51 protein-coding genes (1 of these 51 running past the window's edge) are annotated in these 57,671 nt (G+C 52.3%); 18 read left to right on the top strand and 33 right to left on the bottom strand.

Going from position 1 to position 57,671, the window contains the following annotated elements:
• Positions 1-417, bottom strand: the 5' portion of a protein-coding gene (locus Q3A88_RS03115) for a tRNA/rRNA methyltransferase (RefSeq protein WP_317177394.1). It extends 270 nt beyond the left edge of the window; only the first 417 of its 687 coding nucleotides appear in the window; it begins with the start codon at positions 415-417; the stop codon falls past the left edge of the window.
• A 751-nt stretch (positions 418-1,168) separates the two neighbouring features.
• Here Q3A88_RS03115 and arcA point away from each other — a divergent pair.
• Positions 1,169-1,885, top strand: coding sequence for a two-component system response regulator ArcA (gene arcA, locus Q3A88_RS03110; protein ID WP_010300511.1), 717 nt, complete (start codon positions 1,169-1,171; stop codon positions 1,883-1,885).
• Between the two features lie 55 nt (positions 1,886-1,940).
• On the opposite strand, the gene creA is transcribed toward arcA, so the two are convergent.
• Entirely contained in the window at positions 1,941-2,423 is a 483-nt protein-coding gene (creA, locus tag Q3A88_RS03105) for a protein CreA (RefSeq protein WP_039278144.1), read from the bottom strand.
• Positions 2,424-2,628: 205 nt separating this feature from the next.
• Here creA and robA point away from each other — a divergent pair, with 205 nt between their 5' ends.
• Positions 2,629-3,516 carry an MDR efflux pump AcrAB transcriptional activator RobA gene (gene robA / locus Q3A88_RS03100; protein WP_100018125.1) on the top strand — a complete coding sequence of 296 codons (888 nt, stop codon included), beginning with the start codon at positions 2,629-2,631 and terminating at the stop codon, positions 3,514-3,516.
• Here the strand turns inward: robA and gpmB are convergent.
• Positions 3,505-4,155 (bottom strand): 2,3-diphosphoglycerate-dependent phosphoglycerate mutase GpmB, encoded by a 651-nt coding sequence (gene gpmB / locus Q3A88_RS03095; RefSeq protein ID WP_014916718.1) that lies wholly within the window; start codon positions 4,153-4,155, stop codon positions 3,505-3,507. The genes robA and gpmB overlap by 12 nt on opposite strands.
• A gap of 50 nt (positions 4,156-4,205) precedes the next feature.
• Here gpmB and yjjX point away from each other — a divergent pair, with 50 nt between their 5' ends.
• A complete protein-coding gene (yjjX, locus tag Q3A88_RS03090; protein WP_010300523.1) occupies positions 4,206-4,745 on the top strand; it encodes an inosine/xanthosine triphosphatase in 540 nt (179 codons plus the stop codon).
• A gap of 3 nt (positions 4,746-4,748) precedes the next feature.
• On the opposite strand, the gene trpR is transcribed toward yjjX, so the two are convergent.
• The gene (gene trpR, locus Q3A88_RS03085) at positions 4,749-5,096 is read right to left on the bottom strand and encodes a trp operon repressor (RefSeq protein WP_014916720.1); all 348 of its coding nucleotides are present in this window, start codon (positions 5,094-5,096) and stop codon (positions 4,749-4,751) included.
• 72 nt (positions 5,097-5,168) lie between these two features.
• Positions 5,169-7,103 carry a murein transglycosylase gene (gene sltY, locus Q3A88_RS03080; protein WP_094371024.1) on the bottom strand — a complete coding sequence of 645 codons (1,935 nt, stop codon included), beginning with the start codon at positions 7,101-7,103 and terminating at the stop codon, positions 5,169-5,171.
• A 542-nt stretch (positions 7,104-7,645) separates the two neighbouring features.
• On the opposite strand from sltY, the gene ettA reads away from it, so the two are divergent.
• Positions 7,646-9,313 (top strand): energy-dependent translational throttle protein EttA, encoded by a 1,668-nt coding sequence (gene ettA / locus Q3A88_RS03075; protein ID WP_010300532.1) that lies wholly within the window; start codon positions 7,646-7,648, stop codon positions 9,311-9,313.
• A gap of 79 nt (positions 9,314-9,392) precedes the next feature.
• On the opposite strand, the gene Q3A88_RS03070 is transcribed toward ettA, so the two are convergent.
• A complete protein-coding gene (locus tag Q3A88_RS03070; RefSeq protein WP_317177393.1) occupies positions 9,393-11,096 on the bottom strand; it encodes a methyl-accepting chemotaxis protein in 1,704 nt (567 codons plus the stop codon).
• 254 nt (positions 11,097-11,350) lie between these two features.
• Positions 11,351-12,259: a LysR family transcriptional regulator gene (locus tag Q3A88_RS03065; protein ID WP_039461761.1), complete on the bottom strand. Its 909-nt coding sequence runs from the start codon at positions 12,257-12,259 to the stop codon at positions 11,351-11,353.
• 136 nt (positions 12,260-12,395) lie between these two features.
• On the opposite strand from Q3A88_RS03065, the gene Q3A88_RS03060 reads away from it, so the two are divergent.
• Positions 12,396-13,397 (top strand): zinc-binding alcohol dehydrogenase family protein, encoded by a 1,002-nt coding sequence (locus Q3A88_RS03060; protein WP_317177392.1) that lies wholly within the window; start codon positions 12,396-12,398, stop codon positions 13,395-13,397.
• Between the two features lie 53 nt (positions 13,398-13,450).
• Here Q3A88_RS03060 and serA read toward each other — a convergent pair whose 3' ends face one another.
• The gene (gene serA, locus Q3A88_RS03055) at positions 13,451-14,683 is read right to left on the bottom strand and encodes a phosphoglycerate dehydrogenase (RefSeq protein ID WP_317177391.1); all 1,233 of its coding nucleotides are present in this window, start codon (positions 14,681-14,683) and stop codon (positions 13,451-13,453) included.
• Between the two features lie 294 nt (positions 14,684-14,977).
• Positions 14,978-15,637, bottom strand: a complete 660-nt coding sequence (rpiA, locus tag Q3A88_RS03050; RefSeq protein WP_010681795.1) for a ribose-5-phosphate isomerase RpiA — start codon at positions 15,635-15,637, stop codon at positions 14,978-14,980.
• A 240-nt stretch (positions 15,638-15,877) separates the two neighbouring features.
• Between rpiA and Q3A88_RS03045 the strand changes: the two genes are divergently transcribed.
• Positions 15,878-16,771, top strand: a complete 894-nt coding sequence (locus tag Q3A88_RS03045) for a LysR family transcriptional regulator ArgP (RefSeq protein WP_010300546.1) — start codon at positions 15,878-15,880, stop codon at positions 16,769-16,771.
• Positions 16,772-16,875: 104 nt separating this feature from the next.
• On the opposite strand, the gene Q3A88_RS03040 is transcribed toward Q3A88_RS03045, so the two are convergent.
• The 7 genes from Q3A88_RS03040 to tkt form a co-directional block, all read right to left on the bottom strand.
• Positions 16,876-17,601, bottom strand: a complete 726-nt coding sequence (locus Q3A88_RS03040; RefSeq protein ID WP_039285344.1) for an oxidative stress defense protein — start codon at positions 17,599-17,601, stop codon at positions 16,876-16,878.
• A 252-nt stretch (positions 17,602-17,853) separates the two neighbouring features.
• Positions 17,854-18,468, bottom strand: a complete 615-nt coding sequence (gene argO / locus Q3A88_RS03035) for an arginine exporter ArgO (protein ID WP_014916729.1) — start codon at positions 18,466-18,468, stop codon at positions 17,854-17,856.
• A 204-nt stretch (positions 18,469-18,672) separates the two neighbouring features.
• Positions 18,673-19,533 carry a small-conductance mechanosensitive channel MscS gene (mscS, locus tag Q3A88_RS03030; protein ID WP_039549871.1) on the bottom strand — a complete coding sequence of 287 codons (861 nt, stop codon included), beginning with the start codon at positions 19,531-19,533 and terminating at the stop codon, positions 18,673-18,675.
• A 135-nt stretch (positions 19,534-19,668) separates the two neighbouring features.
• Complete coding sequence (gene fbaA / locus Q3A88_RS03025; protein WP_010300561.1) at positions 19,669-20,745, bottom strand: class II fructose-bisphosphate aldolase; 1,077 nt, start codon at positions 20,743-20,745, stop codon at positions 19,669-19,671.
• Positions 20,746-20,882: 137 nt separating this feature from the next.
• The gene (gene pgk / locus Q3A88_RS03020) at positions 20,883-22,046 is read right to left on the bottom strand and encodes a phosphoglycerate kinase (protein WP_039317118.1); all 1,164 of its coding nucleotides are present in this window, start codon (positions 22,044-22,046) and stop codon (positions 20,883-20,885) included.
• A gap of 72 nt (positions 22,047-22,118) precedes the next feature.
• Positions 22,119-23,135, bottom strand: a complete 1,017-nt coding sequence (gene epd / locus Q3A88_RS03015; RefSeq protein WP_317177451.1) for an erythrose-4-phosphate dehydrogenase — start codon at positions 23,133-23,135, stop codon at positions 22,119-22,121.
• Between the two features lie 314 nt (positions 23,136-23,449).
• On the bottom strand, positions 23,450-25,444 hold the full coding sequence (gene tkt / locus Q3A88_RS03010; protein WP_110162363.1) for a transketolase: 1,995 nt from the start codon (positions 25,442-25,444) through the stop codon (positions 23,450-23,452).
• Between the two features lie 411 nt (positions 25,445-25,855).
• Here tkt and Q3A88_RS03005 point away from each other — a divergent pair, with 411 nt between their 5' ends.
• Both Q3A88_RS03005 and Q3A88_RS03000 read left to right on the top strand, forming a co-directional pair.
• On the top strand, positions 25,856-26,608 hold the full coding sequence (locus Q3A88_RS03005; protein WP_010295420.1) for a M48 family metallopeptidase: 753 nt from the start codon (positions 25,856-25,858) through the stop codon (positions 26,606-26,608).
• Between the two features lie 676 nt (positions 26,609-27,284).
• Positions 27,285-27,830, top strand: coding sequence for a helix-turn-helix transcriptional regulator (locus Q3A88_RS03000; protein WP_039278104.1), 546 nt, complete (start codon positions 27,285-27,287; stop codon positions 27,828-27,830).
• A 58-nt stretch (positions 27,831-27,888) separates the two neighbouring features.
• Here Q3A88_RS03000 and speA read toward each other — a convergent pair whose 3' ends face one another.
• Together speA and Q3A88_RS02990 are read right to left on the bottom strand one after the other, a co-directional pair.
• Positions 27,889-29,871 carry a biosynthetic arginine decarboxylase gene (gene speA / locus Q3A88_RS02995; RefSeq protein ID WP_010285791.1) on the bottom strand — a complete coding sequence of 661 codons (1,983 nt, stop codon included), beginning with the start codon at positions 29,869-29,871 and terminating at the stop codon, positions 27,889-27,891.
• Positions 29,864-30,022, bottom strand: coding sequence for a hypothetical protein (locus Q3A88_RS02990; RefSeq protein WP_005973095.1), 159 nt, complete (start codon positions 30,020-30,022; stop codon positions 29,864-29,866). The genes speA and Q3A88_RS02990 overlap by 8 nt, the downstream gene beginning before the upstream one ends.
• A gap of 558 nt (positions 30,023-30,580) precedes the next feature.
• On the opposite strand from Q3A88_RS02990, the gene metK reads away from it, so the two are divergent.
• The 7 genes from metK (at position 30,581) to ruvX (ending at position 36,051) form a co-directional block, all read left to right on the top strand.
• A complete protein-coding gene (metK, locus tag Q3A88_RS02985) occupies positions 30,581-31,732 on the top strand; it encodes a methionine adenosyltransferase (protein ID WP_010285793.1) in 1,152 nt (383 codons plus the stop codon).
• Between the two features lie 122 nt (positions 31,733-31,854).
• A complete protein-coding gene (locus Q3A88_RS02980; protein ID WP_039285348.1) occupies positions 31,855-32,367 on the top strand; it encodes a SprT family zinc-dependent metalloprotease in 513 nt (170 codons plus the stop codon).
• A gap of 96 nt (positions 32,368-32,463) precedes the next feature.
• Positions 32,464-33,162 carry a deoxyribonuclease I gene (endA, locus tag Q3A88_RS02975; RefSeq protein ID WP_317177390.1) on the top strand — a complete coding sequence of 233 codons (699 nt, stop codon included), beginning with the start codon at positions 32,464-32,466 and terminating at the stop codon, positions 33,160-33,162.
• Positions 33,163-33,279: 117 nt separating this feature from the next.
• Positions 33,280-34,014 carry a 16S rRNA (uracil(1498)-N(3))-methyltransferase gene (rsmE, locus tag Q3A88_RS02970; RefSeq protein ID WP_039285352.1) on the top strand — a complete coding sequence of 245 codons (735 nt, stop codon included), beginning with the start codon at positions 33,280-33,282 and terminating at the stop codon, positions 34,012-34,014.
• 11 nt (positions 34,015-34,025) lie between these two features.
• On the top strand, positions 34,026-34,985 hold the full coding sequence (gene gshB, locus Q3A88_RS02965) for a glutathione synthase (protein WP_110162361.1): 960 nt from the start codon (positions 34,026-34,028) through the stop codon (positions 34,983-34,985).
• Between the two features lie 83 nt (positions 34,986-35,068).
• Entirely contained in the window at positions 35,069-35,632 is a 564-nt protein-coding gene (locus tag Q3A88_RS02960) for a YqgE/AlgH family protein (RefSeq protein ID WP_080163159.1), read from the top strand.
• Positions 35,632-36,051 carry a Holliday junction resolvase RuvX gene (gene ruvX / locus Q3A88_RS02955; RefSeq protein ID WP_014916740.1) on the top strand — a complete coding sequence of 140 codons (420 nt, stop codon included), beginning with the start codon at positions 35,632-35,634 and terminating at the stop codon, positions 36,049-36,051. Before Q3A88_RS02960 ends, ruvX begins: the two co-directional genes overlap by 1 nt.
• A gap of 96 nt (positions 36,052-36,147) precedes the next feature.
• Here the strand turns inward: ruvX and fbp are convergent, their stop codons facing one another.
• Positions 36,148-37,152 carry a class 1 fructose-bisphosphatase gene (gene fbp, locus Q3A88_RS02950; RefSeq protein ID WP_010285800.1) on the bottom strand — a complete coding sequence of 335 codons (1,005 nt, stop codon included), beginning with the start codon at positions 37,150-37,152 and terminating at the stop codon, positions 36,148-36,150.
• A 169-nt stretch (positions 37,153-37,321) separates the two neighbouring features.
• Between fbp and mpl the strand changes: the two genes are divergently transcribed.
• Entirely contained in the window at positions 37,322-38,707 is a 1,386-nt protein-coding gene (mpl, locus tag Q3A88_RS02945; RefSeq protein WP_317177389.1) for a UDP-N-acetylmuramate:L-alanyl-gamma-D-glutamyl-meso-diaminopimelate ligase, read from the top strand.
• 109 nt (positions 38,708-38,816) lie between these two features.
• Here mpl and Q3A88_RS02940 read toward each other — a convergent pair whose 3' ends face one another.
• The 11 genes from Q3A88_RS02940 to nnr form a co-directional block, all read right to left on the bottom strand.
• Positions 38,817-40,115: an adenylosuccinate synthase gene (locus tag Q3A88_RS02940; RefSeq protein WP_014916742.1), complete on the bottom strand. Its 1,299-nt coding sequence runs from the start codon at positions 40,113-40,115 to the stop codon at positions 38,817-38,819.
• A gap of 99 nt (positions 40,116-40,214) precedes the next feature.
• Positions 40,215-40,415 carry a DUF2065 domain-containing protein gene (locus Q3A88_RS02935; protein ID WP_010285804.1) on the bottom strand — a complete coding sequence of 67 codons (201 nt, stop codon included), beginning with the start codon at positions 40,413-40,415 and terminating at the stop codon, positions 40,215-40,217.
• A gap of 124 nt (positions 40,416-40,539) precedes the next feature.
• Positions 40,540-41,535 (bottom strand): protease modulator HflC, encoded by a 996-nt coding sequence (gene hflC, locus Q3A88_RS02930; RefSeq protein ID WP_039283596.1) that lies wholly within the window; start codon positions 41,533-41,535, stop codon positions 40,540-40,542.
• A gap of 3 nt (positions 41,536-41,538) precedes the next feature.
• The gene (hflK, locus tag Q3A88_RS02925; protein WP_010285819.1) at positions 41,539-42,798 is read right to left on the bottom strand and encodes an FtsH protease activity modulator HflK; all 1,260 of its coding nucleotides are present in this window, start codon (positions 42,796-42,798) and stop codon (positions 41,539-41,541) included.
• Between the two features lie 96 nt (positions 42,799-42,894).
• Positions 42,895-44,175, bottom strand: a complete 1,281-nt coding sequence (hflX, locus tag Q3A88_RS02920) for a ribosome rescue GTPase HflX (RefSeq protein WP_010285822.1) — start codon at positions 44,173-44,175, stop codon at positions 42,895-42,897.
• Positions 44,176-44,269: 94 nt separating this feature from the next.
• The gene (hfq, locus tag Q3A88_RS02915; RefSeq protein WP_010285823.1) at positions 44,270-44,569 is read right to left on the bottom strand and encodes an RNA chaperone Hfq; all 300 of its coding nucleotides are present in this window, start codon (positions 44,567-44,569) and stop codon (positions 44,270-44,272) included.
• 113 nt (positions 44,570-44,682) lie between these two features.
• Positions 44,683-45,624: a tRNA (adenosine(37)-N6)-dimethylallyltransferase MiaA gene (gene miaA / locus Q3A88_RS02910; protein WP_039283599.1), complete on the bottom strand. Its 942-nt coding sequence runs from the start codon at positions 45,622-45,624 to the stop codon at positions 44,683-44,685.
• Positions 45,617-47,626 (bottom strand): DNA mismatch repair endonuclease MutL, encoded by a 2,010-nt coding sequence (mutL, locus tag Q3A88_RS02905; RefSeq protein ID WP_317177388.1) that lies wholly within the window; start codon positions 47,624-47,626, stop codon positions 45,617-45,619. Before mutL ends, miaA begins: the two co-directional genes overlap by 8 nt.
• A gap of 51 nt (positions 47,627-47,677) precedes the next feature.
• Complete coding sequence (amiB, locus tag Q3A88_RS02900) at positions 47,678-49,348, bottom strand: N-acetylmuramoyl-L-alanine amidase AmiB (protein ID WP_317177387.1); 1,671 nt, start codon at positions 49,346-49,348, stop codon at positions 47,678-47,680.
• Positions 49,345-49,827 (bottom strand): tRNA (adenosine(37)-N6)-threonylcarbamoyltransferase complex ATPase subunit type 1 TsaE, encoded by a 483-nt coding sequence (tsaE, locus tag Q3A88_RS02895; protein WP_010285827.1) that lies wholly within the window; start codon positions 49,825-49,827, stop codon positions 49,345-49,347. The genes amiB and tsaE overlap by 4 nt, the downstream gene beginning before the upstream one ends.
• A gap of 5 nt (positions 49,828-49,832) precedes the next feature.
• The gene (gene nnr, locus Q3A88_RS02890; RefSeq protein WP_317177386.1) at positions 49,833-51,401 is read right to left on the bottom strand and encodes a bifunctional ADP-dependent NAD(P)H-hydrate dehydratase/NAD(P)H-hydrate epimerase; all 1,569 of its coding nucleotides are present in this window, start codon (positions 51,399-51,401) and stop codon (positions 49,833-49,835) included.
• Positions 51,402-51,544: 143 nt separating this feature from the next.
• Here nnr and queG point away from each other — a divergent pair, with 143 nt between their 5' ends.
• Positions 51,545-52,684, top strand: a complete 1,140-nt coding sequence (gene queG / locus Q3A88_RS02885; RefSeq protein ID WP_039317738.1) for a tRNA epoxyqueuosine(34) reductase QueG — start codon at positions 51,545-51,547, stop codon at positions 52,682-52,684.
• A 525-nt stretch (positions 52,685-53,209) separates the two neighbouring features.
• On the opposite strand, the gene ahpF is transcribed toward queG, so the two are convergent.
• The 3 genes from ahpF to Q3A88_RS02870 form a co-directional block, all read right to left on the bottom strand.
• A complete protein-coding gene (gene ahpF, locus Q3A88_RS02880) occupies positions 53,210-54,772 on the bottom strand; it encodes an alkyl hydroperoxide reductase subunit F (RefSeq protein ID WP_110162355.1) in 1,563 nt (520 codons plus the stop codon).
• Positions 54,773-54,901: 129 nt separating this feature from the next.
• Entirely contained in the window at positions 54,902-55,465 is a 564-nt protein-coding gene (ahpC, locus tag Q3A88_RS02875; RefSeq protein WP_039278061.1) for an alkyl hydroperoxide reductase subunit C, read from the bottom strand.
• Between the two features lie 110 nt (positions 55,466-55,575).
• On the bottom strand, positions 55,576-57,225 hold the full coding sequence (locus tag Q3A88_RS02870) for a DUF4153 domain-containing protein (RefSeq protein WP_233990986.1): 1,650 nt from the start codon (positions 57,223-57,225) through the stop codon (positions 55,576-55,578).
• A 327-nt stretch (positions 57,226-57,552) separates the two neighbouring features.
• Here Q3A88_RS02870 and Q3A88_RS02865 point away from each other — a divergent pair.
• The coding region (locus Q3A88_RS02865; RefSeq protein ID WP_317177450.1) for an IS1 family transposase at positions 57,553-57,671 on the top strand (119 nt) is incomplete at its 3' end.

Here is a 57,671-nt window from a genome sequence, read left to right as displayed (position 1 = left end):
ATAATCCGCTTTCATCGGCACGCCAGTCAGCACATCCGCCAGTTCGAGCTCTTCATTCGTCAGGCCAACATCTTCCCGACCAAACACCAGCGCCGCAGACGCCATCCATTGAACCTTCTCCTGCAATACACCAGTCAGTTCCGCTGGCGTGCAGTAATAGTGATATTTAGCCCGGCTGCGCGCGGTGGTCGCGACCGTAAAATCGACATCTGCCAGCGCTTCGGCCAGCGTGGAAAACGTCTGTACGTTATCCAGAATATCCCCCGAGCCGTGCGCTACCCAGCGAGCCGCTGGCTCCTGATGTACCGTGCTACCGACAATACGCAAGCTGCTGAACCCCATCGTTTTCATCGCACGAGCAGCCGCCCCGACATTTTCAGCCCGAGCGGGCTCAACCAAAATAATATGAAACTGCATAGACTCCTCAGTATGGGTTACATGCGTTTTGGCAATAGTTCATCTGCTCGCCAAACAACACGACCTTGTAATCGATAACAATTTATTGATGACTACGATTTATTGATAGCGACAATTTGTTGAGTATCACGGTGAAAACTTAACAATAAATCAACAACATTTCCGGCATCAACACAGCCTTCAATAGGAAACATCGGTGAGTCCAAAAAATGGGCGGGAAGATAAAACCCTAAGAAAAATAAGGTAAATTATTTTATTTCAATAAGTTATAAAACTACCAGCGACTGTGTAGCGCCAATTATGATTATTGGCATTTGCTATGCTAAATCGTTCATAAAAAGTGCTAAATTGTGACGTAAACTGGCAATCCTATAAGTGTTTATCACAAAATAGTTAACGTGCTAAAATGAAATTTGATATATGTCAACAGAACCGTAGATTTATCAGCAGGCAAAATCTGTGCTTACTGTTATGTTGCTGTTAATAAGGTTAAACTGTGCGCCACTTTGAGCGCAGTTAAATTAGCGCCACGCTCATCCGCTAGCAGTACCTCTAAGCGGGTAGAGAATGAACACCAGTAACGCATTTACGTACTTGAGTCTGACGTTGAGCGAGAGCGTAGTCTACCTCGATAAGCTCCAGGGAAATACCCGGAATAACTGGCGTTGTAGCCAGCGGGCCAGCAGGGTATGACAGCGACTTCTGTACTTCCGATTTCTATAATTTAAGTTGGCAATTTTAGGTAGCAAACATGCAGACGCCGCACATTCTTATTGTTGAAGACGAGCTAGTAACTCGTAATACCCTCAAAAGCATTTTTGAGGCGGAAGGATACGTTGTTCACGAAGCCACTGATGGCGCAGAAATGCACCATATTTTGTCCGAGAACGACATCAATCTGGTGATCATGGACATCAACCTGCCAGGAAAGAACGGCCTGTTGCTGGCACGTGAATTGCGCGAGCAAGCCACCGTTGCCTTGATGTTCCTCACCGGCCGCGACAATGAAGTCGATAAGATCCTCGGTCTGGAAATCGGTGCAGATGACTACATCACCAAACCGTTCAACCCACGTGAACTGACGATCCGCGCACGTAACCTGCTGTCACGCACCATGAATCTGGGCAGCGGCACGGAAGAGCGTCGTCTGGTGGAAAGCTATCGTTTCAACGGCTGGGAACTGGACATCAATAGCCGTTCTCTGATTAGCCCGGCTGGTGAACAATACAAGCTGCCGCGCAGTGAATTCCGCGCCATGCTGCACTTCTGCGAAAATCCAGGCAAGATTCAATCCCGTGCAGAACTGCTGAAGAAAATGACGGGCCGTGAGCTTAAGCCGCACGACCGCACTGTTGACGTCACCATCCGTCGTATCCGCAAGCACTTTGAATCTACAGCCGATACGCCGGAAATCATCGCGACGATCCACGGTGAAGGCTACCGCTTCTGCGGCGATCTGGAAAATTAATTCTCCTCAGCCGGAGCAGGCTTCTGTTCCGGCTGTTTTCCCTTCTTACCGCACGTTATTCACTCTTTCCCCACGGCATAACCGGCACCGCGCTCAACGCATTCTTCGGCGATCCATCGACTAAACGATCGGAGTAAGCAAGATAGATCAGCGAATTGCGCTTTTGATCGTAAAATCGAACAACCTGCAATTTCTTAAAAACCAGCGATGTTCTTTTCTGGAACACCACAGATCCGCGATCGCCGCCGTTTTTAATTTTATCGGACAGCGTAATCGGCCCAACCTGCTGACAGGAAATAGCGGCGTCCGACGTGTCTTCCGCCAGCCCTAACCCGCCTTTGATTCCGCCCGTTTTGGCGCGGCTAATGTAGCAGGTCACGTTTGATACATCCGGATCGTCAAACGCTTCCACTACGATCTTATGATCCGGCCCCAGCAGTTTAAAGGCCGTATCGACAGATCCCACTTCTTCCGCACTGACAACGCCGGCGGTGGACAGCAATAGCAGACCCGCTCCCATGATGCGCTTTATGTTCATATTCCAGGTCCTGTGACAATTCATAACAAACGATTAATAACCACAATTAAAAAGGGGATGAGCAAAATAAACCGCTATAATCTCCCTCCTTATCCAAATTACCTGCGGAACATTTTCAAAAATCTTCGGCAGTACCAAAGTGAAAATATTGCTATGATGCGGGATCTCAATACGCTCGCGCTCAATGTGTTTGATGAGGAAGATTATGGATCAAGCCGGTATCATACGTGACTTGCTTAACTGGCTGGAAAGCCATCTCGACCAGCCGCTGTCACTCGATAATGTGGCGGCGAAAGCGGGTTATTCCAAGTGGCATCTGCAAAGAATGTTCAAAGATGTGACGGGCCATGCCATTGGTTCATATATCCGAGCGCGGAGATTGACCAAAGCGGCGGTTGCACTCTGTCTGACCAGTCGCCCTATCCTTGATATTGCCCTGCAATACCGTTTTGATTCACAACAGACTTTTACCCGCGCGTTCAAAAAACAGTTTGCACAAACGCCAGCGTCCTATCGTCGTTCCGATAACTGGAACACTTTTGGCATTCGTCCGCCGATCCGGCTTGGTGCGTTTACCCTGCCACAGCCGCAGTTTGTCACCCTGCCAGAAACACAGTTGCTTGGGCTAACGCAAACCTATACCTGTCGTCTGGAACAGATTTGTAATTTCCGTACGGAAATTCGCGTCCACTATTGGCGTCAGTTTTTGGGAGAAACCCGCTGCGTCCCACCGGTGCTTTACGGGCTACATCATTCACAGCCGAGTAAAGAGAAAGACGACGAGCACGCAGTGCTCTACACCACCGCGCTGGAGCCGCAGTATCTGCCTGATGATATCCACACGGGCGAACCCATCACACTACCGGGCGGCGACTACGCGATGTTCGTGTTTGACGGCCCGACAGACGAGCTACAGGATTTTATTATCAGCCTGTATGACACCTGCCTGCCGACCTTCCAGCTCACGCGCCGTAAAGGGTTCGACGCCGAGCGTTTTCACCCTAGTCGCGATACAGACGGGGAAATACCCGACATCATCCGCTGCGAGTATTTTATCCCCATCCAACATCCAGAACCGCTCTCAGCGCTGTAACTCATCCAGTGCCGGAATATCCAAATGCGAAATATCTCCGGCCGTTTCCACCACCCATCCCGGTGCCAGCCACGGGCTTTGCTGATAATCAATGCGCGACAGGGAGCAGTTGCGTAGGCGCAGTCGCCGTTCGGCCGATGCGGGTAACCCCAGAACCGTACTCAGCAAGCACCCCAGCGCCATACCGTGGCTAACCAGCAAAGGACGACTTCCCGCGGGCAACGCCAGACAACGTTCCAGAACGCCGTGCATGCGCAATGCCACATCAACCATCGACTCACCTTCTGGGATGCGGCCATCGGGCGTGCCATCCACCAGCCCTTTACGCCATTTTTCTTCCTCGGCGGTCAGCGAATCCAAATCGCGGGCTTCTAAGACGCCCATGTTCAATTCACGTAACCCGGGCTCCAGGATTATCTGGCAATCACCACAAGATTTAGCGATGATTTCTGTCGTCTGACGCGTTCTTCCGAGATCGCTGGTAAAAATATGCGTAATCCCTAACGTCCTGATTCGTCCAGCAACTTGCTGTGCCTGTTGCTCACCTCTTGGCGTCAGCGCACTGTCCGATTGACCTTGAATACGTCGAGCCACATTCCATTCTGTTTCGCCGTGGCGAACAAGATATACCTGTAACATGGTTATTTTCCGTTATACTGCGTCAAATTAACTAAAGGTACGAAACTGTTATGTATCACGTTGTTGCTGCAACTACCAACCCGGCAAAGATTAAGGCTATTACTCTGGCATTCACCGATGTCTTTGGTGCAGAAAACTGCCGCATCGAAGGCGTTGACGTCGACAGTGGCGTCCCACGCCAGCCTCTCGGCTCTCTCGAAACCCGTACAGGCGCCAGAAACCGCGTCATGATGGCACGCCAGGTGCGACCAGAAGCCGATTTTTGGGTCGGTGTCGAAGCAGGCATTGAAGAAAGCATGACGTTCGCCTGGATGGTGATCGAAAACGCCCACCTGCGTGGCGAATCACGTTCTGCAAGCCTGGTTCTTCCAGAAAGTATATTACATGGTATCCGTGAAGGGCGGGAATTAGGCGATGAAATGGAGCGTTTGACGGGCGTTCAGAATATCAAACATAAAGGTGGTGCCATCGGCGTCTTTACCGACGGCAAATTGTCACGCACCAGCGTGTACCATCAGGCGCTGCTGCTGGCACTGGTGCCGTTCCATAATCCGATCTATCAGATTCCCGTACAGGCAGCAAAACCGTAACGGCTACGCGTCGTCACTCAACGGCTTATCTGCCGACAGCAACTGCGCTTCCAGCCAGCTTTTTAACGCGGGGGGCGCGGCTTTCAGACTGTTTGAACCGCGCGTAATCGTCGCAATTCCCGCACCTAACTCGCTTTTCAGCTCACGCTGGCTCATTTCACCCCGCATTAGCTCCTGTATAATTCGCACCCGCGTTCCTAACGCTGTACGCTCATCCGGCGTCAGCAGGAGTTGAAGCAGCGGCAATTGAAGATCCTCCGCAATAGACTGCTGCAATAGCGCGACAAAGCGTAACCAATGCTCATTGTCTTGTTCAGAAAGTGCCGGGTCGATAAGCGATAACGGAGTCATAACGGGCTGCCATACTATTTAACTAGTACAGCAGCATAACACAATTTCAGGCAACGAGCGCAACGCCACGTCTCAATAACGCCGCTGCCATTCCGCATCCGTCAGCACACTGGCTGGCTGATTCAGGAAATAGCGATAGAAGACGTCATACGCCAGCACATTTTTCACGTAACCCCGTGTTTCCGAGAACGGAATACTTTCGATAAACGCAACGGGATCGATGCGCCCAGCGCTGTTCCTTAACCAGGTATTCACACGCGACGGCCCGGCATTGTAAGCCGCGGAAGACAGAATGCGGTTACGGCCGAATGTCTGGTACACGTACTCCAGGTAGTTCGTTCCCAACAGGATATTGGTTTCGGGATCGAACAGTTGGCTGCTGTTCGTATAGAACGTGATATTACTCATTTTGGCCGTATGCTGCGCCGTCGCGGGCATCAACTGCATCAGGCCCGATGCACCTACCGGAGAACGTGCTTTCGGGTTCCAGGCGCTTTCCTGACGAGCAATTGCCATTGCATAGCTCTGGCTGATGCCTTTCCCCTGTGTTTCACGGCGGAATTCATCGTTCCAGGCCAGCGGGAAACGCTCTTCCAGATGATCCCACAGCTTCGCGACAATCGTCGCCTGCACGCTCAAATCCGCCCAGCGCTGTTCAAACGCATAGCGAGCCAGTGCTTCCTGCTGCGGTTTGCTGCGATTCGCCACCAGCCCGACCCATTCGCTGCGCGCCAGATTATCCATCTGCCAGAACATCAACTCCCGCACGCGGGTGATTTCCGGTAGCTGAGACAAAGAAGGATCCGGTTTCACCGCCGCCATGATAGTCATGGGATAGCGCTCGTTCAGTTTCTGCGCCGCCGCCATCGGATAGAACCCGCGTTCCTGCATCAGGCTGCGTAATAGCGTCTCGCCTTCCTGCCGTTTGCCCTGATCCAATAGCACTATCGCACGCCAGTAGCGCCATTCGTCTTTCTGTAACGCATCCGCGGGTAAACGCGCCATCCAGCTCGTTAACCCCTGACGATCGCCGGCTCCCAGCGCCATACGTACACGGCGTTCCAGCAACGTGGTCGACGTGCTCTGCCGCACCACGCCATCCCGCCACTGTGCCTGTTCTGGCGTAGCATCGTTGCCCATCAAACGCCAGGCAATGGTTTCTTCCATCCCCTGACGTTCTGCTGCGCTCATTTTCTGCAAACGGGCAATGACTGGCAGCATCGAGCGGGCATTATCAGCATCCTGACGCGCCGTGCGCGTAAAGGCCGAGAGTGTGACTTTACGCGTAAAATCCGTCGGTCCGACGGTACGGGCGAAGCTCTCCAGCGAATTCGGATCGTTCTGGAGTTTCAGCAGCGCATCGCCCATCGTTTTATAATCGTCGGGTAACTGCTTGATGAGATAGCTCACCAGACTGCTGCTACCTTCGTCCATCGCCAGACGCGCGCGTTCCAGCGTCGTCAGCGGCGTCTGTTCGCCGGCCTGCTGCCAGACGGAGAAGAGTTTATCGCACACGGTAGGGAGCGAACGCCCTGTCAGCCAGATATCCCGCGTGGCTTCCCACACGCCCTGACGCTGACCGGTTGCCCACTGGGCGTAATAAAAGTTACAGCGGGCGCTGACCGGCTTCGGCGGCTGGGGGCTAAATGCCAGCAGCCCAATCCAGTCCTGACGGCGCGCCAGTTCATTCACAAAGCTGGTCGTCAGGTTACGGGCGGGCGGCAACGTCGGGTGCGTTGCCATAAACTGCTTCACCTGCGTCGCACTGACCTGACTCAGATCCTGCGTGAGCGAACGGTATTCAAGATAAGGATAAAGTGGGTAACTGCGCAGCGTCGGCATCAGCTGCGCGACCGTGTCCATCTGGTTGCTGTCCCATGCTTGCTTAACCTGCTGATAGCGCTGACGCTGTTCGTCCAGAGAATCCGCCAGCGCATGGCCGGAAATCCCAGCCAGACATATCGCCGAAACGGCGTACCACCAATGACCCGCTTTTCTCACCTGCATTAACCTCATCCGTTATCGAACTTGCTATCGGCATCCTTCATCGTATCGATACCCCTATCCTATACCCAAAATAATTCGAGTTGCGTGAAGGCGGCAACCGCATGAATCCCCAGGAGCTTACTCAGGTAAGTGACTGGGGTGAGTAAGGACAAATTGGCTAAGCCAATTTGAACGCCGCTTGCGGCGGCCCTTCAGGGCGAGGCTCAGAGATGAGCCGAGTATTGCCAACGCACAAGCAACTTGAAGTATGACGGATAATCGGGCAGCTCCAGTGTGGCACATCATGCCAGACAACGATATGCCGATCCGCAAACCGATTCTGAAATTCATCACGCGGGCCTACGTCTCAGATCGGCCATGGCAAATCGCCGGATAGCTGGGATCGCGGGCTGAAACCCGCTACACTTCATACTTAGAATAATCGATCCGCTGCCGGGGTATTTCCCAGGCTGCACCACTGAGTATTAAGTAGCGCAGTGCTACATATGGTCACCCGCTTATGGTGACAAATCATAGAGATAAGAGAGAGGCGAAGTCGCAACGTGGCTCAATATGTTTATACCATGCATCGCGTCGGTAAGGTCGTACCGCCGAAGCGTCACATTCTGAAAAACATCTCCCTCAGTTTTTTCCCCGGTGCCAAGATCGGCGTGCTGGGTCTGAACGGAGCCGGTAAATCAACGCTGTTGCGTATTATGGCTGGCATTGATACGGACATCGAGGGCGAAGCTCGCCCACAACCTGGAATCAAAATCGGCTATTTGCCGCAGGAACCGCAGTTAAACACGGAGCACACCGTACGTGAATCTGTGGAAGAAGCGGTGTCTGAGGTCGTCACCGCGTTGAAGCGTCTTGACGAAGTCTATGCGCTGTATGCTGACCCGGATGCAGACTTCGATAAATTGGCCGCCGAACAAGGCCGACTGGAAGAAGTCATTCAGGCGCACGACGGCCATAATCTGGACAACCAGTTAGAGCGTGCCGCCGATGCGCTGCGCTTGCCGGAGTGGGATGCGAAAATCGCTACCCTGTCCGGGGGTGAACGTCGCCGCGTGGCACTGTGCCGTCTGCTGCTGGAAAAGCCGGACATGCTGCTGCTCGACGAACCAACTAACCACCTGGATGCCGAATCGGTAGCCTGGCTGGAGCGCTTCCTGCACGACTTCGAGGGCACCGTGGTGGCGATTACCCACGACCGTTACTTCCTCGATAACGTCGCAGGCTGGATTCTGGAGCTAGACCGCGGCGAAGGGATTCCGTGGGAAGGCAACTACTCTTCCTGGCTGGAGCAGAAAGATCAGCGTCTGGCACAGGAAGCCTCTCAGGAAGCGGCACGCCGTAAATCCATTGAGAAAGAGCTGGAGTGGGTGCGTCAAGGCGCTAAAGGCCGTCAGTCGAAAGGTAAGGCACGTCTGGCACGCTTTGAAGAGCTGAACAACACCGAATACCAGAAACGTAACGAAACCAACGAACTGTTTATTCCACCAGGTGCTCGCCTCGGCGATAAAGTGGTGGAAGTCACCAACCTCAGCAAGTCTTACGGCGAACGTCAGCTCATCGACGGACTCTCTTTCTCCGTACCGAAAGGCGCGATTGTCGGCATTATCGGCCCGAACGGTGCCGGTAAATCGACCCTGTTCCGCATGATGTCCGGTCAGGAACAGCCGGATGGCGGCTCGATTGAGCTGGGTGAAACGGTGAAACTGGCGTCAGTTGACCAGTTCCGTGACGCGATGGATAACAGCAAAACCGTCTGGGAAGAAGTGTCTGGCGGGCAGGACATCATGCGTATCGGCAACACCGAAATGCCAAGTCGTGCTTACGTTGGCCGTTTCAACTTCAAAGGGGTTGATCAGGGCAAACGCGTTGGCGAGCTGTCCGGTGGTGAACGCGGTCGTCTGCATCTGGCGAAGCTGTTGCAGGTCGGCGGCAACGTGCTGCTTCTCGATGAACCAACCAACGACCTGGATATCGAAACCCTGCGCGCGCTGGAAAACGCCCTGCTGGAATTCCCAGGCTGTGCCATGGTGATCTCGCATGACCGTTGGTTCCTCGACCGTATCGCAACACACATTCTGGATTATCAGGATGAAGGTAAAGTGGAATTCTTCGAAGGTAACTTTACCGAATACGAAGAATACAAGAAGCGTACGCTGGGTGCTGATGCGCTGGAACCACACCGCATCAAATACAAGAAGATCGCTAAATAAGCCATCATCTAACGTGATAAAACAAATGGCCCGCAAATTGCGGGCCATTTTTCTTTCCAATACGGCTTCACTTATCCGATCAGAACGTTTCCCAGTTTTGACTATCGCTGCCTTTGCTGCTGGCTCCGGCGAGCGCCATCGCTGGCGCTAAGCGCGGTTGCGGTGCCGCCTTCGGTAAGGACGACTTCAGTCTCTGAGCCACGCCAGCCAGCTTGAATACCGCGACAGCCTGCGTTAAACGCGCAGCCTGCTCTTCAAGTGAAACGGCCGCCGCCGAGGCTTCCTGTACCAGCGCCGCATTCTGCTGCGTCGCGCTATCCATTTCAGACACGGCCTGACTCACCTGCCCGATGCCACGGCTCTGTTCGTCAGAAGCGGAAGCAATTTCTCCCATGATGTCGGTCACGCTGACAACCGCACGGACAATCTCACCCATGGTTGTACCCGCCTGGGACACAAGCCCAGAGCCCGTTTCCACCAGCCGACTCGATTCGCCAATCAGCCCTTCAATCTCTTTCGCTGCCTGTGCGCTGCGCTGCGCCAGGCTACGGACTTCACCCGCCACCACGGCAAAACCACGCCCTTGTTCACCCGCCCGCGCTGCTTCTACCGCCGCGTTCAGCGCCAGAATGTTGGTCTGGAAAGCGATGCTATTAATAACGGACGTGATTTCGGAAATGCGTTTTGAGCTTGTAGAAATGTCCAGCATGGTATCCACCACGCCTTGCACAATTTGTCCGCCCTTCTCCGCTTTTTCAGAGGCATTTTTTGCCAACTGGCTGGCGTGATGGGCATTGTCAGAGTTCTGTTTCACCGTCGCGGTCAGCTGTTCCATGCTCGCGGCGGTTTCCTCCAGCGCGGCCGCCTGCTGCTCGGTACGCGAAGAGAGATCGACGTTACCCGCCGTAATTTCTGACGACCCTTGATAGATCGAATCCGCACCTTCGCGCACGATCGTCACCGTATCTGTCAGCTCCGCCTGCATGTTCTGGATATTCGTTCCCAGAATGCCGATTTCATTACGTCCCATCGCCATCGGCGGCTGCGTCAAATCACCCGCCGCGATCTTCTGGATACGATCAACCAGTCTGTTGACCGGCGCGAGGATCACATTGCGCACCATGATATAAGCCATGATCGCCATAATGATCGACAGGACAAATGAACCTGCCATCATCCAGTAACCCAGCTTGGCATTATCCGCCGCACGATGATTGATATCCTGCGCAGCTTGCGTGAGTTCATTCACTTTCTTGCGTACTGGAACACTGAACGCTTCATCTAACTGACGGGCCAGCGTGCTTTCCAACGTGATCGTATCTTCAAATTCCCCGTCGTTTGTCGCTTTCTGCATAGCCAGAATCGCGTTATCACGGTAGTTGGCGTATGCCTTAAGAATCTCGTCATCCAGCGCGTTTTCGCTCTCCAGTTTGTCTGGACGCGCGATATATTCATCCAGACGCTTCTGTGAGGCTCTGACTCGACCCGCAGCCTGGTCTGAAGCGGATTTAAAGACCTCATGATCGCTAATACGGTTTGCTGCACCCGCCTGAATAAGCAGCAATCTGGCAACGCGCAGTTGATCGAGGCTACTGCTAATACCAGCGCGGATATCAGACAATTCATTAGCCTTATCCAATGAATCATTACTTTGCTTTAAAAAATAGCTCGCTGTGCCAATAGAAAGCGCAAATAAAATCAGGATAATTGAAAAAAGAGTAATAAATAACGAAACGAGACGTATATTGTTGATGTAACTCAACTTCTCTTTTTGAACAGACATCGGTTGCATTCTCATTTTCACCATCACTGGTCTACATTATCTCTGCCATTGCTGGTGCGGCAGAGCCCAGATATCACTGTGACAATAATGTCACGCAGGACAAACCTTTCATAAGAAAGTCAAAAGGAACCACGATTGTTATCGGCATTTTCAGTCTAAAACGTACCTAAAATAAGTTGATGGAAATCACGTTTCAATAAAAATTAAAAAATATCCGTAAAAATGAAACAAAAATATTATAGGTACGACAATCCCTACTGCTTTTTCAAAAACGTTGAGTAATCATCCAACGCGCGATGCTGTAAAACAAAGTCGATAAAACACGCCAATGCGGGCGAATTCAGCTTGCGGCTGGGGTACACCAGATAAAGCTCGTTGGCTTCCACCTGCCAATCCGGCAAGACCCTGACCAGTTTTCCAGATACCGCTTCATCCAGACAGAGAAAATCCGGCAATAGCGTAATCCCCGCTCCCGCAATCGCGCACTCACGGGCGTAAAGCAGGTTATCCGTAATATGCGAATCGGGGAGTAACCAGCGATAGAGTTCCGAACCGCGATGCAGGAGCCACTCCGTCCAGGCATGATGCGCAATACAGCGGTGTTGCTGGAGCTGTTGTGGATGAAGTAGTGCCGAGTGCCGCGCCAGATAGTCAGGCGATGCCAGCAAGTATCGCGGGGTTTGCCCAAGCGAACGCCCAATCAGTGAAGAGTCATGCGGTTTACCGGTGCGAAAAGCGACATCAAAACCCTCCTGCACCAGATCGATCACATCGTCTGAAATCAGCACATCCAGTGATACCGCCGGAAAGTGCTGCTGAAACTCGGCGGTGAGCCGCGCCAGCAGCGTAGAACCTAATCCTGCCGGGCTGGTGATGCGCAGCCGCCCGCTGGGGTTATCACGCAGGCGCTGTATGGCAAGATCGGCACGCTCGCTGGCTTGCAGCATCTCCTGACAGTGAATCAGGTAGCGCTCACCGGCAAACGTCAGATTGAGCTGGCGTGTGGTTCGGTTCAGCAATCGCAGGCCAATCTGCTGTTCAAGCTGGCTAATGCGCAGGCTCAGGCTGGATTTTGCCAGCCCCGCTTTTCGCGCCGCCTGTGTAAAACTGCCACACTCGGCCACCAGCGCAAACAGCGCCATATCCTGCAATTGCTTAAACATAATTGTTCACTCCAGACGAACACTGCATTATTTATTGTCCATCTTATCAGCCCTATCTCTGTGTTCTACACTTGGTTTTATTCAAAAACATGTCTTATTCACAAGACCGCATTCTGAAAATAATGAGGAACAGACCATGACCGCTCATGCGATAGCCGTTGATCCACAACAGCCAGAAAATTTCATTGCCATCACGCAGGATATTCCCGAGCCCGGTGAATACGATCTGTTGGTCGGTGTAAAAGCCATTTCCGTCAATCCGGTGGATACCAAAGTTCATGCTGGGTTACGTCAGAATGGATTACAGCAGCCACGAATTCTCGGCTGGGATGCCAGCGGCGTCGTGCTGAAAATCGGCAGCGCGGTTAACAACATTCAGGTCGGCGATGAAGTCTGGTACGCCGGCGATATCACCCGCCCCGGCAGCAACACCACCCATCAGTTAATTGATTCACGTATCGTGGCACATAAGCCGGTGTCGCTAGACTGGGCAGCGGCGGCCGCACTGCCGCTCACGGCGCTAACCGCCTGGGAAGGCTTATTCGAGCATTTGAAAATACAGCAGGCCGACAGCAACAAAACGCTGCTGATTATCGGCGGTGCAGGCGGCGTAGGGTCCCTCGCGATTTCTCTGGCGGCATTGCGCAGTTCGGTAAATATCATCGCCACAGCGTCACAGCCTGACTCGGCAGAGTGGTGCCGCCAGCGCGGTGCCCATAAGGTCGTGGATTACCGTAATCTGGTCGAGTCTCTGGAAAAAGAAGGGATCAAACAGGTCGATTACATTTTCTGCCTGAACGACACGGACGGCCATTGGGATGCCATCAGCAAACTGATCGCGCCGATGGGACACATCTGCACCATCGTGGAAAACAAAAATCCGCTCGACCAAACGGCGCTGAAACTCAAAAGCGCAGCGCTGCACTGGGAATTAATGTTTACCCGCAGCATGTTCACCACGCCGGATATCGCGGAACAGGGGAATATTTTACACGAAGTCGCACAGCTGGTTGATGCAGGAAAACTTCAGGGAACCGCCAGCGAAACGCTGCAAGGGCTAACGGTAGATACGCTGAAGCAGGCTCACGGCAAAGTGCTGGAAGGGCATATGCGCGGCAAGATCGTTATCGCGCTTTAAAAACGCAACCAGCCCCAAAAGGGGCTGGCTGTTTATTCACTGATTAAAACGAATCAGAACAGCAGACGGGCACGAATGGTGCCTGGAATGGCCTTCATCAGTTGCAGTGCCGTTTGCGCACCGTCAGTTTCGACGTCAATGACCACGTAACCAATTTCAGGTGTCGTTTGCAGATACTGCGCGGCGATGTTAATGCCCTGCTCAGCAAAGATCTGGTTAATTTTGGTAATCATGCCAGGACGGTTTTCATGGATGTGCAGCAGACGGCTGGCACGAACGCCATGAACAGGCAGCGACACTTCCGGGAAATTCACCGCAGACAGCGTAGAACCGTTGTCTGAATATTTCGCCAGTTTTCCAGCGACTTCATCACCGATATTTTCCTGCGCTTCCTGCGTGGAACCACCGATGTGCGGCGTCAGCAGAACGTTGTCAAACTCGCACAGCGGCGACAGGAACGGATCGCTGTTGGTTGCTGGTTCCTGTGGGAATACGTCAATCGCCGCGCCGGACAAATGCTTGCTGCTCAACACGTCGCACAACGCTGGAATATCAACTACGGTACCACGAGCGGCGTTAATCAGGATTGAGCCCGGCTTCATCAGCGCCAGCTCTTCCGCACCCATCATGTTATACGTGCTTTCATTTTCCGGCACGTGCAGGCTCACCACGTCGCTCATATTCAGCAAATCAGACAGGTGACGCACCTGCTGAGCATTGCCCAGCGGCAATTTACTTTCGATATCATAGAAGTAAACGTGCATACCGAGGCTTTCAGCCAAAATACCCAACTGCATACCGATATGGCCGTAGCCGATGATCCCCAGCTTTTTACCGCGCGCTTCAAACGAGCCCACAGCCAGCTTGTGCCAGATACCACGGTGCGCTTTCGCGTTGGCCGCCGGGATACCACGCAGCATCAGCAGCATTTCGCCGATCACCATTTCTGCCACGGATCGGGTATTGGAAAAAGGTGCGTTAAATACCGGGATACCACGCTTGGTCGCGGCCGACAGCTCAACCTGATTAGTCCCGATACAGAAACACCCTACCGCGATCAGTTTTTCCGCAGCAGCAAAAATCTCTTCTGTCAGATGGGTACGCGAGCGGATACCCACAAAATGCGCATCGCGGATGGAGGCTTTCAACGCCTCAGGCTCCAGCGCACCTTTATGGAACTCGATGTTGGTGTAACCCGCTGCACGCAGGTTATCCAGCGCGCTCTGATGCACGCCTTCCACTAACAGAAACTTAATCTTGTCTTTTTCCAATGATACCTTTGCCATTTCCCGACCTTATTTTCAGACTTCAAATGTGACAGAGTGCTCAATAGCTTCTGCCAACATAACAAAAATTACGCAGTCAGCAATACAAACGATTGCTTCGCCCAAATCGCGCCACAGAGGAGCGCGCCTGATTTATGGCAAAAAATATTGCCAAAGATGTGCATCGCCATATCGACGATAAATAAAATAAGAAAATGTGATATTAAGTACCAAAAATGAGCCGTTAACTAAATGGATTTTTTTAGCTAAAAAATTTCTGACGTGGGGGTTCACCACGCCAGAACGATCGCGCACTCATTTAACGACGGTTTTTACACCCTCAGCCGTACCGACTAACGCAACATCCGCACCGCGGTTGGCGAACAGCCCAACGGTTACGACGCCAGGGATACCATTAATGTGGTTTTCTACCGCGACCGCATCCATGATATTCAGGTTGTGTACATCAAGAATGACGTTGCCGTTATCCGTCAGCACGCCCTGACGATAGACTGGCTGCCCGCCCAACTTCGCCAGTTCACGCGCCACGTAAGACCGCGCCATCGGGATAACTTCAACCGGCAGCGGGAATTTACCCAGCACATCAACCTGTTTAGATGCATCGACAATGCAAATGAACTGACGCGACATTGCCGAAATAATTTTCTCGCGGGTCAGCGCTGCACCACCGCCTTTGATCATCTGCATGTGGCCGTTGATCTCATCCGCGCCATCCACGTAGACATCCAGCGAATCCACATCATTCGCGTCAAAAACCGGGATACCCAGACTTTTCAACTTTTCCGTTGAGGCATCCGAGCTGGAAACCGCGCCCTTGATTTGATGTTTTATCGAACCCAGCGCATCAATAAAGTGTGCTGCCGTCGATCCGGTTCCTACTCCCACAATGGTGTCGGGACGGACGTAGTCGAGCGCTGCCCATCCCACTGCTTTTTTCAGTTCATCTTGCGTCATAATCTGCTTCTGGCCTGTAGAATCGATATACGAAAACGTGTGCGTATTATAGAACATGCACGTTGGGGAAAGCGTGCAAATTCACTTCATCGCCGATGCATTATTTCATGCGTACCATTTCACACATACCGTGCTGAATCGTGATTGCGCACAACAGCCAAAATAAGATTTCTGCATGGCAAATCTGCAAAATGTGGCATAGTGAAAAAAAACAGACTCATTCAGAGGATTTTGACTTTCATGAAACGCCCGGACTATCGAACGCTTCAGGCTCTGGATGCCGTCATCCGCGAGCGTGGTTTTGAACGCGCGGCCCAAAAACTGTGTATTACCCAATCTGCCGTTTCACAGCGTATTAAACAATTGGAAAACCTGTTCGGCCAGCCGCTATTAGTCAGAACCATCCCGCCTCGCCCAACGGAACAAGGGCAGAAACTGCTGGCTCTGCTTCATCAGGTCGAGCTGCTGGAAGAAGAGTGGCTGGGCAATGAAACCAACAGCGATATCCCGCTACTGCTGTCGCTGGCGGTGAACGCCGACAGTCTGGCAACCTGGCTGCTACCTGCGTTACAGCCGGTGCTGGTCGATTCACCGATTCGTCTTAATTTGCAGGTAGAAGATGAAACGCGCACGCAGGAAAGGCTGCGTCGGGGTGAAGTGGTCGGTGCGGTGAGTATTCAGTCTCAGCCGCTGCCAAGCTGTCTGGTAGATAAACTGGGTGCGCTGGACTATCTGTTTGTCGCATCGCCGACCTTTGCCGCCCGCTATTTCCCGAATGGCGTGACGCGCTCGGCGCTGCTGCGTGCACCGGCGGTCGCCTTCGACCATCTGGATGATATGCATCAGGCCTTTTTACAGCAGAATTTTGATTTGTCACCTGGCAGCGTTCCCTGCCATATCGTGAATTCGTCGGAAGCGTTTGTACAGCTAGCGCGTCAAGGCACGACCTGCTGCATGATCCCGCATCTGCAAATCGAAAGAGAGCTTGCCAATAACGAGTTAATCGACCTGACGCCAGGACTGTTTCAGCGCCGGATGCTCTACTGGCACCGCTTCGCGCCGGAAAGCCGGATGATGAGGAAAGTGACGGACGCCCTGCTCTCGCACGGTCATCAGGTACTGCGGCAGTCATAACGTACTGAGATAGTAAAAAATAGAGAGTAAAAAAATAACAGGCCTGTCTGAGCAGGCCTGTTGGTATCATCAATGGTTTACGCAGCCCTATTTCCGCATGAGCGTTACTGCGTACGCTGTAGCTCAAACACCACATCCACCTGATCGTCAAAGTGAATGGTTTGCTGTTCATAGGTTTGTGCTGCTTCGCTTTGCACCGCGGCATCTGCCGTTTTAAACATCCGTGCCATTGGCATCGGCTGATAGTTAGCAACGTGATAGCGAACGCTGTAGATCGGCCCCAGCTTGGCGTTGAAGCCCTGCGCCAGCGCTTCCGCCTGACTCGTCGCCTGCTCGATGGCTTTCTTACGCGCTTCATCACGATAGGTTTCTGGATTAGCAACGCCTAATTCTACCGTGCGAATCTCATTCAGCCCCGATTTCAGCGCCCCATCCAGCAACTCGTTCAGTTTGTCTAACTGGCGCAGCGTGACTTCCACCTGACGCACCGCACGATAGCCTTTCAGCACCGAACCACCTGTTTTCAGATAGTCATATTCTGGCTGCGTACGTAAATTGGCGGCATTAATATCTTTTTTCTCAATGCCATTTTTACCCAGAAAATCAAAATATTGTGCAACGCGGGCATCGACCTGCTTTTTCGCTTCCGCCGCATCCTTCGATGACACGCTCACTTCAATCGCCAGACGCGCGATATCCGGTGTCGCATCTACGCTGGATGTCCCTGACGTCACGATATGCGGGCCATCCGGCAATTCCGCAGCCTGCGCGGCTATCGACACACCGCCCAGTCCTATCGCAGCGGCCAACGCCAGTGCATTGAGCTTCATCATACCTCGCTTCACACTCTCTCCTTACTTATGTTTCGTCACGCATGCTGCTCGCAGACTACCTGTATCAATAGATCGTCTGTATCAATAGATTGTCCGTATCAATAGATTGTCTGTGCCAACACGGTATCTTCCAGAATGAAAGAGACAAGACGGATTGCTTTACCGACCAACATAACGCATTACCAACTCCACACAATATAGGTGAATTTCTGAAACACAGCGTAAGGTGAGGTTATTTATTTCCAACCATCATTGCCAACCGTGACGCGCCAGCTGCAAAGCAATGCCCCACATCACTACACCGACAAAAAAGTTGATGACCCGCTGTACCCGCGGCGTATTCAGCCAAGGTGCCAGCCAGGAGGCCAATAGTGCCAGCGCAAAGAACCAGGTGAAGGAAGCCGTCATCGTCCCTAGCGCAAACCAGCTGCGGGCATCGTCCGCAAACTGGCTACCCAGACTCCCTAGCACCACAAAGGTATCCAGATAGACATGCGGATTAAGCCAGGTCACCGCCAGCATGGTAGCAATAATGCGCCAGCGGCTTTGTTTCATCACTTCGGCGCTGGCGAGGGCAATATTCTTGCTGAAGGCCGTTTTCATCGCTCCCCAGCCAAACCAGAGCAGAAACGCTACACCGCCCCAGGTCACCGCCCCCAACAGCAGTGAAGACTGGCTAAGCAACGCGCTACCGCCAAAAATGCCGGCAGCAATCAGCACCATATCGCTCAAGGCACATAACAGCGCCACCATCAGGTGATACTGCCGGCGAATTCCCTGATTCATCACAAACGCATTCTGTGGCCCCAGAGGCAGAATCATCGCCGCCCCCAACAGAACGCCCTGTAAATACACCGCCCACATACTTCTCTCCTGCATCATTTGTTGTTATCGCGGGGGAGTGTATGGAAGCCGATAAGATAAGTGAAATTGAATATTCTAACGCTACATTAGCTAAGCTAATGTGCTGAAGGCAGAGGAAGTCCCTGTCGGACGAGAAGATAATTTCTGACGATGCACCACGCCGATAAGGACATGGTGCATACCTGAAGGCTTATGTCAGAGAGGTTATTCTGGCTGTTTCGCTGCGGATGATAAGTTATGCAGGTGTACATCCATCTGCGGATAAGGGATACCAATACGGTGCTCATCCAGCACGCGTTTAAAGCTTTCCAGCAGATCCCAATACACCGCCTGCGCGTTGCCGTTGGTTGTCCACACCCACACCACAAAATTCAGCGATGACGCCGCCATTTCATTCAGACGGATCGTGACACCTTTGTCGTGCTGGATGCGTTCATCCGCCGCGACAATATCGCCCAGCAGCTTTTTCACCACGTCGATATCGGCATCATAGGCTACGCCGACAATAATTTCGGTACGGCGATCCGGTTCACGCGAACTGTTGATGATGTTGCCAGCAATGATTTTGCCATTCGGCACCACGATGATTTTGCCGTCAGACGTGCGCAGCGTCGTCGAGAAAATCTGTACCTGCGTGACCGAGCCGGACACACCGCCCAAATCCACCCATTCGCCGGTACGGAAAGGCCGGAAAATCACCAGCAAGACGCCTGCTGCAAAGTTGGCTAACGACCCCTGTAATGCCAGACCGACAGCCAAGCCCGCGGCCCCCAACACAGCAATCACCGATGCCGTCTGTACGCCAACCCGACTCAATACCGCAATCAGCGTGAACGCGATAATGCCATAGCGCACCAGCGCAGACAGGAAATCTGCCACGGTTGAATCGATAGAACGGTTAATCATCAGCTTATTGATGGTGCCGGAAACGATCCGAGCAATCACCAGACCAACGATGAGGATCACTAATGCTGCGACGATATTCACGGCATACTGCAAAAACAGGCTCTGGTGTGTCACCAACCAGTCCCCTGCCTGATCCAACCCCGTATTAAGTTCTTCCATTTCAAAGCTCCTGTTTTTTAATCACTGGGAAAGCATAACTCCCCTAACTGAAACCGCAACATTGAGTCCCAAAAGCCCCAAAAATTAAGGCTCCCGTAGGAGCCTTAGCATCAAATCATGTTTACGTCGTCTGACTTACAGCACATCAACGGCATTAAGCTCTTTGAAAGCTTGTTCCAAACGAGTCACCATGCTCGCCTGCGAGGCACGCAGCCACACACGCGGGTCATAGTATTTCTTGTTCGGCTGATCTTCGCCTTTCGGGTTGCCCAATTGGCCTTGCAGATACGCTTCGTTTTCTTTGTAGTATTTCAGGATACCTTCCCACGTTGCCCACTGGGTATCGGTATCGATGTTCATTTTCACTACGCCGTAGCTAACGGAATCTTTGATTTCCTGAGCGCTGGAACCAGAACCACCGTGGAATACGAAGTCCAGGCTGTTGTGCGGCAGGTTATGTTTCTTAGAAACATATTCCTGAGAATCACGCAGGATGGTCGGGGTCAGTTTCACGTTACCTGGCTTGTATACGCCATGCACGTTACCGAAAGAAGCCGCGATAGTGAAACGTGGGCTGATCGCGTTCAGTTTGGTGTACGCGTAGTCAACGTCTTCTGGCTGGGTGTACAGAGCAGAAGCATCCATGTGGCTATTATCCACACCGTCTTCTTCACCACCGGTGCAACCCAGTTCGATTTCCAGGGTCATATCGATTTTAGCCATACGCGCCAAATACTTAGAGCAGATCTCGATGTTCTCTTCCAGAGACTCTTCAGACAGGTCGATCATGTGAGAAGAGAACAGCGGTTTGCCAGTCGCAGCAAAGTGTTTTTCACCCGCGTCCAGCAGGCCATCGATCCACGGCAGCAATTTCTTCGCGCAGTGGTCGGTGTGCAGAATCACCGGCACGCCGTAGTGTTCAGCCATTTGATGCACATGATGAGCGCCAGAAATCGCACCCAAAATTGCCGCCTGCTGACCTTCTGCTTTCAGGCCTTTACCAGCGATGAATGCTGCACCGCCGTTAGAGAACTGAACGATGACCGGCGCACGCACTTTGGCTGCGGCTTCCAGCACAGCATTGATTGAGTCGCTACCGACACAGTTCACTGCTGGCAAGGCGAATTTGTTTTCTTTTGCTACTGCGAAAACTTTCTGAACGTCATCACCAGTGATGACACCGGGTTTTACGAAATCAAAAATTTTAGACATGTTACGTGTCCCGTTTCGTTGGCCGTGGAGGGGTTAGAGAAATCGATGTTAAATCGACAGGTTGTCTCGACACGATATTGCGAACATCACATATCGAGACAACCACAGGAAAGAGGAAAAGCGCCCCTTACCTTAAATTATTGCTTGGCACGTTCTTCCAGCATAACTACTGCTGGCAGTTTTTTCCCTTCGACAAATTCGAGGAATGCGCCGCCACCGGTAGAAATGTAGGAGATTTTATCTGCAATACCAAACAGATCGATCGCAGCCAGCGTATCGCCGCCACCTGCGATAGAGAACGCGTCGCTCTCTGCGATAGCACGGGCGATGGTCTCGGTTCCTTTACGGAAATTCGGGAATTCGAAGACGCCAACCGGGCCATTCCACAGGATGGTCTTGGCATTCTTGAGAATTTCAGCCAGACGCTCAGCGGATACATCACCCAGATCCAGAATCTGCTCTTCGTCTTTGATTGCCGTAACGGACTTCAGCGTTGCCGTTGCAGTTTCAGAGAATTCTGATGCAACACGCACATCGCTCGGTACAGGAATATCACAGGTTTCCAGCAGCTTTTTCGCTTCAGAAATCAGGTCAGCTTCGTACAGGGATTTACCCACGTTGTGGCCTTGTGCAGCAACGAAGGTGTTAGCGATACCGCCACCGACGATCAGTTGATCGGCGATTTTAGACAGGGAATCCAGCACGGTCAGTTTAGTGGAAACTTTAGAACCACCCACGATAGCGACCATCGGACGGGCTGGCTCGCTCAATGCTTTACCCAGCGCTTCCAGCTCACCAGACAGCAGCGGACCTGCACAAGCGATAGTGGCAAATTTACCCACGCCGTGGGTTGAAGCCTGCGCACGGTGTGCCGTACCGAATGCATCCATTACGAACACATCACACAGCGCCGCGTATTTCTTGGACAGGACTTCGTCGTCTTTTTTCTCGCCTTTGTTAAAGCGGACGTTTTCCAGTACAACCAGCTCACCTTCGGCGACATCAACACCGTCCAGGTAATCTTTCGCCAGACGCACAGGAGAAGACAGTTTTTCTTTCAGGTAGTCAACGACAGGCAGCAGAGAAAATTCTTCGTTGTACTCGCCTTCGGTCGGGCGTCCCAGGTGGGAGGTGACCATAACACGAGCACCTTGTTTCAGCGCGATTTCGATGGTCGGCAGAGAGGCACGGATGCGCGCATCAGACGTCACTTTCCCTTCTTTTACCGGTACGTTCAGATCCGCACGAATAAGAACACGTTTACCAGCCAGATCCAGATCGGTCATCTTAATTACAGACATGGTGAATCCTCTTGTTGATTCTCTTTTAAAGTTGCTTGAGCGAGATAGCGACCCCAGATCGCCACCGTCGTACTAGAAACCGCTGGCCGCCATCGCCCGTGTTGTATCCAACATCCGGTTGGCAAAGCCCCATTCGTTATCGCACCAGACCAATGTTTTAATCAGATGCTGACCACTGACCCGTGTCTGCGTGCCGTCGACAATGGCACTGTGCGGATCGTGGTTAAAATCAGCCGACACTAACGGCAATTCAGTGTAATCAACTATACCACGAAACGACTCATGCGCTGATTTTTGCAATAGTGCGTTAATTTCATTCACATTTACGGCTTTCCTGACGCTAACGCTCAGGTCAATTGCCGTGACGTTAATCGTCGGTACCCGCACCGAGATCGCCTCAAAACGATCGACAAACTGCGGAAAAATACGGGTGATCCCCGCCGATAGTTTAGTATCTACCGGAATGATCGACTGGCTGGCGGCGCGTGTACGCCGCAGATCGTGATGATAAGCATCGATCACCGGTTGATCGTTCATCGACGAGTGAATCGTCGTCACCGTCCCATTTTCGATACCAAACGCATCATCAAGCAGTTTGATTACCGGGATAATGCAATTGGTCGTGCAGGACGCATTGGAAACAATGCGGTGCCCGCTTTCCAACTGGTGGTGATTGACGCCAAATACCACCGTCGCATCCAAATCCGTCGTTCCCGGATGAGAAAACAGCACTTTCTTTGCGCCTGCCGCCAGATGGGCTTCTCCATCTTCCCGGCTACCGTAAACGCCACTGCAATCCAGCACGATATCGACACCGAGTTCTCGCCAGGGCAATGGCTGAATCTTTGCCTGATGCAACAGCCGAATACAGTCATCACCGACATAAAGCTGGTCGCACTCCTGACGCACATCCCACGAAAAACGGCCGTGGCTGGAATCATACTTGAGCAAATGCGCCATACCTTCCGCGCTCGCCAGCTCGTTAATAGCCACAACGGTAATCTCGGCTCGGCGGCCTGATTCATACAACGCACGTAAAACACTGCGGCCGATGCGGCCAAAACCGTTTATCGCAATACGGATCGTCATGGCGTTCTTTGTGATTCCTTGTGTCGTGGCAGGGTTACCCAGCCCATAGGATATACCCTTCTTAGACACCAGAGAACCCCTGGAGAAACGCCGTCAGCACAACAACTGAAACGCTTCAGCTAGCATAAACGAATTAACGCATAAAAGAAATATTCTCGTCTGGCACACACAAGAAGAGTGACCTGCGTCATAAAAATGAAAAAACCGCGATCGAGGGGCAGGCAAAGCGCATTGAGAGGTAGGTGAAACTAAAGATGAAAAAAAGCCGCCAGCGCTAGCTGACGGCTTCCCATATCGAGATTAATGCGGCGTGATTACTTCAGCAGCGCCTGCGCTTTTTCAACGACGTTATCGACGGTGAAGCCGAATGCTTCGAACAGCAGCTCAGCCGGAGCCGATTCGCCGAAGCTCGTCATGCCGACAATTGCGCCGTTCAGGCCGACGTACTTGAACCAGTAGTCCGCAATACCCGCTTCAATCGCTACGCGTGCCGATACCGCTTTCGGCAGCACCGCTTCACGATAGGCTGCATCCTGCTTGTCGAACGCATCCGTAGACGGCATGGACACCACGCGCACCTTGCGGCCGGCGGCAGTCAGTTTGTCATACGCGCCGACAGCCAGTTCAACTTCAGAACCGGTGGCAATCAGGATCAGCTCAGGTTGACCCTCGCTGTCTTTCAGCACGTAGCCACCTTTCGCCACGTTCGCCAGCTGCTCAGCGGTACGTGACTGCTGTGCCAGATTCTGACGGGACAGGATCAGCGACGTCGGGCCGTCCTGACGCTCAATGGCGTATTTCCACGCCACCGCCGTTTCCACCTGATCTGCCGGACGCCAGTTGCTCATGTTCGGCGTCACGCGCAGGCTGGCCAGCTGTTCAACCGGCTGGTGGGTCGGGCCGTCTTCGCCCAGACCAATGGAGTCGTGGGTGTAAACGTAGATGCTGCGGATTTTCATCAGCGCGGCCATACGCACGGCATTACGCGCGTATTCCACGAACATCAGGAAGGTCGCGGTGTACGGCACAAAACCACCGTGCAGCGCAATCCCGTTGGCAATCGCCGTCATACCGAATTCGCGCACGCCGTAGTGGATATAGTTACCCGCGTGGTCTTTATCCAGCGAAACAGAGCCAGACCAGATGGTCAGGTTGCTCGGTGCCAGGTCGGCAGAGCCGCCCAGGAATTCCGGCAGCAATTTGCCGTAGGCTTCCAGCGCGTTCTGTGACGCTTTGCGGCTGGCGATTTTCGCCGGATTCGCCTGCAAATCGTCGATAAATTTCTGTGCGTCCGCCTGCCAGTTGGCCGGCAGTTCACCGCCGGTGCGGCGTTTGAACTCGGCAGCCAGTTCCGGATATGCGCTGGCGTAGGCGGCAAACGCCTCATCCCAGGCCGCTTCCTTACGCTGACCGGCCGGTTTCGCATCCCAGGCGGCATAGATATCAGCCGGGATCTCAAACGGCGCATGCGCCCAGCCCAGCTGTTCGCGGGACGCTGCTACTTCTGCATCACCCAGCGGTGCACCGTGGGAGTCGTGCGTACCGGCCTTGTTCGGTGAGCCGAAACCAATCACAGTTTTACACATCAGCAGCGACGGCTTGTCGGTCACCAGCTGGGCTTCACCGATAGCGCGTTTGATAGCGTCCGCATCGTGACCGTCTACGCCGCGCACCACGTGCCAGCCGTAGGCTTCAAAGCGGGCGGCGGTATCGTCGGTAAACCAGCCTTCAACGTGGCCGTCGATGGAGATACCGTTGTCATCATAAAACGCAGTCAGTTTGCCGAGCTTCATGGTTCCAGCAAGAGAGCAGACTTCGTGAGAAATCCCTTCCATCATGCAGCCGTCGCCCAGAAACGCGTAGGTGTGATGGTCGACAATCTCATGACCCGGGCGGTTGAACTGCGCGGCCAGCGTGCGCTCGGCAATCGCCATACCCACTGCGTTGGCAATCCCCTGACCCAGCGGGCCGGTGGTGGTTTCAACGCCGGCGGTGTAGCCGTATTCCGGGTGGCCCGGCGTTTTGGAGTGCAGCTGGCGGAAGTTTTTCAGTTCTTCAATCGGCAGGTCGTAGCCGGAGAGATGCAGCAGGCTGTAAATCAGCATGGATGCATGGCCGTTGGACAGTACGAAGCGGTCACGGTTGGCCCAGTTAGGGTTGGCCGGATTGTGGTTAAGATAGTCGCGCCACAGCACTTCGGCGATATCGGCCATGCCCATCGGTGCGCCCGGGTGACCGGATTTGGCTTTCTGCACCCCATCCATGCTCAGCGCGCGGATAGCATTGGCAAGTTCTTTACGAGAGGACATGCTTGACTCCAGATCGGATTGAACGACTGCCTTTCCTGCATAATCATTAAAAATCAATAAGTTAAGCAAGAATGACAAAATAAATATGATTACAAATGTACATGAAAAGCAGAGGGAATGCACATGGAACCGTGAGCAAAAAACAGGGATTTATCGGCTGACGAATCAATGGCGGTTCTTTTACCAACTAGGCAGTTGATTACAGCGCCATACGCCATGTTTTCCAGTGGGTTTACCTTTATCAACCGCGCCTTTTTGGAACGCACCAAAACAAAAACTCATCGTCGACGAGATATCGAAAGGCATACAAATCAGATTTTCCGCTCTATTTATCAATGTCGTTTTCGGGTACCTTAGAGCCGTTTTTTGGGTATTAAAAAAATAAACATTAATCGTATGGAGATGATTTTTATGGCTATTCGTTCTTCTGTACTGGCGCTGTGTGTAGCAACCTTGCTGACTGGCTGCCAGAACTTAAACACCAATACCTTAATGCAATCTGGCGCACAGGCGTTTCAGGCGGCAACGCTCAGCGACGCTGATGTTAAAGCACTCAGCAATCAGTCCTGTGAGCAAATGGATAAAGAAGCAAAGATTGCCCCTGCCGACAGCAAGTACACACAGCGCCTGAATAAAATTGCAGATGCGCTGGGTCATGACATCAACGGTACACCAGCCAACTATAAGGTTTATCTGACAAAAGATGTTAACGCCTGGGCAATGGCTAACGGTTGCATCCGCGTCTACAGCGGCCTGATGGATATGATGAATGACAACGAAGTGGAAGGCGTTCTCGGCCACGAAATTGGCCACGTTGCACTGGGCCACACGCGTAAAGCCATGCAGGTTGCCTATGCGGCGACGGCTGCACGTACTGCCATTGGCTCTGCAGGTGGCGTAGCGGCATCCCTGTCACAGTCTCAACTCGCCGATCTGGGAGAAAAACTGGTTAATTCCCAATTCTCTCAAACTCAGGAAACGCAGGCAGATGACTATTCCTTCGATCTGCTGAAGAAACGTGGCGTCAAACTGGAAGGTCTGGCAAGTAGCTTTGAAAAACTGGCCAAACTTGATGCCGGTCGTGAGAGCAGCATGTTCGATTCCCATCCTTCATCAGAAGGGCGCGCCAAACACATTCGTGAGCGTATCGCTGCCGAGAAATAATCACACACGCTGATTACTCGCAAAGAACACACACGACGGGCAATTGAAAAAATCTCAATTGCCCGCAAGTCATCCGACCACTATCATCCCCATCATATTCACGGTAAGCTGCTACATAACCGCTATCGCCAATCGCTTCTATCCTCACAATGATAGGATTTAAGAATTAATAGATATAAATAGATAGTTATTTTCAATCGTATTTGCTTTCTGTTCTCTTTTTAAGAAACGAATCTCGGCAGATTTCCAGATGCTGGGAGCCGCAATCCGCGAATGGGCGGCATACGGAAAAACGGGCAATCGCGATTAGCACAGAGACATACGTCGCAATAAACAAGAATGAGGGAGTAACCCCCTGTATTTAAAGATAGAAATAAACCAGTAAATCAAGCATACTATGTTAAACCAATAAAAATTTTTCCAGTTTGATCATATAGTTATATGATAAAACCTGTTGTTGCGTCCGCAGGTTTCTCTAGAGGCTCCACCTTTTAGCGATTTAAAGGCATTTCAGGATCGCGATTTCTTAATAACTGGATAACATCAGCAGCGATTATTGGTTTATGGCCACTTTCAGACAATAAACTCATATGTGTTAAAAATCATGGATGTGAGAATTTTCAGTAAATGCAATTTTACCACGGTAGGATTACGGGAAATCCTATCCAGTATCCCTATGCTCTCGATAAAGCCCGTCAACAGGTTTACGCTGCAGCAAGGAAAGAAGAAATGTATTTTCATCATTGACGGTAGCAGCGAGGGCTTTGAGGAATACTACGAGTCGATAAGAACTCACTTTTATAATATGGCGTCGTCGTTCGTTATCATCAATAATTCCCCCAATCACCCTCCCGTGTGCATTGACGAAAAAACGATTCTTATTTCAAAGTCAGCAGCCATCGATTCTTTTTATAAATTACTCGATTTTGTCCACCTTCACGACCGCCGTTTATTCAGTCCCGTCAGACTGTCAAAATCTGAATATGCCGTATTCCAGCATTGGTGTGCGGGCTACACAGCGGAAGCGATTGCCGATATCATCGGATTAAATAAGAAGTCCGTACTGAACAGCAAATCACGATTACTGAATAAATATGGCGTTCAGGATAAAAACTCTTTACTGCTTATTGCCAAAATTATCTTCAAAGACAGCGTCATTGAAGAATTTGATTCCCTTCCAAAACCAGCAGCCGATATCAATATGAGTCATTCGACTATCTAAGCGATAGCCGAAAAAAAGGGATGCTCACTCGCATCCCTTTTTACTCAGTCAGTCACACTTATTCTTCATCTTCCAAATAAGTATAGCCGTACAGCCCGCTTTCAAACTCTTCCAGGAACTGCGCCTGAAGTTCGGTATCCAGATCGGTTTCTTTCACCTGATCGCGGAAACGGGTCATCAACACTTTGGGGTCAAGCTGAACATATTCCAGCATGTCAGCAACCGTATTCCCTTCGTCAGATTCTTCAATTTCAACGGTGCCATCCTGGAAGACAAACACGTCAACGGTCGACGTATCGCCAAACAAATTATGCATATTCCCCAGGATTTCCTGATAGGCACCGACCATAAAGAAGCCCAGCAGCGGCGGGTTTTCTGGATCGTAAGGCGGCATCGGCATCGTCGTCGCGATCCCGTCACCATCGACATAATGATCGATCGTACCATCGGAATCACAGGTGATGTCGAGCACGACAGCACGACGCTCAGGCGGCTTGTTTAGCCCTTCCAACGGCATTACCGGGAACAGCTGATCGATCCCCCATGCGTCCGGCATGGATTGGAACAGCGAGAAGTTGACATACAGCTTGTCAGCCATCCGCTCCTGTAATTCATCAATGACTGGCCGATGCGCGCGGTTGCTCGGATCCAGCTGTTCCTGAATCATCTGACAGATGCTCAGATAAAGCTGCTCTGCTTTCGCGCGCTGCGTCAGATCCAACATGCCGTGCGTGTATTGGGTATGCACATCGTGCAAATCCATCTGGCTGTCGTGCAGCCATTCACGCAGCGAACGGCGTTTCCCCGGCTGCTTGATTTCTTTCCAGGTTGACCACAGGCTCTCCAGCGCACGCGGAGCGCCTTCTTCCGGCTCAGTCGGGTCACTGAACTCGTTGCGTTCAACACCGATAATATTGGAAACCAACACGGTATGGTGCGCGGTTACCGCACGGCCAGACTCGGTGATGACCGTCGGATGCGGCAACCCATGTTCGTTACAGGCATCACCGATACCCCAAATCACGTTGTTGGCATATTCGTTCAGGCCATAGTTCACTGAACAATCGGACTGCGAGCGCGTGCCTTCATAATCCACGCCCAACCCGCCACCGACGTCGAAGCACTGGATATTTACGCCCAACTTATGCAGTTCGACATAAAAGCGCGCGGATTCACGCACGCCCGTCGCGATATCACGGATATTCGCCAACTGCGATCCCAGATGGAAATGCAGCAGTTGCAGGCTATCCAACTTCCCAGCCTCACGCAGCATCTCAACCAGTTGCAGTACCTGGACCGCCGCCAGACCAAACTTGGATTTTTCACCGCCGCTGGATTGCCACTTGCCCGACCCCTGAGAAGCCAGACGCGCACGGACGCCGAGGCGCGGCACCACATTCAAGCGCTCGGCTTCTTCCAGCACCAGCCGAATTTCGGACATCTTCTCGATGACCAGATAAACCTTGTGGCCCAGCTTTTCGCCGATGAGTGCCAGCCGGATGTATTCACGGTCTTTGTAGCCGTTACACACAATCACCGTGCGGGTCATACCCGCGTGGCCCAGTACCGCCATCAGCTCCGCTTTTGAACCGGCTTCCAGACCCAACGGTTCACCGGAATTAGCCAGTGACTCAATGACGCGACGATGCTGATTAACCTTGATCGGATAAACCAGAAAATACCCGCCTTCATAACCAAACGATTCGCGAGCCTGTTTAAACGCAGCGTTGATAGAACGCAGGCGATGCTGAAGGATTTGCGGAAAGCAGAACAGCGCAGGAAGGCGCTGATGATTATCTTTCTGCATATCTTTGACCAGTCTGGCCAGATCGACGCGAGCTTCTGGTACGTCAGGATCTGGGCACACGCTAATGTGACCGAGCTCATTGACGTCATAGTAATTATTGCCCCACCAGGCAATATTGTAAGTACGAAGCATTTCGCTGGCATTACGGTCATTCATGGCAACCTCCTGCATAGAGCGCAAATTTTCATGTTTACCCGTCGCTGACGAGCCGTGATGAATCATGTCGTCAGACATAACGAACCTCTTCTTTTTCTAGACTGCTGATCACATCAGTACCTGAATAAACAGCCCACATGAGCATACCTGCAACATGCGGCATCGACAGTGAAAAAACCGGCGTAGTGAAGTATGCCGTCACTTTATTACTCTTATTAGTGTAAAACACGTTGTCAGGCTCCGTGTTACGGGTCGATAAAACTCGTTGTGAAAATCACCGGGCGAACGTGACCAGAAAGACGCTAAACGCTTCTGGCAGAAAGAATAACAGGCAGGTTAACCAGCCCTGGAGTCCTGTGTCGAATTTAAAGACAGGCTACGTCGAGAAACGGAAAAGAAGGGTTGAGTCGCGGACGCGGTAGCGTCAAAAGGGACATATTGCGAACGCAATATACTCAGTAAACAACGGATCATTAATCCTACCACCTCCACGTGCGCCGCAGGCTATGCGGTCAGCTATCAATAAAAAATTCAAGATGTCGCGGGTTGTATCACCGCTCGCCGTTTATACCTACATGCTGCTGGAAAAGCAAAATGAAAATTACCGCTAGTCATCTCTTGTAAAAGAAAAAACGGCCGATGATAAAAGGACGATGGCACGCTAATGCGAAAAACTACTGGCACTGAGACCAAAAGGTGGCCTAGAATAGCCATCCAGATGTTAATCCGTCTATACCGATTAACTGATACACTGCTTAACGGCTTTGATTTGAAGGTAAAGAAACTCATGGCTAAACACCTTTTTACGTCCGAGTCAGTCTCTGAAGGACATCCTGATAAAATTGCTGACCAGATTTCTGATGCGGTTCTCGACGCCATTCTGGAGCAAGACCCAAAAGCGCGTGTTGCTTGTGAGACTTATGTAAAGACCGGCATGGTGTTAGTCGGTGGTGAAATTACCACCAGCGCCTGGGTCGACATCGAAGAAATTACCCGTCGTACCGTGCGTGATATCGGTTATGTCAATTCTGAAATGGGCTTTGACGCTAACTCTTGCGCCGTACTGAGCGCGATTGGCAAGCAGTCTCCTGATATCAATCAGGGCGTTGACCGCCGCGATCCGCTGGAACAAGGCGCAGGCGATCAGGGTCTGATGTTCGGTTACGCAACGAACGAAACCGACGTCTTGATGCCCGCCCCCGTGACTTACGCACACCGTCTGGTTCAGCGCCAGTCAGAAGTCCGCAAGAGCGGCTCTCTGCCGTGGCTGCGCCCGGATGCAAAAAGTCAGGTTACGTTCCTGTACGACGATGGCAAGATTGCTGGCATCGATGCCGTGGTGCTGTCTACCCAGCATTCAGAAGACATCAGCCAGAAAGATCTGCATGAAGCGGTGATGGAAGAGATCATCAAACCAGTTCTGCCTGCAGAATGGCTGTCTGCCAACACCAAATATTTCATCAACCCAACCGGACGCTTTGTTATCGGCGGCCCAATGGGTGACTGCGGTTTGACTGGCCGTAAAATCATCGTTGATACCTACGGCGGCGCGGCACGTCACGGCGGCGGTGCGTTCTCCGGTAAGGATCCGTCTAAAGTAGACCGTTCTGCTGCTTACGCTGCTCGTTATGTTGCCAAGAATATCGTCGCGGCTGGCCTGGCCGATCGCTGCGAAATTCAGGTGTCCTACGCTATCGGCGTGGCAGAACCCACGTCCATCATGCTCGAAACCTTCGGCACAGAGAAAGTGTCCACCGAGCAGTTGACGCTGCTGGTGCGTGAATTCTTCGATCTGCGTCCTTACGGCTTAATCCAGATGCTGGATCTGCTGCATCCGATTTATCAGGAAACCGCAGCCTATGGTCACTTTGGCCGCGAACATTTCCCGTGGGAAAAAACAGACAAAGCCGCAGAGCTACGTGAAGCTGCTGGCCTCTAATCTGGCAACGCAATAAACACCAAGCGGCGAATGAAAATTCGCCGTTTTTCATTCCGGCTCCCCCGCATTTCCCTCCGCTTCGCCTATTGCGTCTCCCAGCCACTCAATTTATGCTCACAGCAATGAACACACCCCGAATCCCCATTGCCAGCCATCAGGCTGTAATGCGCTGTCTGCGTGATAAATTGCAGCAGGCTAACCTCACCTTGCAGACGGACTACACCGAGCCAACAGTGAATTACCAGCAACGCGGTTCAACGGCAGGAACGGCCTGGCTGCAACATTGGGAAATTCGGCTGAATCCCGTCTTGTTGCAGGAAAATCAGCAGGCCTTTATCGATGAAGTCGTTCCCCATGAGTTGGCCCATCTGCTGGTTTATGCACGTTTTGGCCGTGTCGCACCGCATGGCAAGGAATGGCGCTGGATGATGGAAAGCGTCCTGCACGTCCCGGCAAAACGTACACATCGGTTTGCGGTGCAATCTGTACAGGGGAAAACCTTCACCTACCTGTGTGATTGCCAACGGCATGAGCTGACGATCCGCCGGCACAATCGGGTGCTGCGCGGCGAAACAGAATATCGCTGCCGTCGTTGCGGGAAAACCTTACGTCATGATGTAAAAAGTTCTATTTAAAAGGGAATTTCCAGTTTTAAAAACTGCTTTTGCATTTGCCTGCCGACGAGACATCCGGTAGTCTGCCAACTTTACAGCCTGTGGATTATTTGGAATATGCTACGCAAAATTCTCGCTATCGCCGCCGTTGGCGCGACGCTGGTTTCGGCCACCGCGCTGGGTCAAAACATCAATAATTTTTCGCAGGCAAAAGCCGCGGCTGTCGACATTAATCGCGATGCGCCGAGTTCGTTCTACTGTGGCTGCAAGATTACGTGGCAGGGCAAGAAAGGCACGCCCGACCTTGAGTCCTGCGGCTATCAGGTGAGGAAAAATGAGCAGCGTGCCAGCCGTATCGAGTGGGAGCACGTTGTACCGGCCTGGCAATTCGGCCACCAGCGCCAGTGCTGGCAGGATGGCGGTAGAAAGAACTGTAACAGCGACCCCGTCTACCGCGAGATGGAAACCGATTTACATAACCTGCAACCTGCTATCGGCGAAGTAAACGGCGATCGCGGCAATGCCATGTATGGGCAATGGAACGGTGGTGCATCCCAATATGGTCAATGCGAGATGAAGGTCGATTTCAAAAATAATCTGGCAGAACCGCCCGCTCGCGCTCGCGGCCAGATCGCGCGTACCTATTTCTATATGCGCGACCGCTATCAGTTACGACTTTCCAGCCAGCAAACCCAGCTGTTCGAAGCCTGGGATAAGCAATACCCGGTCACCCAGTGGGAATGCACCCGCAATCAGCGCATCGCCGCAAAACAGGGAAACCCAAATCCCTACGTTCAACAGGCTTGCCAGCGCTAGTTCGTCTACCTACTATAGCGAATCTGTTTCCAGCAAAACCACCGCCAGATGACGGTGGTTTTGCCTATTTCTGGCGTTTCTGCGCCGCTCTATTTTATTCAAAGGTCTGAATCCAGTATGCGAGTACCACGCATTTTTCATCCCGAAACGCTCCCCCTTAACGGTGGTGAAGTCGAACTGAGTGACGATGCCGCCAATCATGTGGGTCGCGTGTTACGCATGACTACGGGTCAGTCATTGCAGCTGTTTGATGGCAGCAATCATGTCTTTGATGCAGAAATCATCGCGGCTGGCAAAAAGAGTGTGCGCGTTCGCTTCACAGCAGGTAAGTTGGAAGATAAAGAATCGCCCCTACATTTACATCTGGGACAGGTGATGTCGCGCGGCGAGAAGATGGAGTTTACCATTCAGAAATCCATCGAGCTGGGCGTCAATGTGATTACCCCACTGCTTTCTGAACGCTGTGGCGTCAAACTGGATGCCGAGCGTATGGAGAAAAAAATTAGCCAGTGGCAGAAAATTGCGATCGCCGCCTGTGAACAGTCCGGCCGCAACTGTGTGCCGCTGGTGCGGCCAGCGATGACGCTGGAAGCCTGGTGTGCGGAGCAAGACAACGCGTTGAAATTAAATCTGCACCCGCGCGCCACACAAAGCATCAATACGTTACCACTGCCGGTCGCTCGGGTCAGGCTACTGATCGGCCCGGAAGGCGGGCTCACCGCCAGTGAAATTACCATGACCTCAGAACACGGATTCACTGATATCCTGTTGGGGCCACGCGTCTTGCGCACAGAAACCACTGCACTCACCGCCATGACCGCCTTACAGGTACGTTTCGGCGATTTGGGGTAAAGGAGAAAAGAATGATCAAACTCGGTATCGTGATGGATCCAATTGACACCATCAATATCAAGAAAGACACCAGCTTTGCCATGCTGCTTGAAGCACAGCGCCGTGGTTGGGAACTGCATTATATGGAGATGAACGATCTCTATATGCATGCAGGCGTCGCGCGTGCAACAACGCGTCGCCTAAGCGTCCAGTACGATTACGACGGCTGGTACGATTTCTCCGGCGAGCAGGATATTGCGCTGGAAGAGTTGGATGTGGTGCTGATGCGTAAAGATCCGCCGTTCGATACGGAGTTCATCTACGCCACCTATATTCTGGAACGTGCAGAAGAGAAAGGTACGCTGATCGTCAACAAGCCGCAGAGCCTGCGTGATTGCAATGAGAAGCTGTTCACCGCCTGGTTCCCGCATCTGACCCCCGATACGCTCGTTACGCGTCGTGCAGACAAACTGCGTCAGTTCCATGAAAAACACGGCGACGTCATTCTCAAACCGCTCGACGGCATGGGCGGCGCGTCTATTTTCCGTTTGAAGCAGGATGATGCCAACGTTTCGGTCATTATCGAAACACTGACCGAACACGCGACCCGCTACTGCATGGCACAAAACTATCTGCCTGCAATTAAAGACGGCGACAAGCGTGTACTGGTGGTCGATGGCGAACCCGTTCCTTACTGCCTGGCGCGTATCCCGAAAAGCGGTGAGACACGCGGCAATCTGGCAGCCGGTGGGCGCGGCGAAGCACGTCCGCTAACCGAAAGCGACTGGAGAATCGCCCGTGATGTCGCACCAACGTTAAAAGCCAAAGGCCTGATTTTCGTCGGTCTGGACATCATCGGTGACCGCCTGACAGAAATTAACGTCACCAGCCCGACCTGCGTACGTGAAATCGAAGCGGCTTACCCGGATGTTTCCATCACTGGCATGCTGATGGACGCCATTGAAAAGCGTCTGGCTGCACGTACCCGCTAAAACCAGAGACACCTGACACACCACCCGGCCCGCGCAATACGGGCCGTTTCTCCAACGCTGACGGATATCGATAAAAATACATAATGAATTTACAGCATCACTTCCTCATTGCTATGCCAGCACTACAGGACTCTGTATTTAAACGTTCGGTGGTCTATATCTGCGAACATAATGAAGACGGAGCCATGGGGCTGATCATCAACAAACCGATGGATCAGTTTTCCGTGGAAAATGTGCTGAAAAAGCTAAAAATAGATCCGACACCGCGCGATCCTGCCATTCGATTGGATAAACCCGTCTTCATTGGCGGCCCACTGGCGGACGACCGTGGCTTTATCCTGCATACGCCCTGTTCCGGCTTTGGTTCCAGCATCAGTATTTCTGAGGACACCATGATCACCACGTCCAAAGACGTGCTGGAAACGTTAGGTACGCCTAATCAGCCGAAAAATACGCTGGTCGCCTTAGGCTATTCCGCCTGGGAAAACGGCCAACTGGAAGAAGAACTGCTGGATAATGCCTGGCTGACGACGCCAGCTGATCAAGACATTCTGTTCCATACGCCGATTGCCGAACGCTGGCGGGCGGCGGCCAGAAAGTTGGGCATCGATATTCATAATATCTCCACCGAAGCAGGACATGCCTGATGGCCAGTAGAACCATTCTTGCCTTTGATTTTGGGACAAAAAGTATCGGTGTCGCCATCGGTCAGGAAATTACCGGTACAGCGCGTGCACTGACCTCGTTCAAGGCGCAGGAAGGGATACCCGATTGGCAAAAAGTGGAAAAGCTGTTGTCAGAATGGCAGCCCGACCTTGTCGTCGTCGGCTTGCCGCTCAACATGGATGGCACCGAACAACCCCTGACAGCACGGGCGCGGAAGTTCGCTAACCGATTGCATGGCCGTTTTGGCATCGCGATTGAGTTACACGATGAACGCTTGAGTACGGTAGAAGCGCGTGCCGATCTCTTCGAACGCGGTGGTTTTAAAGCGTTGGATAAAGGTAGCGTAGACGCGGCGTCTGCGGTGATTATTCTGGAGAGCTGGTTCGAAGCACAGCGTTAAAAGACAATCCCGTGTAGCCGAAGATCCGACCACACGGGACTATGTTGATTACTAATTAATTGATGACTAATTAGTATTAACGACTAATTAATGTAATTAGGCGTCTGGGAATTCACGGATGAAACGTTCGACGTCATCAACCATGGATTCTGTTCCTACAAAGAACGGTGAACGCTGGTGCAGTTTCTCCGGCGTGATATCCAGAATACGGTTTTTACCGTCGCTGGCCTTACCGCCCGCCTGCTCCGCCAGAAACGCCATCGGGTTGCATTCGTACAGCAAACGCAGTTTGCCTTTCGGATAGCTCGCCGTGCTTGGGTACAGGTAAATTCCGCCTTTCAGCAGATTACGGTGGAAATCTGCAACCAGTGAACCGATGTAACGCGACGTATAAGGACGCTGCGTCTCTTCATCCTGCTCCTGACAGTATTTGATGTATTTCTTCACGCCGACAGGAAACTTGATGTAGTTCCCTTCGTTGATGGAATACATATTCCCTTTTTCTGGGAAGCAAACTTTTTCATGCGAGAGACAGAATACACCAAGCGACGGATCGTAGGTAAAGGCGTGAACACCGTGACCCGTGGTGTACACCAACATGGTTGAAGAACCGTAAACGATGTAGCCCGCAGCAACCTGCTGACTACCCGGCTGCAAGAAATCAGCTTCCGTGACTGACGTTCCCAGCGGCGTAATACGGCGATAAATAGAGAAAATCGTACCGACAGAGACGTTTACATCAATATTCGACGAGCCGTCCAGCGGATCCATCAGAACGACATACTTGGCATTTTCCGCCTTATCACCTTCAAAGATAACAATTTCGTCTTCTTCTTCGGAGGCGATACCTGCCACTTCACCACGTGCCTTTAATGCCGCTTTCAGTTTCTCATTGGCATACAGATCGAGCTTCATCTGCACTTCGCCCTGAACATTCGAAATACCGCTGGCTCCCAGGATATCAACCAAACCCGCTTTATTGATATCACGGTGAATAATCTTGGCACCCAGTTTAATAGCAGACAGCAGCGCGGTAAGCTCACCTGTGGCGTGAGAGAAATCGTGCTGTTTTTCGACGATAAATTCGCCTAACGTTTTCATAACACTATTCCAGAATCTACGGATGAAAAGCGGTTTCATTTCTGCACCGCCAACGTTTGCGCATGCAGTGTAGCCCAAAGAGAAAGTGAGTACCTAGTCAAATCCATTTCTTATGGCGGATTCATAGCGTTAGAATGTGACGCAGACTCACTGTGAAGATGGAAAATGTATGCGTATTCATATTTTAGGTATCTGCGGCACCTTTATGGGTGGCCTTGCCCTGCTTGCTCGTTCGCTGGGGCATGACGTCACAGGCTCAGATGCAAATGTTTATCCCCCCATGAGTACCTTACTTGAAGAACAGGGAATCACGCTGATTCAGGGATACGATCCAGCACAGCTTAGCCCTGCGCCTGATTTGGTCATCATCGGTAATGCGATGACGCGCGGAAACCCGTGCGTTGAAGCCGTACTGGAACAGGGATTACCTTATGTTTCCGGCCCACAGTGGCTGCATGATTATGTGCTGCGCGATCGCTGGGTGATCGCCGTTGCAGGTACACATGGCAAAACAACCACGGCGGGGATGGTCACCTGGATTCTGGAAGATTGTGGCTATCAGCCTGGGTTTGTAATCGGTGGCGTTCCCGGCAACTTTACCGTTTCAGCACGCTTGGGTGACAGCCCGTTCATGGTGCTTGAAGCCGATGAATACGACTGTGCGTTCTTCGACAAACGTTCCAAATTCGTACATTACTGCCCAAGAACGCTGGTGCTCAACAATCTTGAGTTCGATCACGCCGACATCTTTGACGATCTGAAAGCCATTCAGAAACAGTTCCATCATCTTGTGCGACTGGTGCCGGGCACGGGGAAAATCATTCTGCCAGCCAATGACCTTAACCTCAAACAGGTGATGGGAATGGGATGCTGGAGCGAGCAGGAACTGGTTGGCGAAGAAGGCACATGGCGTGCACAAAAAGTGGCGATCGATGCCAGCCAATATCAGGTTTACCTGGACAATGAACTCGTCGGTGAAGTCCACTGGAAACTGGTGGGCGAACACAATATGCACAACGGGCTGATGGCCATCGCTGCCGCTCACCACGTTGGCGTACTGCCTGCCGATGCCTGTCGCGCACTGGGTGGATTTATCAACGCACGTCGTCGTCTGGAGTTACGCGGTACGGAGCACGGCGTCACGGTTTATGACGATTTTGCGCACCACCCTACCGCAATTCTGGCGACGCTGTCGGCGCTACGCAGCAAGGTTGGCGGCACGGCTCGGATTTTGGCTGTGCTTGAACCCCGTTCGAACACCATGAAATTGGGGATGTGCAAAAACGAGCTGGCACCGTCATTAGGCCGCGCCGATGAAGTATTCCTCTTCCAGCCAGCCCATATTCCATGGCAGGTCGTAGAAGTCGCGGAAGCCTGTGTACAGCCCGCTCACTGGAGCGCGGATATTGACACGCTGGTAGAAAACATCGTCAAGACCGCACAGCCTGGCGACCACATTCTGGTGATGAGCAACGGCGGATTCAGCAACATCCACAATAAGCTGCTGGATGGCCTGAAGAACAAAGCGCAGAAGGCGAAAGACGTTCAGGAATAACAGGTATAAGTCGTCGTCGTTCACACCACGACGGCCAAACGGCAGATAGCAAAAAGGACGGGAATCCCGTCCTTTTTCATCTTCGCCTAACCCATTAAGGGTGGCAAAATCAAGCGTCGAACGGATCGCGCAGCACCATCGTTTCGCTACGATCTGGGCCGGTAGAAATAATATCAATCGGCACACCAGTGATTTCTTCGATACGTTTGATGTAGTTCAGCGCAGCCTGCGGCAGTTTGCTGTGATCTTTCACGCCAAACGTGCTTTCAGACCAGCCAGGCATCGTTTCGTAAATCGGCTCAAGACCTTCCCAGCCCTCAGCAGCCAGCGGAGTCGTATCCACTTCGGTGCCGTTCGGCAGGCGATAGCCTACGCAGATTTTAATCTCTTTCAGGCCATCCAGAACATCCAGCTTGGTCAGGCAGAAACCAGACAGCGAGTTGATCTGTACTGCACGACGTACAGCAACCGCATCCAGCCAGCCGGTACGACGACGACGACCTGTGGTCGCGCCAAACTCGTTACCTTTCTGAGACAGATGCTCGCCCACTTCCTCAAACAGTTCAGTCGGGAATGGGCCTGCACCTACACGGGTAGAGTAAGCTTTAACGATACCCAGTACGTAGTCTACATAGCGCGGACCCAGACCAGAACCGGTAGCAACGCCGCCCGCAGTGGTGTTTGAAGAAGTCACGTACGGATAAGTACCGTGGTCGATATCCAGCAGCGTACCCTGTGCGCCTTCAAACATGACGAAATCGCCACGCAGGTGCGCTTTGTACAGCAGATCGGAAACATCAACGACCATGCCTGTCAGAATATCGGCAATCGCTAACACGTCGTCCAACACTTTCTGGTAGTCGACAGCGTCAGCTTTATAGTAGTTAACCAACTGGAAGTTATGGTATTCGACGATCTCTTTCAGTTTGACAGCAAAGGTTTCTTTATCAAACAGATCGCCAACGCGCAGGCCACGGCGAGCAACTTTATCTTCATACGCAGGGCCGATACCACGGCCAGTCGTACCAATTGCTTTCGCACCACGCGCTTTTTCACGCGCGTTATCCAACGCGACGTGATAAGGCAGGATTAACGGACAGGCTTCAGAAAGCAGCAGACGTTCGCGTACCGGGACGCCACGCGCTTCAAGCTCCGTCATCTCTTTCATTAATGCGTCAGGTGCCAGCACAACACCGTTACCGATGATGCTGACAACATTTTCACGCAGAATGCCAGAAGGAATTAAATGAAGGACGGTTTTTTCACCGTTGATAACCAGCGTGTGGCCAGCGTTGTGTCCACCCTGATAGCGCACAACATATTTAGCCCGTTCAGTCAGCAGGTCAACGACCTTGCCTTTACCTTCGTCACCCCATTGGGTGCCCAGTACGACGACGTTCTTACCCATTTCAAGAATCACCAGGTTGCTTAAAAAAGGATTCTACCATCTCATTTGGATGCTTTCAGTACTTTTAGCACACGATTGCGCACATTTTTCCGCTTAATTTTAGCCACCCATCCGGCTACGCAACATGTAGTAGATCACACACCCTGCAACAACTATTCCGCCGCCAAAACGGCGCAAAATAGTATCCGGCAACTGCGCTATTCCCAAAATCATACGTCGCCAGAGACGGGGAAACAGCAGCGGCCCCAATCCTTCGAGCACCAAAACCAGCCCGAGCGCCAGCCAAATCGTTGAATTCATAACCACCCCTTTTCCCGCTTCAAGTACGAACAGGACCAAACTCTTGGATTTGTCTCTGCCAGAAAATGGCAAAAAAAAGCCCGGAGAAAGAACCCGGGCTTGATGAGACGTTAGTGAATGACTATCAGCGGCGTGGAACCATGCTGCTTTCCGGTGACTTCATGTAGCGGAAGAAGTCGCTATCCGGGCTGAGCACCATCACGTCCTGATTATTACTGAAGCTGTTTTCATACGCGCGCAGGCTACGAACGAAAGCGTAGAAGTCAGGATCTTCACTGAATGCGTTAGCAAACAGTTTCGCCGCTTCGGCATCCCCTTCACCACGGGTGATACGTCCCTGACGTTCAGCTTCAGCCAGCGTACGGGTGACTTCATAGTCGGCCGTCGCTTTCAGCTTTTCAGCCTCTTCCTGACCTTGTGAACGGTGGCGACGAGCTACCGCTTCACGCTCTGCACGCATACGTTGGTAAATTGCGTCAGAGACTTCAGTTGGCAGGTTGATTTGCTTAATTCGCACATCGATAACCTCAATACCCAGCGCAGCCATACTGTTAGGGTTGATATGAGGTTCGTTGCTCGTTGTCTCTTTCTCAACACGCGCAGCAGCAGAAGCAATCGCATTATCGGCTTCGGTCGTTTCACCGGTACCGGTATTCAGCGCTTCACGCACGTCAGACATCAGTTGACCACGCGAGTCGGTAACAATACCTTTCACATCCAGACGACCAATCTCGGAACGCAGACGGTCACTGAATTTACGTTTCAGCAGCACTTCAGCCTGAGAGATGTCACCACCGCCCGTAGCCAGATAGTAACGGCTGAAATCGCTGATACGCCACTTAAGGTAAGAATCGACAATCAGGTCTTTCTGCTCTTTTGTGATAAAGCGGTCAGCCTGGTTTTCCATGGTCTGGATACGCGCATCCAGCATTTTTACTGAGTCGATAAACGGAATCTTGAACTGCAATCCCGGTGCATAGATCAGCGGCTTATTGTCGTCATCACGCAATACTTTGCCAAAACGCATCACAATGCCGCGCTGGCCTTCCTGCACCACAAACAGTGATGCATAGACCACCATCAGTACCAGGATCAGGATAAATAGTAAGGGCTTACGCATCGATTATTCTCTCCCTACTCGAGTGAAGTCATCACGCTGCGCATTTGCTCTGCGCTGATCCATGATATTTCCATTGTTACTGCTGCGCGTTTGATTGCTATTCGTCGCACCGCTGCTGTTGCCAGGCAAACGCAGTGGGTTAGCGCTGCTGCTGTTATTACTTTGCGTATTTTCACCGCCTTGTCCACGCAGCATCTGATCCAACGGCAGCACCATCAGGTTGCCCCCCTTGTCATTGACCAGAACTTTACGGGTATGGCTCAGTACGCGTTCCATCGTTTCGATATACAAACGCTCACGGGTGATTTCCGGTGCAGCTTTATATTCCGGTAAGACTCTGGCAAAACGGGCAACTTCACCCTGAGCTTCCAGAACGGTACGGGTTTTATAAGCGCGAGACTCTTCCAGAATACGTTGCGCCTGACCGTTAGCACGCGGCTGTACTTCGTTCGCATAGGCTTCCGCTTCACGAATATATTGCTGTTCGTTTTCACGTGCGGCAATCGCATCATCAAACGCGGCCTTCACTTCTTCCGGCGGACGTGCGGTCTGGAAGTTGACGTCCAGCAGCGTGATACCCATGTTGTACGGACGAACGGTTTCTTCCAGTACACGCTGAGTATCCGTACGCACAATGGTACGGCCTTCCGTCAAAATTTTGTCCATCGTGTATTTACCAATAACGCCGCGCAGCGCGCTGTCAGTTGCCTGACGCAGGCTGTCATCCGCATTGGTTACACTGAACAGATATTGTTCTGGCTGCGTGACACGATACTGCACGTTCATTTCAACGCGCACGACGTTTTCATCTGACGTCAACATCACGCCCGACGTTGCCAGTTCACGCACCGATTCAACGTTCACCGCGCGAACAGAATCGATGAAGGTCGGTTTCCAGTTAAGACCCGGACCAACCAAATGGCTGAATTTACCAAAGCGCGTGACGACACCGCGTTCCGCTTCTTTAATGGTATAGAAACCAGTAGCAGCCCAGATGACAACCGCAGCGACGGCAGCGATACCGACGATCCGGCCACCCAGTGCTGGGCCGCCAGAATTTCCGCTGTTGCTTGAGCCTGAACCTTTTCCGCCACCCAGATCGCCGAGTTTTTTGCTCAGCTTACGGAAGATGTCGTCCAGATCCGGCGGCCCCTGATCTCGGCCACCTTTATTGTTATTTCCGCCAGAGTTGCCGCCATTATTGCTGCTGCTCCCCCACGGGTCGCGGTCTTGTCCGTTATTACCGGGCTGATTCCACGCCATGTTTTAGCTCCATTCTTTATGATAGGTGTTCTTCAGGTTCAATATCCCAGAGTCCGTCAGACTATTTCACCGCTCAGACTGTTTGTACCAGTCAAATCAGACAATATAGTCCAGCAGTTCCTGCTCTTTTTTGCAGAGGCGGTGCCAGTCAGCAATCGGCATACGAATAACCAAACCAATTTGCCCATCCTCTTCAATCCATTCTTTTTCTATTGCCTGAAGCTGGTAAAAACGACTACGCAAGCGTCCTGCCTGCGGGGGAAGATGCAAGGTATGTTGTGCGATTTCCCCGGAAAGCCGCTCAGTCAATGCCTGAAATAGCAACGGAATACCGTCGCCGGTCTGTGCTGAAAGCCAGACCCGTACCGGTAGGTTCTCTTCGTTGCGATCGATACGCGGAACGAAATCATCCAGCATATCAATCTTGTTCATTACCAACAGCGCAGGTATTTCGTCCGCCTCAATTTCCGCCAATACGTCATCAACCGCTTCAATGTTCTCATCAAGACGAGGATCGGCGGCATCAACAACGTGCAGCAGCAGCGAGGCCTGACGTGTTTCCTGTAATGTAGCCTTAAACGCAGCCACCAAATCGTGGGGCAACTGCCGGATAAAACCTACGGTATCCGCCAGCACCGTATCACCCACATCATCCACTTGAATGCGGCGCAATGTTGGATCCAGTGTGGCAAATAACTGATCGGCGGCATAGACGCCCGCCGATGTAATCGTGTTAAACAGCGTGGATTTACCCGCGTTGGTATAGCCCACCAGCGAAACGGTGGGGACATCGGCACGAACCCGCGACCGGCGCCCTTGTTCACGCTGTTTTTCTACCCGTTCAAGACGCGACAGTATCTGCATGATACGGTTACGCAATAAACGACGGTCGGTTTCAAGCTGGGTTTCACCCGGGCCACGCAAACCGATACCGCCTTTCTGACGTTCAAGGTGCGTCCAGCCGCGAACCAGTCGGGTCGCAAGGTGGCGCAGCTGTGCCAGTTCTACCTGTAATTTCCCCTCGTGCGTACGCGCACGCTGGGCAAAAATATCTAAAATCAGCCCAGTACGATCGATCACCCGGCACTCGCACAAACGCTCAAGATTACGTTCCTGAGCAGGCGTCAGCGCATGATCAAACAGCACGACAAACGCGCCCGTTTCTTTTACTACCTGAGCAATTTCTTCAGCTTTGCCTTCCCCGACAAAATACTTAGGGTGAGGCGACTTACGGCTGCCAGTAACAACCTGCAAGGATTCAATACCGGCAGAAGAAACCAGAGATTCAAACTCCAGCAGATCTTCTGTATCTCTATCTTGCGAAAAGAAAATATGAACTAATATGGCCCGTTCACCTGATTCATAACGGTCAAACAAGCGAGTAACCTCTCAAACGAGCAAAAAACACCACAGCGAAGGAGCCGAGCGATGCGTCCAGCTCTCCCACGCCGTGGTGAATTGACAATACGCCTTATTCGGCGTCATCAGCTTCCTGCGACTGCTGCTGAGCAGTCGTGTTACTACCGTGATAGTTGTTGCTGCCGCCTGGATTGTTGCTATGGTGAGAGACTGGGCGAGAAGGAACAACTGTAGAGATGGCGTGCTTATAAACCATCTGACTTACCGTGTTTTTCAACAAAATCACGAACTGATCGAAAGATTCGATCTGACCTTGCAACTTAATACCGTTCACCAAATAAATCGAAACCGGAACACGTTCACGACGCAAAGCGTTCAAGAACGGATCTTGCAAAGATTGCCCCTTAGCCATTCTATATTTTCCTTATTTGTATGTTGTTTGTAACAAAGAACCCTACGGCTCTAAAATAACGGTGTAAAAAAACTTGCACGCTGAGACTCACCGATTGTACACAATCACTCAACCTATGCACTAACAACCTGTATCACCTTGTCCAGTGCTTCAGTCGGTTTTTCGCTATCCAGCCAGCAGACATCATCCCAACCGCGCAGCCAGGTCATTTGACGCTTCGCTAACTGACGCGTCGCACAAATTCCCCGATAAACCATCTCATCGTAATCAATTTCACCGGATAAATATGACCACATCTGGCGATAACCAACGCAACGAATAGAGGGCATATCCGTATGAAGGTCATGCCGGGCAAACAATGTCCGGGCTTCTGTCTCAAAACCTGCCGCCAACATCTGATGAAAGCGCTGTTCAATCCGCTCATGCAACAATTCACGCGTCGCCGGGGCGATAGCAAACTGATGAACCTGATAGGGCAGCGCGTCGCCAGACGTTTTTGTCAGTTCAGTTAAAGTGTTACCTGAAACGAAAAAAACTTCCAGTGCTCGCGAGAGTCTCTGCGGATCATTTGGATGAATCCGAATTGCTGCTACCGGATCGATCTCACTGAGCTGCCGATGCATCGCTTCCCAGCCGATTTCTTTTGCCTGCTCTTCAATGCGTTGGCGCACGGCAGGATCGGCTGAAGGCAGAGGAGAAAGTCCCTCCAGCAGCGCCTTGAAATACAGCATCGTCCCCCCGACTAACAGGGGAATGCGCCCGGCGGCGGTAATGTCCGCCATCTCACGTAGCGCATCACGGCGAAAATCTGCCGCAGAATAGGACTCTGTCGGATCGAGAATATCGATTAACCGATGCGGGGCCAGTGCCAGCTCTTCCGCACTCGGTTTCGCCGTCCCAATATCCATATCTTTATAGATGAGGGCGGAATCTACGCTAATCAACTCTACCGGCAAATATTCTCGTAACGCCATTGCCAATGCCGTTTTTCCTGACGCCGTCGGCCCCATGATAAAAATGGCGGGCGGCAACGACGCGTTTTCTACATCACTCATGCTTTAAAGCCTTGATGGCATCCTGGATGTCCATCACAGATAAAAGTTCAGACGGCGGCGTTTTCGCCAACTGCGGACAAAGCCGCTCGACATCCGCCAGTAATTGTATGGCCTGAGAATGACTCCAGCTTTCCTGCTCACTCTGCAATCGCGTCGCCATCCACGACGCCAATTCGCCAGGTTCCACCTGCTGTGTCTCAACCGTCTGATAGTCGGCCAGATAGCCTATCAGTTCAGAGATCAAGTTTTGTAAATTTTGTTGGCGCAATGGTAAAGGTACGGCACGCAATGTGGCACGTTGTGACTCAACCACGACATCAATACCAAAACGCGCCAGCAAAGCGTGATGGGCGGACAACACGTTCAGCTCGGATTTACTCAACGTCAGACGCTGCGGAATCAGCAACGGCTGCGCCCGCAACCCTTCTTCAGACGGCGTCAACTGCACCGCTTTCAGATAGCGTTCAGCAACGGAAAGCGACAGCATCGCCAATCCCTTATGGTACTCCAACAGCGCGTAGCACGGCGGATAAACCGTCAATACCCGCCCAAAACCGTTTGATTGGCTTTCCAGCGGTGATTCAACCGGCGCACGTTGCTTGTTATTGCTAGCTGCGGTGTCCGTCGCGGTTCGATTTGGCGGTGCGTCATGCGATGCCGTGGATGGGACAACCCTATCCGGCGACATAACGTGACTCGACGGTACAGAAATACGTTCGCCAGACAACGGCGGTGCACTTGCTGCGTTATCCGCAGGTTGCAGCAGCGCCTTATACAGATCACCCTGCTTCTTCTGGTACGGATTCTCTGGCTGATAGCCGGAATAAGTAGATTCTCTCGCCTGACCGGAATGACCCGCGCGCGGCGTTTTCCCACCATACGACGGCGAACTATCGGTACGTGACGGCTGGGCAAAATGGTTTTCACCGGCGGCGGTACGATTTTCCTGCTGCCATTGCACGGGTTTCCCGGTCTCCGGCTCTGTTATGCCGAGCGCCGGTGAGGATGCCTGCTGCAGAACGGACATCACCGCCTGATAGATGAAGTCATGTACCAGACGCGCTTGATGGAACCGAACTTCATGCTTGGCAGGATGCACATTGACATCCACCTGATGCGGATCGATCTCCAGATACAGCACATAGGCGGGCTGCTGCTCGTCACTAAGCTGATCCTGATAAGCCTGCCGAATGGCATGATTAATCAACCTATCGCGCATCATGCGCTGGTTCACGTAGCAATACTGCATATCAGGCAGTTGCTTGGCACCGACCGGATCGGCTACCCAGCCATGAATGGTGAGATCGCCGTGTTGCCATGACACTGCCAGCGCATGTTGCAGGAACGTCGCCCCGCAGATGCTGCCCAAACGGCGTTCATACTGGCTTTTATCCGGCGCAGCACGATACTGCCGCATCAGCTTACCGTTATGATGCAGCGTGATGGCGACATCGAAACGCGCCAGCGCGATGCGGCGCACCACCTCATCAATATGTGTGAATTCGGTTTTTTCGGTGCGCATAAATTTACGGCGGGCGGGCGTGTTATAAAACAGATCCAGCACTTCCAGCGTGGTACCCACAGGGTGAGCCGCGGGTTTAACCGTCACCGCCATGTCACGCCCTTCGGCGTAGGCCTGCCAGGCTTCGGATTGCTCGGCGGTGCGCGATGTCAGGGTTAGACGAGAGACGGAACTGATGCTTGCCAGCGCTTCGCCGCGAAAACCCATACTCACGATGGCTTCCAGATCGTCGAGCGTCGCAATTTTGCTGGTCGCATGACGCGCCAGCGCCAGCGTTAATTCATCCTTTCCAATCCCCGAACCATTATCACGAATACGGATCAGTTTCGCGCCGCCGCGTTCTATGTCGATATCAATCCGGGTCGCGCCTGCATCCAGACTGTTTTCCACCAGCTCCTTCACGACCGAAGCCGGACGCTCAACCACTTCTCCGGCAGCGATCTGGTTAGCCAGTTGCGGTGGCAACACCTGAATCGGCATGGCGTATCCCTCTTACTATCCTCAATCTATCGACATCGTCAGCATGAAGAATCAGGCAGACGGAATAACCAGCGTTTGCCCCAGCTGTACCGTGCCGGAGCGCATATTATTCGCCTGTTGGATCTCTTTCATGCTGACACCGTAACGGGCAGCAATCGCACTCAGGCTATCACCCTTTACGACCTTATGCTTCACCGGCACTGCCTTTTTAGGCGCAGGTGTTGATGCCGTCGGCCTCGTCCCAGTAGCCGGAATATTCAAGCGCTGTCCAACCCAGACGATGTCCTTGTTCAGCTTATTCACATCACGCATAGCCGCGAGACTGACGCCATAGCGCCGAGCAATGGAAGAGAGCGTTTCGCCACGTGCAACGGTATGACGCGTGCTGCCCGCACTCGCTTTTGCTGCGGTTACGTTACCGCCCGACGTTGCTCTATCACTTGCCGCCGACTGTAGTGGGCGGCTTTCCTGCTTTGGGAGGGATTGAATCGGGTGAGTTTGGAAGTAACTTCTCAGCCCCTGATAAATCGCATTGGCGATTTTTTCCTGATAGTCGTTGCTCCCCAACAGCCGCTCTTCCGAGACATTGGTGATAAATCCGGTTTCCACCAGTAGAGAAGGAATATCCGGTGAGCGCAACACGCCCAAACTCGCGTGCTCAGGCAGTCGTTTATGCAGCCCTCCGACGCGCTGGAGCTCACGCAACACCTTGGTCGCGACGTCATACCCCACTCGCTGAGAGTGACCAAATTGCAGATCCAGTACCGCCTGACTAAGATAAGGATCGGCACTGCTGTTCGCCAGTAGATCGCCTGCCCCGCCCAACAGTTCAGACTGCTTCTCATGCTGCTCCAGCCAGTTTGCCATTTCGCTGTTCGCACGGCGGTTGGACAGTACCCAAACAGACGCACCTTTCGCATTGCGGTTCGGTGCCGCATCCGCGTGAATCGACACTAACAGGTTCGCCCCCTGCTTACGCGCCACGTCCGAACGCCCCATGACAGAGATAAAGTAGTCGCCGTCACGCGTCAGCACGCCTTTAAAGGCCGGATCGTTATTCAGTAAGACTTGTAGCTTACGCGCGATAGAAATGGTGACATTTTTCTCCCGCAGCCCGTTCGTACCAATCGCCCCTGGATCCTGTCCACCGTGCCCGGCATCAATCGCTACAACGACGCGTTCATTACCCTGTCGTGCTGGCACGCGGGCAGATGACGAACTGGTATTGACGGCAACAGTCGGTTTGTTGGTAAACGGATTTTTAGCCGGTTCTGCCGGCGCGCTATTTTGCTGGCGTGAAGCAGGAGGCGCAGAGGCTTGCACCGTTTTTGCTTTATCACCAGTGATGGTGAAAACCACAACGTAACCAGACCCTTCTTTTTGCGTCACCGCCCGCGTTTTAGCCGCCTGAGTTAAATCCAACACCAAACGCAGACTTTGTGCATCCTGCGCGTTGCTGGTTCGCACACGCTTAATCAGATTTTGCCCGCTGAAATCCAATGGCAGCCCCTGAATAATGCCAGTCTGACGAATATCGATGACTACTCTGGCGGGGTTACTGAGCGGGAAAAAAGCATAAATAGGCTGACCGCTAAAGCTCAGGCGCACCGTGGCCTGACCTGACGCATTATCCACCTTGATATCCGACAGGTTGGCCGCCCACGCCGAGCTTGCCAGCAACAGCCATACACCGATGAACAGCTTAACCATACGACTCATCATGATTCTGTTGTTCCTGGCTGAAGAGAAAAATGTTGCAACATCGCGTCTCCCGCCGCAGAGACAGCGGACAGCTCAGCCTGTCGGCCCTGATCCTGATAGCGTAAATGCAGTTCGATATCCGCATCGGGCAGCACGCCAGCGCCCTGCTGAGGCCATTCAATCAAGCAGATGGCATCCTGTGTCAGATAATCGCGGATCCCCATAAACTCCAACTCTTCCGGGTCGGCCAGTCGATAGAGATCAAAGTGGTAGACCGCCAGCGGCGATAACGCATAGGGCTCGACCAGCGTATAAGTGGGGCTTTTAACATTGCCCTGATGACCGCGCGCCTGTAGAAAACCGCGACTAAACGTCGTTTTTCCCGCACCGAGGTCGCCATAAAGGTGGATAACACAAGCACCGTCACAGGCTTTCGCCAGCGCCGTACCTAACGAGATCGTTGCTGCCTCATCCGGCAGAAGTAAGACTATTTTTTTCATTCTATCTATTGTTCTAAAAACATAGGTTCTGAAAGCATCGGCTCTGGAAACACCCGCTCGGGATTAACATATCGGAACAGCACAGGCAGTAAATCGGTTGCCAGCATACCTCGGGTGCCGCGTCGCGCTGCCAGCCAATCGGCCGCCGCACCGTGAACGACACACCCTGCACAGGCAGCATCATACAGCGAGAGCTTTTGCGCCAGCAAACCGCCAACGATACCCGACAGCACATCACCCATGCCGCCTGTCGCCATTCCGGGGTTTCCCACATCAGCAATGGCAACCTCGTCTCGCTCGCTGGCAATCACCGTTCCCGTACCTTTCAATACGACAACGCCGCCATAGCGTTTCACCAACTTTGTGGCCGCAAGTAAGCGATCACTTTCAATATCAGAGACGCGGCAATTCAATAAACGTGCCGCCTCACCGGGGTGAGGTGTCAGCACGCGATTCTGCCGCTTATGCGGATTGATTGCCAGCAGGTTAAGCGCATCCGCATCCCATAACATGGGTTTGTTACAATTTTCTGCCAGACGCAGCGCGCTTTTGCCCCATTCATCCTGCCCTAAACCGGGTCCAATCACCACGACATCGGCCCATTCCAGCCCCTGCCGCAGCGTCTCTGTCGTCAATTCTTGCACCATCAGCTCAGGCCGAGCCGTCAGAAACGCCGATTGATACTGTTTGTGAGTAAGTACTCGCACTAAGCCTGCGCCGCTGTGTAACGCCGCATCCGCAGCCATCAATACTGCACCACCTAAGCCGACGTTGCCGCCTACCACCAGCAGCCTGCCGTTATCACCTTTATGTTGTCCGGCTGGACGAGGCGTCAACCACTCGGGAAGTTGCGCCGCAGTCAGCCGCCGTATCGGCGCGGTTTGATCGTCCAGCCACGCCTGTAATCCTAACGAATGATAATGTAATGTTCCGACGTGCTCACGGGCGCGACCGGTCAGTAGTCCCGGTTTCAACGCGATAAACGTCACCGTCTGCGCCGCACAAATCGCAACGCCCGCACAGGTGCCGGTTTCGGCATCTAAACCAGAGGGAATATCCAGTGAAACAATGGGAGCGGGATAGGCATTCGCCTGCGTCATTAACGCAGCATAAGGCGCACGCGGTGCAGCAGAAAGACCGGTTCCCAGTAGACCATCCACAATGAGATCGATCCCATCCGGCCACGGTATATCACCATCCTGCGCACTCACGTCCTGAACATGACCGCCCTCTTCCAGCCAGCGCTGGCGCGCAAGATGAGCATCATCAGGTAGCGACTTATCGCGGGTACAGGCAACAACATCTACCTCTATGCCCGCCGCCAGCGCCAGACTGGCGACCACATATCCATCGCCGCCGTTATTGCCGTGTCCAGCCAGAACCCGCCAACGTCGAGCTGAGGGATAGCATCGGCGAGCCACCTGAAATGCGGCTTCTCCTGCACGCTGCATGAGTTCCCACAGCGAAAGCCCCGACTCGCTGGCCGCTCTGGCTTCTTCACGCCGCACCCACTCGGCGTAAAACACCGAATCAGGCAACTCATCCTCTCGCTTCCGGTCGTGACGCGTCATCATGTGCTCTTAGTTTTCATTACAATGACTTAAAATTAGCAAGCAACCTAAACGACCGCCAGCATTCCGCACATCTCAGCAGGCATCGGCTCTGCGGCGCGAATATGGTAACATCGGCACGTCTTGTTTATTTCTGTGGCCCCATCATGTCATACCCCTACGATCTCAACGAATTAGCACAACACATCAAACAATGGGGACAGGCATTGGGGTTCCAGCAGGTCGGCATCTGCGACACTGATTTGTCCGCAGAAGAACCCCGGCTTCAGGATTGGCTGGATAAGCAATACCACGGGGAAATGGACTGGATGGCACGCCACGGTATGCTGCGGGCGCGTCCGCATGAGCTGCTGCCCGGCACACTGCGCGTCATCAGTGTTCGTATGAATTACCTGCCAGCCAAAGCCGCATTCGCCAGTACCTTAAAAAACCCAGAGCTCGGCTACGTTAGCCGCTATGCGCTCGGTCGTGATTACCACAAGCTGTTACGCCAGCGTCTGAAAAAACTCGGCGACCAGATTCAGGAATACTGCGGTGAATTGAATTTTCGCCCCTTTGTCGATTCCGCTCCCATTATGGAGCGTCCTTTGGCTGCGAAAGCCGGGCTTGGCTGGGTTGGTAAACACTCACTAATTCTGAACAGAGAAGCCGGTTCCTGGTTCTTTCTCGGTGAACTGCTGATCGATTTACCTCTCCCCGTCGATCGCCCACAGGAAGAACAGTGCGGTCGCTGTGTCGCCTGCATGACCACCTGCCCAACTGGCGCGATTGTCGCACCTTATACCGTCGATGCCCGCCGCTGCATTTCCTATCTGACTATCGAATTGGAAGGTCCGATTCCTGAAGAATTTCGCCCGCTAATGGGTAATCGCATCTATGGCTGCGATGACTGTCAGCTGATTTGCCCGTGGAATCGGTTTTCACAACTTACCGACGAGGCGGATTTTAGCCCGCGTGCCGCGCTGCATACGCCAGAGCTGCTGGCACTATTCGGCTGGAATGAAGAGAAATTTCTGCGAATTACGGAAGGGTCGCCGATCCGGCGCATCGGCCATCTCCGCTGGCTACGCAATATTGCCGTCGCACTGGGGAATGCCCCCTATCAGGATAGTATCGTACTGGCGCTGCAAGCCCGTCTGGGTGAAAGCGAACTGTTGGATGAACATATCCACTGGGCAGTTCATCAGCAGTTGGAACGTCGTGCATCACTGGGAATCGACGTCCAATCCACACAGAAAAAACGACTTATTCGTGCAGTAGAGAAAGGATTACCGCGTGATGCGTGAGCCGCTCAAACTATTGTCATCAGTTTGTCGCACGCGCTGTGAATAAATAAAAAAAACCGTTGCCAATCAACTGTCACAAAAAGTACAAGCGATAGTTATGGCGTTTTATAAGTAAAATTTATGAATAGATATCAATAAGATACTCTACAGTATTTTATCAATAACATAGTGTGATTAATAAATAACCAACCAACAGCCTGTGGATAAGTCTGTTAAGAAGAATATGATTTTTTGTATTAACTGATAAAAAATGATGTGGATTGAGGTAACGCTTGTGCTCGAAATAGGATGCTATGTTGACAGTAAAAAACGGGCAGCAGCACAAAGCGGCGAGCATTATGAATTTCTTATTGTCCTTTAGCAAGGGCTGAGATCTACTTTTTACGATCGAAAGAAAAATTTTACGATCAAAAACAAAAATGCGGCGACACTTCTATGAAGCATCGCCGCGCGGAACGTTAAGAGCGTCGTCAGAGAAACAGAAGGATGGCAAATATATCCACCTTCGTCCTCAACAGGCCGACGTTATGCACGGGTTCTGATCAGGTAGTCAAAGGCGCTCAAGGACGCTTTTGCGCCTTCACCCGTCGCGATAATGATCTGCTTGTACGGCACCGTCGTACAGTCGCCGGCAGCAAAGATCCCTTTCACGCTGGTTTCGCACTTAGCATCGATCTCAATTTCACCGATGCGGTTTCTGGCTACCGTACCTTCCAGCCAGTGGGTGTTAGGCAGCAGGCCAATTTGTACAAAGATCCCTTCCAGCGCTAAATCGTGCACCGTATCGGTAAGACGATCTTTGTAGCTCAGCCCCGTCACTTTCTGTCCATCGCCTTTCACTTCCGTGGTTTGCGCATTCAGAATAATGTCAACGTTCGGCAAGCTACGTACTTTCTCCTGCAATACTGAATCCGCTTTCAGCTCCGGCGCAAACTCAAGCAGCGTGACGTGTTTCACCACGCCAGCCAGATCGATAGCCGCTTCGACACCGGAGTTTCCGCCGCCAATCACCGCGACGTGCTTGCCTTTAAACAGCGGACCATCACAGTGCGGACAGTATGTTACGCCGCGTGTACGGTACTGATCTTCGCCGGGTACATTCATGTTCCTCCAGCGCGCGCCGGTCGCAATAATCACACTGCGCGCTTTCAACGTCGCACCGGATACAGTAATCACCTGATGCGGTTTACCCGGTTCGCCGCCAGGAATTAAGGCTTCTGCGCTCTGCGCGTCGATCACGTCGACATCGTAGTCATCAACATGGCTCTTCAGCGCGGTCGCCAGCTTGGCCCCTTCCGTTTTCGGAACGGAAATGTAGTTTTCGATATCAACGGTATCCAGCACCTGACCACCAAAACGCTCACCGACCAAACCGGTGCGGATACCTTTACGCGCCGAATAGACCGCCGCCGCTGCGCCCGCAGGGCCGCTACCGATGATTAACACATCATAGACGTCACGTTGGTTCAGCCTCTCAACCTGTTTAGCGCCCGCACCGGTATCAATTTTCGTCACAATCTCAGCCAGGCTCGTGCGCCCCTGACTGAAGTGTTCGCCGTTCAGGAAAACGGTCGGAACGCCCATGACATTACGGCTTTGAATCTCATCCTGGAACACGCCACCGTCAATCGCGGTATGGGTAATATTTGGATTCAAGACCGCCATTAAATTCAGCGCCTGCACCACGTCCGGGCAGTTGTGGCAGGACAGTGAGTAATACGTTTCAAAGTGGAATGAACCGTCAAGATGGCGGATTTGATCGAGTAATTCTTTCGCTTCTTTCGACGGATGACCGCCCACCTGCAATAACGCCAAAATCAGGGAGGTAAATTCGTGTCCCATTGGCGCACCGGCAAAACGTGGGCCACTTTGGGAATCTGGATTGGTAATCAGGAATGAAGGCTTACGTACTGCCAAATCATTCTTTTCAATAAAACTTACCCGATCGGACAGCTCAGCAATCTCAGCCAGCAGGGTTCTGACTTCAGCAGATTTAGCTGAGTCATCCAGAGTCGCAATCAACTCAACAGGTTTGGTTAATTTTTCCAGATAGGCTTTCAACTGGACTTTCATCGTATTGTCGAGCATTGGTCGTCCTTAATTAGGCAAGGTGGTACAAAAGCAAAATCGTGCGGGGGTGCTGGCCCAAAAAAGCCGGGCCAGAAAAATCGGGTGCAATGCACCCGACAAAACAGTCATATTTTCCGAGGTGTCAGCTTAGATTTTGCCAACCAGATCCAGAGACGGTGCCAGCGTAGCCTCGCCTTCTTTCCACTTGGCTGGGCACACTTCGCCTGGGTGAGAAGCCACGTACTGCGCCGCTTTCACTTTACGCAGCAGGTCAGAAGCATCGCGGCCAATACCTTCTGCCGTGATTTCTACCGCCTGGATGATGCCCTGTGGGTCAACGATGAACGTACCGCGATCGGCCAGACCTTCTGCTTCGCGCATGTTTTCAAAGTTACGCGTCAGTTGGCCCGTTGGGTCACCGATCATGGTGTATTTGATTTTGCCGATGGTTTCAGAGCTGCTGTGCCACGCTTTGTGCGTGAAGTGGGTGTCGGTGGAAACCGAGTAAATTTCCACGCCACGCTGTTGGAATTCGTCGTAGTGGTCAGCGACATCACCCAGTTCGGTCGGGCAGACAAACGTAAAGTCAGCCGGATAGAAGAAGAACACGCTCCATTTGCCTTCGATGTTCTTCTCCGTCACCTCAATGAATTGACCGTCTTTGAAAGCCATGTTTTTGAATGGTTTAACTTGGGTATTGATTACTGACATCACTTTATCCTCATGTGTTTTCGCATGTGGCTAAAGTACAGAAACGTGATCGCTATCACCAATCCGTTGTCTTTATCGAATCAATAAGTAATACCTAACGTAGGGTGGAATCAGGGATACGTAATCTCCATATTCTGGTCACCGATCCTAACCGTCTTAAAGCGTGGCGTAACCGCTTCAACCTTGCCGTCCTTCACCTGCTCGACCAGTTTTTCCGTACCTATCGCGCCATACATACTGGCCGCAATCTGCCACTGCCCCTGTTCATCACGGGCGAGGATCTTGCCACCGCCACCCCAGCCGACCCGGGGGAAAATGAGCACTTCGTTATGGCCATCGCCAGTCAAATCAATCGCAAAGAGCAGGCAAGCGATTTCTCTGCACCTATTGCCTAAATTATCGCCCTGCAACATGCTTTCGACCCCGTCCTCCAGCGGTCCCACCCATTCGACCTGAACGGGGCGGACTTGTGCGGGACGTCCCTGCAACCGATCGCGCAGCGCCTGACGCCCTGTCTCATCCAGTATCCGGTCTTGCTTCAATTCTTCAGCCAGCCAGGTAAACTGCTGCCTGCCCGCCGCCCCTAACTCATCGCGCAGCGCCCACAGGTCAAATTCATCGACCGGCGTTTTCCCGCTAAGCAGACGCTGAACCTGATTTCTCGCACTAAACGCTTCTGGGTTTAACACCGGCGTATGCAGCAATACCATCAGAACGCAGGTGACAGCAGCAAGCAGCGGATTGCTCGTGCGTAAATTCCCCAACCAAACACCAGAGCGGCGGATGACGGCCCATACCATCGCCAGGCTATAAAGCATCGCGATCGCCACGACGAAGATCGACTGAAAACGGAAAGGCGTCAGGCCATACTGTTCGATACGCAGCCAGCTGGAATAGCCCGCTAATCCAACCAAAATCGGCAAGCACATCACACTGGCGCTAACGAGCCCGCGTAACACCGCCGGGTAAGCGCGGCCTTCGTTATCATCCTGGGACGTGCAGTTAATCAAAAAGAGGTTTACGCCCATCAGGCATAACAGAATGACGGTGGAACGGCCGGTATTCCATATCGGTTCCAGACCGCTAAAAGGCAGCGTCAAGGTGAAAACCACCGTAATCAGTGCGCTAAATGGCAGCAGGAAACGACAAGCCGATAGCAGAATCCCGCGCAGCAACCCGACTACGGTTTCTTTGGTCATGCCGATATATATGCCGAGAGAAAACACCACCGGCAAAAGCAGCATATAGAATCGGTAATGACTAAATACTTTACTTACCTGCCGGAATCCCAACATGTTGAACAGCATGCCGCACAGCACGAGCAGCAACACAACGACCAGAACGAGTAGCCAGGCCAACAGCACAGTAAAAATATTGATCCAGGCGTGTTTACAAAGTGCGTCATAGGACGGCCATCGCCCTTCACGGTCTGGCCAGCTGCAAATGAAAGTACAGCAGATATAACCGAGGAGGATGCCACACAGCACCCAGGAATCCAGCAGCCGAAATAGTCCATTTTCGAAGAGGACCCAGCCGCTGATGGCGGTCATCAGCACGGTCAACACGCCAGCCAACAGCCACGTCTTTTTCACAAAGAGAGTGCGTTCCAGCAATTGCAGACTGATGCCGCCAACCACCGCCATCGTTATGAGCATTCCCTGAAGAGCGCCCTCTTTCATTTCCAGCGCCGCGACAAGGAGCAGCCCCTGAAGCAAGCCAATAGCCAGATAAAACCTTAACGATGGGGAATGGGCGGACATGGCAAATCCTTTTATCGAAAATAAACGTGGGTATATCCGGGTCGGCGGAGTCAATATGCCAGCAATAAATATCATGGCGTATTGCAACGTAGCGACTATGTTATTCCATGGGTGGAAAAAGTGGCTATTACGACAGGACTACGACGGACAGTTTTACCACAAATTGAAAATAGAATTGATGCAGAATAAGGATTTTATGCGGCGATAAGAGCCAGAAATCAGAGTAAAGAAGAGAGTTAGAGATAAAGAATTCGGTCACGTATTCAACTCGGTGATCGTCAGGTAGAATGTTCATCTGTTTTCCTAAATATTTAGAAGAAGAGCCTGATGGCAACGGTTGAGGTAAAATGCCCGTTTTGTGAGCAAACAGACCCGGTTAAAAAACATGGACTGGGAAGCACCGGTCATCAGCGCTTCCGCTGTCAGACCTGTTGTCGAAGTTTTCA

The sequence above is a fragment of the Pectobacterium sp. HCp5_1 genome (assembly GCF_032905925.1).
In the GTDB taxonomy this organism is placed as follows: domain Bacteria; phylum Pseudomonadota; class Gammaproteobacteria; order Enterobacterales; family Enterobacteriaceae; genus Pectobacterium; species Pectobacterium brasiliense_A.
This window is presented reverse-complemented; position numbering and strand designations above follow the sequence as displayed.

Excerpts from the sequence above, each read along its gene's own strand:
- speA (WP_010285791.1), bottom strand. The coding sequence starts at position 29,871 with ATGTCTGACGACATGATTCATCACGGCTCGTCAGCGACGGGTAAACAT.
- metK (WP_010285793.1), top strand. The coding sequence starts at position 30,581 with ATGGCTAAACACCTTTTTACGTCCGAGTCAGTCTCTGAAGGACATCCT.
- mpl (WP_317177389.1), top strand. The coding sequence starts at position 37,322 with ATGCGTATTCATATTTTAGGTATCTGCGGCACCTTTATGGGTGGCCTT.
- trpR (WP_014916720.1), bottom strand. The coding sequence starts at position 5,096 with ATGACTCCGTTATCGCTTATCGACCCGGCACTTTCTGAACAAGACAAT.
- Q3A88_RS02935 (WP_010285804.1), bottom strand. The coding sequence starts at position 40,415 with ATGAATTCAACGATTTGGCTGGCGCTCGGGCTGGTTTTGGTGCTCGAA.
- fbp (WP_010285800.1), bottom strand. The coding sequence starts at position 37,152 with ATGAAAACGTTAGGCGAATTTATCGTCGAAAAACAGCACGATTTCTCT.
- ahpF (WP_110162355.1), bottom strand. The coding sequence starts at position 54,772 with ATGCTCGACAATACGATGAAAGTCCAGTTGAAAGCCTATCTGGAAAAA.
- Q3A88_RS02980 (WP_039285348.1), top strand. The coding sequence starts at position 31,855 with ATGAACACACCCCGAATCCCCATTGCCAGCCATCAGGCTGTAATGCGC.
- hflK (WP_010285819.1), bottom strand. The coding sequence starts at position 42,798 with ATGGCGTGGAATCAGCCCGGTAATAACGGACAAGACCGCGACCCGTGG.
- Q3A88_RS03045 (WP_010300546.1), top strand. The coding sequence starts at position 15,878 with ATGAAACGCCCGGACTATCGAACGCTTCAGGCTCTGGATGCCGTCATC.
- endA (WP_317177390.1), top strand. The coding sequence starts at position 32,464 with ATGCTACGCAAAATTCTCGCTATCGCCGCCGTTGGCGCGACGCTGGTT.
- arcA (WP_010300511.1), top strand. The coding sequence starts at position 1,169 with ATGCAGACGCCGCACATTCTTATTGTTGAAGACGAGCTAGTAACTCGT.
- gshB (WP_110162361.1), top strand. The coding sequence starts at position 34,026 with ATGATCAAACTCGGTATCGTGATGGATCCAATTGACACCATCAATATC.
- hfq (WP_010285823.1), bottom strand. The coding sequence starts at position 44,569 with ATGGCTAAGGGGCAATCTTTGCAAGATCCGTTCTTGAACGCTTTGCGT.
- miaA (WP_039283599.1), bottom strand. The coding sequence starts at position 45,624 with ATGAGTGATGTAGAAAACGCGTCGTTGCCGCCCGCCATTTTTATCATG.
- rsmE (WP_039285352.1), top strand. The coding sequence starts at position 33,280 with ATGCGAGTACCACGCATTTTTCATCCCGAAACGCTCCCCCTTAACGGT.
- ahpC (WP_039278061.1), bottom strand. The coding sequence starts at position 55,465 with ATGTCAGTAATCAATACCCAAGTTAAACCATTCAAAAACATGGCTTTC.
- Q3A88_RS03060 (WP_317177392.1), top strand. The coding sequence starts at position 12,396 with ATGACCGCTCATGCGATAGCCGTTGATCCACAACAGCCAGAAAATTTC.
- Q3A88_RS03065 (WP_039461761.1), bottom strand. The coding sequence starts at position 12,259 with ATGTTTAAGCAATTGCAGGATATGGCGCTGTTTGCGCTGGTGGCCGAG.
- hflC (WP_039283596.1), bottom strand. The coding sequence starts at position 41,535 with ATGCGTAAGCCCTTACTATTTATCCTGATCCTGGTACTGATGGTGGTC.
- mutL (WP_317177388.1), bottom strand. The coding sequence starts at position 47,626 with ATGCCGATTCAGGTGTTGCCACCGCAACTGGCTAACCAGATCGCTGCC.
- amiB (WP_317177387.1), bottom strand. The coding sequence starts at position 49,348 with ATGATGAGTCGTATGGTTAAGCTGTTCATCGGTGTATGGCTGTTGCTG.
- fbaA (WP_010300561.1), bottom strand. The coding sequence starts at position 20,745 with ATGTCTAAAATTTTTGATTTCGTAAAACCCGGTGTCATCACTGGTGAT.
- Q3A88_RS03070 (WP_317177393.1), bottom strand. The coding sequence starts at position 11,096 with ATGTCTGTTCAAAAAGAGAAGTTGAGTTACATCAACAATATACGTCTC.
- Q3A88_RS02940 (WP_014916742.1), bottom strand. The coding sequence starts at position 40,115 with ATGGGTAAGAACGTCGTCGTACTGGGCACCCAATGGGGTGACGAAGGT.
- nnr (WP_317177386.1), bottom strand. The coding sequence starts at position 51,401 with ATGATGACGCGTCACGACCGGAAGCGAGAGGATGAGTTGCCTGATTCG.
- Q3A88_RS03005 (WP_010295420.1), top strand. The coding sequence starts at position 25,856 with ATGGCTATTCGTTCTTCTGTACTGGCGCTGTGTGTAGCAACCTTGCTG.
- sltY (WP_094371024.1), bottom strand. The coding sequence starts at position 7,103 with ATGCAGGTGAGAAAAGCGGGTCATTGGTGGTACGCCGTTTCGGCGATA.
- rpiA (WP_010681795.1), bottom strand. The coding sequence starts at position 15,637 with ATGACGCAAGATGAACTGAAAAAAGCAGTGGGATGGGCAGCGCTCGAC.
- epd (WP_317177451.1), bottom strand. The coding sequence starts at position 23,135 with ATGACGATCCGTATTGCGATAAACGGTTTTGGCCGCATCGGCCGCAGT.
- Q3A88_RS02960 (WP_080163159.1), top strand. The coding sequence starts at position 35,069 with ATGAATTTACAGCATCACTTCCTCATTGCTATGCCAGCACTACAGGAC.
- Q3A88_RS02870 (WP_233990986.1), bottom strand. The coding sequence starts at position 57,225 with ATGTCCGCCCATTCCCCATCGTTAAGGTTTTATCTGGCTATTGGCTTG.
- tkt (WP_110162363.1), bottom strand. The coding sequence starts at position 25,444 with ATGTCCTCTCGTAAAGAACTTGCCAATGCTATCCGCGCGCTGAGCATG.
- mscS (WP_039549871.1), bottom strand. The coding sequence starts at position 19,533 with ATGGAAGAACTTAATACGGGGTTGGATCAGGCAGGGGACTGGTTGGTG.
- gpmB (WP_014916718.1), bottom strand. The coding sequence starts at position 4,155 with ATGTTACAGGTATATCTTGTTCGCCACGGCGAAACAGAATGGAATGTG.
- queG (WP_039317738.1), top strand. The coding sequence starts at position 51,545 with ATGTCATACCCCTACGATCTCAACGAATTAGCACAACACATCAAACAA.
- tsaE (WP_010285827.1), bottom strand. The coding sequence starts at position 49,827 with ATGAAAAAAATAGTCTTACTTCTGCCGGATGAGGCAGCAACGATCTCG.
- argO (WP_014916729.1), bottom strand. The coding sequence starts at position 18,468 with ATGTGGGCGGTGTATTTACAGGGCGTTCTGTTGGGGGCGGCGATGATT.
- serA (WP_317177391.1), bottom strand. The coding sequence starts at position 14,683 with ATGGCAAAGGTATCATTGGAAAAAGACAAGATTAAGTTTCTGTTAGTG.
- Q3A88_RS03040 (WP_039285344.1), bottom strand. The coding sequence starts at position 17,601 with ATGAAGCTCAATGCACTGGCGTTGGCCGCTGCGATAGGACTGGGCGGT.
- Q3A88_RS03000 (WP_039278104.1), top strand. The coding sequence starts at position 27,285 with ATGCTCTCGATAAAGCCCGTCAACAGGTTTACGCTGCAGCAAGGAAAG.
- yjjX (WP_010300523.1), top strand. The coding sequence starts at position 4,206 with ATGTATCACGTTGTTGCTGCAACTACCAACCCGGCAAAGATTAAGGCT.
- pgk (WP_039317118.1), bottom strand. The coding sequence starts at position 22,046 with ATGTCTGTAATTAAGATGACCGATCTGGATCTGGCTGGTAAACGTGTT.
- creA (WP_039278144.1), bottom strand. The coding sequence starts at position 2,423 with ATGAACATAAAGCGCATCATGGGAGCGGGTCTGCTATTGCTGTCCACC.
- robA (WP_100018125.1), top strand. The coding sequence starts at position 2,629 with ATGGATCAAGCCGGTATCATACGTGACTTGCTTAACTGGCTGGAAAGC.
- ruvX (WP_014916740.1), top strand. The coding sequence starts at position 35,632 with ATGGCCAGTAGAACCATTCTTGCCTTTGATTTTGGGACAAAAAGTATC.